Origin of the sequence: Streptomyces sp. NPDC048411, assembly GCF_040704695.1 — a bacterium.
In the GTDB taxonomy this organism is placed as follows: domain Bacteria; phylum Actinomycetota; class Actinomycetes; order Streptomycetales; family Streptomycetaceae; genus Streptomyces.
In genome coordinates this window covers 57,505-115,175 of record NZ_JBEZKL010000003.1, presented here as the reverse complement: position 1 = coordinate 115,175, position 57,671 = coordinate 57,505, and the positions used below count along the sequence as shown (strand labels likewise).

Annotated in this window: 48 protein-coding genes (2 of these 48 only partly in view); 23 read left to right on the top strand and 25 right to left on the bottom strand. The window is 70.0% G+C overall.

Annotation, left to right across the window (positions count from 1 at the left end; all coding sequences use genetic code 11):
• The 5 genes in view from mmsA to iolC are tightly spaced (at most 30 nt apart) and all read right to left on the bottom strand, a layout consistent with a single transcriptional unit that may run on beyond the window.
• Nucleotides 1–1,282 carry the 5' portion of a CoA-acylating methylmalonate-semialdehyde dehydrogenase gene (gene mmsA, locus AB0915_RS02165; protein WP_366689256.1) on the bottom strand. Its footprint begins 218 nt before the window's first position, so the window shows 1,282 of its 1,500 coding nt (coding positions 1–1,282); its start codon is at nt 1,280–1,282; its stop codon lies off the left edge, out of view.
• 20 nt (nt 1,283–1,302) lie between these two features.
• Nucleotides 1,303–3,183 (bottom strand): 3D-(3,5/4)-trihydroxycyclohexane-1,2-dione acylhydrolase (decyclizing), encoded by a 1,881-nt coding sequence (gene iolD, locus AB0915_RS02160; RefSeq protein WP_366689255.1) that lies wholly within the window; start codon nt 3,181–3,183, stop codon nt 1,303–1,305.
• Nucleotides 3,180–4,124 (bottom strand): 5-deoxy-glucuronate isomerase, encoded by a 945-nt coding sequence (gene iolB, locus AB0915_RS02155; RefSeq protein ID WP_366689254.1) that lies wholly within the window; start codon nt 4,122–4,124, stop codon nt 3,180–3,182. Before iolB ends, iolD begins: the two co-directional genes overlap by 4 nt.
• Before the next feature lie 30 nt (nt 4,125–4,154).
• Entirely contained in the window at nt 4,155–5,042 is an 888-nt protein-coding gene (locus tag AB0915_RS02150) for a deoxyribose-phosphate aldolase (RefSeq protein WP_366689253.1), read from the bottom strand.
• Complete coding sequence (iolC, locus tag AB0915_RS02145; protein WP_366689252.1) at nt 5,039–6,109, bottom strand: 5-dehydro-2-deoxygluconokinase; 1,071 nt, start codon at nt 6,107–6,109, stop codon at nt 5,039–5,041. The genes AB0915_RS02150 and iolC overlap by 4 nt, the downstream gene beginning before the upstream one ends.
• 133 nt (nt 6,110–6,242) lie before the next feature.
• On the opposite strand from iolC, the gene AB0915_RS02140 reads away from it, so the two are divergent.
• The 3 genes from AB0915_RS02140 to AB0915_RS02130 all read left to right on the top strand — a co-directional run bounded on the left by AB0915_RS02140 (nt 6,243) and on the right by AB0915_RS02130 (nt 8,138).
• On the top strand, nt 6,243–7,205 hold the full coding sequence (locus tag AB0915_RS02140; RefSeq protein WP_366689251.1) for a sugar phosphate isomerase/epimerase: 963 nt from the start codon (nt 6,243–6,245) through the stop codon (nt 7,203–7,205).
• A gap of 86 nt (nt 7,206–7,291) precedes the next feature.
• Entirely contained in the window at nt 7,292–7,669 is a 378-nt protein-coding gene (locus tag AB0915_RS02135; protein ID WP_366689250.1) for a peptidoglycan-binding protein, read from the top strand.
• Nucleotides 7,670–7,940: 271 nt separating this feature from the next.
• Entirely contained in the window at nt 7,941–8,138 is a 198-nt protein-coding gene (locus tag AB0915_RS02130; protein WP_037694159.1) for an AlpA family transcriptional regulator, read from the top strand.
• A 78-nt stretch (nt 8,139–8,216) separates the two neighbouring features.
• Here the strand turns inward: AB0915_RS02130 and AB0915_RS02125 are convergent, their stop codons facing one another.
• The gene (locus AB0915_RS02125) at nt 8,217–10,445 is read right to left on the bottom strand and encodes an MMPL family transporter (protein ID WP_366689249.1); all 2,229 of its coding nucleotides are present in this window, start codon (nt 10,443–10,445) and stop codon (nt 8,217–8,219) included.
• Nucleotides 10,446–10,596: 151 nt separating this feature from the next.
• Between AB0915_RS02125 and AB0915_RS02120 the strand changes: the two genes are divergently transcribed.
• The 3 genes from AB0915_RS02120 (at nt 10,597) to AB0915_RS02110 (ending at nt 14,360) form a co-directional block, all read left to right on the top strand.
• Nucleotides 10,597–11,343 carry a TetR/AcrR family transcriptional regulator gene (locus tag AB0915_RS02120; RefSeq protein WP_366689305.1) on the top strand — a complete coding sequence of 249 codons (747 nt, stop codon included), beginning with the start codon at nt 10,597–10,599 and terminating at the stop codon, nt 11,341–11,343.
• A 135-nt stretch (nt 11,344–11,478) separates the two neighbouring features.
• Nucleotides 11,479–11,787: a heavy-metal-associated domain-containing protein gene (locus AB0915_RS02115; RefSeq protein WP_366689248.1), complete on the top strand. Its 309-nt coding sequence runs from the start codon at nt 11,479–11,481 to the stop codon at nt 11,785–11,787.
• Between the two features lie 146 nt (nt 11,788–11,933).
• Nucleotides 11,934–14,360: a heavy metal translocating P-type ATPase gene (locus AB0915_RS02110; protein ID WP_366689247.1), complete on the top strand. Its 2,427-nt coding sequence runs from the start codon at nt 11,934–11,936 to the stop codon at nt 14,358–14,360.
• A 488-nt stretch (nt 14,361–14,848) separates the two neighbouring features.
• On the opposite strand, the gene AB0915_RS02105 is transcribed toward AB0915_RS02110, so the two are convergent.
• From AB0915_RS02105 to AB0915_RS02090, 4 genes are all read right to left on the bottom strand, one after another.
• Nucleotides 14,849–16,138, bottom strand: a complete 1,290-nt coding sequence (locus AB0915_RS02105) for a citrate synthase (protein ID WP_366689246.1) — start codon at nt 16,136–16,138, stop codon at nt 14,849–14,851.
• A gap of 197 nt (nt 16,139–16,335) precedes the next feature.
• Nucleotides 16,336–18,567, bottom strand: a complete 2,232-nt coding sequence (locus tag AB0915_RS02100; RefSeq protein ID WP_366689245.1) for an ATP-dependent RecD-like DNA helicase — start codon at nt 18,565–18,567, stop codon at nt 16,336–16,338.
• Nucleotides 18,568–18,609: 42 nt separating this feature from the next.
• Nucleotides 18,610–18,912 (bottom strand): hypothetical protein, encoded by a 303-nt coding sequence (locus AB0915_RS02095; protein ID WP_366689244.1) that lies wholly within the window; start codon nt 18,910–18,912, stop codon nt 18,610–18,612.
• A complete protein-coding gene (locus tag AB0915_RS02090) occupies nt 18,909–19,202 on the bottom strand; it encodes a hypothetical protein (RefSeq protein ID WP_366689243.1) in 294 nt (97 codons plus the stop codon). Before AB0915_RS02090 ends, AB0915_RS02095 begins: the two co-directional genes overlap by 4 nt.
• A 138-nt stretch (nt 19,203–19,340) precedes the next feature.
• On the opposite strand from AB0915_RS02090, the gene AB0915_RS02085 reads away from it, so the two are divergent.
• The 3 genes from AB0915_RS02085 to AB0915_RS02075 all read left to right on the top strand — a co-directional run bounded on the left by AB0915_RS02085 (nt 19,341) and on the right by AB0915_RS02075 (nt 21,813).
• A complete protein-coding gene (locus AB0915_RS02085) occupies nt 19,341–20,165 on the top strand; it encodes a helix-turn-helix transcriptional regulator (protein ID WP_366689242.1) in 825 nt (274 codons plus the stop codon).
• Entirely contained in the window at nt 20,152–20,376 is a 225-nt protein-coding gene (locus AB0915_RS02080; protein ID WP_366689241.1) for a DUF397 domain-containing protein, read from the top strand. The genes AB0915_RS02085 and AB0915_RS02080 overlap by 14 nt, the downstream gene beginning before the upstream one ends.
• 372 nt (nt 20,377–20,748) lie before the next feature.
• Complete coding sequence (locus tag AB0915_RS02075; protein ID WP_366689240.1) at nt 20,749–21,813, top strand: LuxR C-terminal-related transcriptional regulator; 1,065 nt, start codon at nt 20,749–20,751, stop codon at nt 21,811–21,813.
• A gap of 200 nt (nt 21,814–22,013) precedes the next feature.
• Here the strand turns inward: AB0915_RS02075 and AB0915_RS02070 are convergent, their stop codons facing one another.
• Complete coding sequence (locus AB0915_RS02070; protein ID WP_366689239.1) at nt 22,014–23,234, bottom strand: hypothetical protein; 1,221 nt, start codon at nt 23,232–23,234, stop codon at nt 22,014–22,016.
• A gap of 1,005 nt (nt 23,235–24,239) precedes the next feature.
• Between AB0915_RS02070 and AB0915_RS02065 the strand changes: the two genes are divergently transcribed.
• The gene (locus tag AB0915_RS02065) at nt 24,240–24,671 is read left to right on the top strand and encodes a transglycosylase SLT domain-containing protein (RefSeq protein ID WP_366689304.1); all 432 of its coding nucleotides are present in this window, start codon (nt 24,240–24,242) and stop codon (nt 24,669–24,671) included.
• Between the two features lie 502 nt (nt 24,672–25,173).
• Here the strand turns inward: AB0915_RS02065 and AB0915_RS02060 are convergent.
• Genes AB0915_RS02060 through AB0915_RS02050 form a run of 3 tightly spaced genes read right to left on the bottom strand, consistent with a single transcriptional unit; the run spans nt 25,174 to nt 28,294 of the window.
• Nucleotides 25,174–26,004, bottom strand: a complete 831-nt coding sequence (locus AB0915_RS02060) for a sugar phosphate isomerase/epimerase family protein (RefSeq protein ID WP_366689238.1) — start codon at nt 26,002–26,004, stop codon at nt 25,174–25,176.
• Complete coding sequence (locus tag AB0915_RS02055) at nt 26,001–27,146, bottom strand: dihydrodipicolinate synthase family protein (RefSeq protein WP_366689237.1); 1,146 nt, start codon at nt 27,144–27,146, stop codon at nt 26,001–26,003. The genes AB0915_RS02060 and AB0915_RS02055 overlap by 4 nt, the downstream gene beginning before the upstream one ends.
• Entirely contained in the window at nt 27,143–28,294 is a 1,152-nt protein-coding gene (locus AB0915_RS02050) for a Gfo/Idh/MocA family oxidoreductase (protein ID WP_366689236.1), read from the bottom strand. Before AB0915_RS02050 ends, AB0915_RS02055 begins: the two co-directional genes overlap by 4 nt.
• Nucleotides 28,295–28,402: 108 nt before the next feature.
• Between AB0915_RS02050 and AB0915_RS02045 the strand changes: the two genes are divergently transcribed.
• The 3 genes from AB0915_RS02045 to AB0915_RS02035 all read left to right on the top strand — a co-directional run bounded on the left by AB0915_RS02045 (nt 28,403) and on the right by AB0915_RS02035 (nt 31,018).
• Nucleotides 28,403–29,506, top strand: a complete 1,104-nt coding sequence (locus AB0915_RS02045; protein WP_366689235.1) for a LacI family DNA-binding transcriptional regulator — start codon at nt 28,403–28,405, stop codon at nt 29,504–29,506.
• A gap of 42 nt (nt 29,507–29,548) precedes the next feature.
• On the top strand, nt 29,549–30,118 hold the full coding sequence (locus AB0915_RS02040) for a Uma2 family endonuclease (protein WP_366689234.1): 570 nt from the start codon (nt 29,549–29,551) through the stop codon (nt 30,116–30,118).
• 111 nt (nt 30,119–30,229) lie between these two features.
• On the top strand, nt 30,230–31,018 hold the full coding sequence (locus AB0915_RS02035; RefSeq protein ID WP_366689233.1) for a sugar phosphate isomerase/epimerase family protein: 789 nt from the start codon (nt 30,230–30,232) through the stop codon (nt 31,016–31,018).
• A gap of 14 nt (nt 31,019–31,032) precedes the next feature.
• On the opposite strand, the gene AB0915_RS02030 is transcribed toward AB0915_RS02035, so the two are convergent.
• Nucleotides 31,033–31,941 carry an EamA family transporter gene (locus AB0915_RS02030; RefSeq protein WP_366689232.1) on the bottom strand — a complete coding sequence of 303 codons (909 nt, stop codon included), beginning with the start codon at nt 31,939–31,941 and terminating at the stop codon, nt 31,033–31,035.
• A gap of 100 nt (nt 31,942–32,041) precedes the next feature.
• On the opposite strand from AB0915_RS02030, the gene AB0915_RS02025 reads away from it, so the two are divergent.
• The gene (locus AB0915_RS02025) at nt 32,042–32,950 is read left to right on the top strand and encodes a LysR family transcriptional regulator (RefSeq protein ID WP_366689231.1); all 909 of its coding nucleotides are present in this window, start codon (nt 32,042–32,044) and stop codon (nt 32,948–32,950) included.
• Nucleotides 32,951–33,133: 183 nt separating this feature from the next.
• The gene (locus AB0915_RS02020) at nt 33,134–34,963 is read left to right on the top strand and encodes a glycoside hydrolase family 3 protein (protein WP_366689230.1); all 1,830 of its coding nucleotides are present in this window, start codon (nt 33,134–33,136) and stop codon (nt 34,961–34,963) included.
• 192 nt (nt 34,964–35,155) lie between these two features.
• On the opposite strand, the gene AB0915_RS02015 is transcribed toward AB0915_RS02020, so the two are convergent.
• A complete protein-coding gene (locus AB0915_RS02015) occupies nt 35,156–37,504 on the bottom strand; it encodes an FtsX-like permease family protein (RefSeq protein WP_366689229.1) in 2,349 nt (782 codons plus the stop codon).
• A complete protein-coding gene (locus AB0915_RS02010; protein ID WP_366689228.1) occupies nt 37,501–38,208 on the bottom strand; it encodes an ABC transporter ATP-binding protein in 708 nt (235 codons plus the stop codon). Before AB0915_RS02010 ends, AB0915_RS02015 begins: the two co-directional genes overlap by 4 nt.
• A gap of 160 nt (nt 38,209–38,368) precedes the next feature.
• On the opposite strand from AB0915_RS02010, the gene AB0915_RS02005 reads away from it, so the two are divergent.
• Together AB0915_RS02005 and AB0915_RS02000 are read left to right on the top strand one after the other, a co-directional pair.
• Nucleotides 38,369–39,733, top strand: a complete 1,365-nt coding sequence (locus tag AB0915_RS02005; protein ID WP_366689227.1) for a histidine kinase — start codon at nt 38,369–38,371, stop codon at nt 39,731–39,733.
• Entirely contained in the window at nt 39,730–40,428 is a 699-nt protein-coding gene (locus AB0915_RS02000; protein WP_366689226.1) for a response regulator transcription factor, read from the top strand. The genes AB0915_RS02005 and AB0915_RS02000 overlap by 4 nt, the downstream gene beginning before the upstream one ends.
• A gap of 51 nt (nt 40,429–40,479) precedes the next feature.
• On the opposite strand, the gene AB0915_RS01995 is transcribed toward AB0915_RS02000, so the two are convergent.
• Nucleotides 40,480–40,674 carry a helix-turn-helix transcriptional regulator gene (locus AB0915_RS01995; RefSeq protein WP_366689225.1) on the bottom strand — a complete coding sequence of 65 codons (195 nt, stop codon included), beginning with the start codon at nt 40,672–40,674 and terminating at the stop codon, nt 40,480–40,482.
• On the opposite strand from AB0915_RS01995, the gene AB0915_RS01990 reads away from it, so the two are divergent.
• On the top strand, nt 40,622–41,593 hold the full coding sequence (locus AB0915_RS01990) for an FAD-dependent oxidoreductase (protein ID WP_366689224.1): 972 nt from the start codon (nt 40,622–40,624) through the stop codon (nt 41,591–41,593). The genes AB0915_RS01995 and AB0915_RS01990 overlap by 53 nt on opposite strands.
• A 308-nt stretch (nt 41,594–41,901) precedes the next feature.
• Here the strand turns inward: AB0915_RS01990 and AB0915_RS01985 are convergent, their stop codons facing one another.
• On the bottom strand, nt 41,902–43,386 hold the full coding sequence (locus AB0915_RS01985; RefSeq protein WP_366689223.1) for a S28 family serine protease: 1,485 nt from the start codon (nt 43,384–43,386) through the stop codon (nt 41,902–41,904).
• Nucleotides 43,387–43,487: 101 nt separating this feature from the next.
• Complete coding sequence (locus tag AB0915_RS01980; protein ID WP_366689303.1) at nt 43,488–43,871, bottom strand: hypothetical protein; 384 nt, start codon at nt 43,869–43,871, stop codon at nt 43,488–43,490.
• A gap of 211 nt (nt 43,872–44,082) precedes the next feature.
• On the opposite strand from AB0915_RS01980, the gene AB0915_RS01975 reads away from it, so the two are divergent.
• Complete coding sequence (locus AB0915_RS01975; RefSeq protein WP_366689222.1) at nt 44,083–44,577, top strand: hypothetical protein; 495 nt, start codon at nt 44,083–44,085, stop codon at nt 44,575–44,577.
• A gap of 203 nt (nt 44,578–44,780) precedes the next feature.
• Here AB0915_RS01975 and AB0915_RS01970 read toward each other — a convergent pair whose 3' ends face one another.
• Both AB0915_RS01970 and AB0915_RS01965 read right to left on the bottom strand, forming a co-directional pair.
• Complete coding sequence (locus AB0915_RS01970; protein WP_366689221.1) at nt 44,781–48,521, bottom strand: ABC transporter ATP-binding protein; 3,741 nt, start codon at nt 48,519–48,521, stop codon at nt 44,781–44,783.
• Nucleotides 48,522–48,676: 155 nt separating this feature from the next.
• The gene (locus AB0915_RS01965; protein WP_366689220.1) at nt 48,677–49,642 is read right to left on the bottom strand and encodes a serine hydrolase; all 966 of its coding nucleotides are present in this window, start codon (nt 49,640–49,642) and stop codon (nt 48,677–48,679) included.
• Nucleotides 49,643–49,801: 159 nt separating this feature from the next.
• Between AB0915_RS01965 and AB0915_RS01960 the strand changes: the two genes are divergently transcribed.
• The gene (locus AB0915_RS01960) at nt 49,802–50,164 is read left to right on the top strand and encodes a hypothetical protein (protein WP_366689219.1); all 363 of its coding nucleotides are present in this window, start codon (nt 49,802–49,804) and stop codon (nt 50,162–50,164) included.
• Nucleotides 50,165–50,219: 55 nt separating this feature from the next.
• Here the strand turns inward: AB0915_RS01960 and AB0915_RS01955 are convergent, their stop codons facing one another.
• The 3 genes from AB0915_RS01955 to AB0915_RS01945 form a co-directional block, all read right to left on the bottom strand.
• The gene (locus AB0915_RS01955) at nt 50,220–51,905 is read right to left on the bottom strand and encodes a thiamine pyrophosphate-binding protein (RefSeq protein ID WP_366689218.1); all 1,686 of its coding nucleotides are present in this window, start codon (nt 51,903–51,905) and stop codon (nt 50,220–50,222) included.
• The gene (gene speB, locus AB0915_RS01950) at nt 51,902–52,879 is read right to left on the bottom strand and encodes an agmatinase (protein ID WP_366689217.1); all 978 of its coding nucleotides are present in this window, start codon (nt 52,877–52,879) and stop codon (nt 51,902–51,904) included. The genes AB0915_RS01955 and speB overlap by 4 nt, the downstream gene beginning before the upstream one ends.
• A gap of 230 nt (nt 52,880–53,109) precedes the next feature.
• Nucleotides 53,110–54,579, bottom strand: coding sequence for a sodium:solute symporter (locus AB0915_RS01945; protein ID WP_366689216.1), 1,470 nt, complete (start codon nt 54,577–54,579; stop codon nt 53,110–53,112).
• 124 nt (nt 54,580–54,703) lie between these two features.
• Here AB0915_RS01945 and AB0915_RS01940 point away from each other — a divergent pair, with 124 nt between their 5' ends.
• The 3 genes from AB0915_RS01940 to tesB all read left to right on the top strand — a co-directional run.
• A complete protein-coding gene (locus tag AB0915_RS01940) occupies nt 54,704–56,188 on the top strand; it encodes a PucR family transcriptional regulator (protein ID WP_366689215.1) in 1,485 nt (494 codons plus the stop codon).
• Nucleotides 56,189–56,472: 284 nt separating this feature from the next.
• Nucleotides 56,473–57,630 (top strand): acyl-CoA dehydrogenase family protein, encoded by a 1,158-nt coding sequence (locus AB0915_RS01935; RefSeq protein WP_266985418.1) that lies wholly within the window; start codon nt 56,473–56,475, stop codon nt 57,628–57,630.
• Between the two features lie 19 nt (nt 57,631–57,649).
• Nucleotides 57,650–57,671, top strand: the start of a protein-coding gene (gene tesB / locus AB0915_RS01930; RefSeq protein WP_366689214.1) for an acyl-CoA thioesterase II. Its footprint extends 854 nt past the window's final position; the window shows 22 of its 876 coding nt (coding positions 1–22); its start codon is at nt 57,650–57,652; its stop codon lies beyond the right edge, outside the window.

The following is a 57,671-nucleotide window of genomic DNA, read 5'->3' as shown; positions in this document are numbered from 1 at the left end:
CCAGCTGGAAGCGGCGGGCGGCGCCGCCGTCGCGGGTGAAGATCGCGGTGCCGTTACCGAACGGCGAGGCGTTCATGAGGGCGACGCCCTCCTCGTACGTCTCGGTGCGCAGGACACAGAGCACCGGGCCGAAGATCTCGTCCTTGTACGCGTCCGAGTCGGTGGACACGTGGTCGAGGAGGGAGAGGCCGATCCAGTGGCCGCCCTCGAAGCCGTCGACGGTGTGGCCGGTGCCGTCGAGGACGACCTCGGCGCCCTGGGCCGCCGCGCCGGTGACGTAGGAGGCGACCTTGTCGCGGTGGGCCGCGGTGATCAGCGGACCCATCTCGGACGTCGGGTCGTTGCCGGGGCCGATCTTGATCTTCTCGGCCCGCTCCTTGATCTTGGCGACGAGCTCGTCACCGATGGCACCCACCGCGACGACCGCGGAGATCGCCATGCAGCGCTCACCGGCGGAGCCGTACGCGGCCGAGACCGCGGCGTCGGCGGCGGCGTCGAGGTCCGCGTCCGGCAGGACCAGCATGTGGTTCTTCGCACCGCCGAGCGCCTGGACGCGCTTGCCGTTGGCGGAGGCGGTGGTGTGGATGTAGCGGGCGATCGGGGTCGAGCCGACGAAGGAGACCGCGGCGACGTCCGGGTGGTTCAGCAGCCCGTCGACCGCGACCTTGTCACCGTGCAGGACGTTCAGCACACCATCCGGCAGACCGGCCTCGGCGGCCAGCTCGGCCAGCAGCATGGCGGCCGACGGGTCCTTCTCGCTGGGCTTGAGGACGAACGTGTTGCCGCACGCGATGGCCAGCGGGAACATCCACATCGGCACCATGGCCGGGAAGTTGAACGGCGTGATGCCCGCGACGACACCGAGCGACTGACGGATCGAGGAGACGTCGACCCGGCTGGAGACCTGGGTGGACAGCTCGCCCTTGAGCTGGGTCGTGATGCCACAGGCCAGCTCGACGATCTCCAGACCGCGGGCGACCTCGCCGAGCGCGTCGGAGTGCACCTTGCCGTGCTCGGCGGTGATCAGCTTGGCGATGTCGTCGCGGTGGGCGTCGAGCAGCGCGCGGTAGCGGAAGAGGACGGCGGTGCGGGCGGCCAGTGAGGACGTGCCCCACGTGGCGTACGCGTCCTTCGCTGCGGCGACCGCGGCGTCGACCTCTTCGAGGGAGGCGAGCGCGACCTGGGTGGTGACGGCGCCGGTGGCCGGGTCGGTGACCGGGCCGTAGTTGCCCGACGTGCCCTCGACGGTCTTGCCACCGATCCAGTGGTTGACGGTCTTCATTACGAAACTCCTTCAGGCCTTCAGAGGTGGCGGCGTCGGGCTGCGACTTGCCGGTCGTAGTCTTCCCGGGCTTTTACCGCCGACGGGCGGGTGGCCGTTTCGGCTACAGGAACATCCCACCACGCCTGCGCCGGAGGGGGGCCCGACACTGTGTCTGCCGTTTCGGTCTCGACGTAGACACAAGTGGGGCGGTCCGCACTCCGTGCCTCGGTGAGGGCTTCGCGCAGGTCATGGACGGTCTTCGCGCGCAGCACTCGCATTCCGAGGGAGGCCGCGTTGGCGGCGAGATCGACGGGCAGCGGGGGGCCGGTGAAACTCCCGTCGGCGCTTCGGTGCCGGTAGGCCGTGCCGAAGCGTTCGCCGCCGACCGTCTCGGAGAGCCCGCCGATGGAGGCGTAGCCGTGGTTCTGCAGGACGACGACCTTGATCGGGAGGTTCTCCTGCACGGCGGTGACGATCTCGGTGGGGTTCATCAAGTAGGTGCCGTCGCCGACGAGCGCCCAGACGGGACGGCCGGGGGCGGCCAGCTGTACGCCGATCGCGGCCGGGATCTCGTATCCCATGCAGGAGTAGCCGTACTCCACGTGGTACTGGCGCCGGGAGCGGGTCCGCCACAGCTTGTGCAGGTCGCCGGGGAGCGAACCCGCGGCGTTGATCAGGATGTCGTCGTCGGTGACCAGGGTGTCGAGGACGCCGAGGACCTGGGCCTGGGTGGGCCGGGCGTGGGGGTCGTCTGCGGCGAACGCGGCGTCGACGCGCTGCTCCCAGCGCTCCTTCGCCTCGGTGTACTCGGTCTCGTACGCCGGGTCGACGCGGTAGTTCCGCCCGTTCAGTGCCCCGGTCAGTGCTTCGAGGGCGGTGCGGGCGTCTGCGACGAGCGGGAGCGCGGCGAGCTTGTGGGCGTCGAAGCCGGTGATGTTGAGGTTCAGGAAGCGGACCGCCGGGTTGGAGAAGAGCGTGGCGGAGGCGGTGGTGAAGTCGGAGTAGCGGGTGCCGATGCCGATGACCAGGTCGGCGCTGCGGGCCAGGTCGTCGGCGGCCGCGGTGCCGGTCGAGCCGACGCCGCCGACATCGGCGGGATGGTCGTGGCGCAGCGAGCCCTTGCCCGCCTGGGTGGAGGCGACCGGGATCCGGGTGGCGGCGGCGAACGCGGCGAGGGTCTCCTCGGCGCCGCTGTGGTGGACGCCTCCGCCTGCGACGATCAGCGGTCGGCGGGCAGTGCGCACGGCCCGTACCGCCTGGTCCAGCTCATGGGCGTCGGGCGCGGGCCGGCGTACGTACCAGATGCGCTCGGTGAAGAACTCCTCCGGCCAGTCGTACGCCTCCGCCTGGACGTCCTGCGGCAGCGCGAGCGTGACCGCGCCGGTTTCCGCCGGGTCGGCGAGGATCCGCATCGCCTGGAGGGCGGCCGGGACGAGCGCCTCGGGGCGGGTGATCCGGTCGAAGTAGCGGGACACGGGGCGCAGACAGTCGTTGACGGAGACATCGCCGGCGGACGGGATTTCGAGCTGTTGCAGGACGGGGTCGGCGGGGCGGGTCGCGAAGGTGTCGCCGGGCAGGAGCAGGACGGGGAGGTGATTGATCGTGGCGAGGGCGGCACCGGTGACGAGGTTGGTGGCGCCGGGGCCGATGGACGTGGTGACGGCGTGTGCGGAGAGCCGGCCGGACTGGCGGGCGTACCCGACGGCGGCGTGCACCATGGACTGCTCGTTGCGGCCCTGGAGGTAGGGCATGGAGGGCCCGGTCTCCAGCAGTGCCTGGCCGACTCCGGCGACGTTGCCGTGGCCGAAGATGCCCCAGGTGGCGCTGATCAGACGGTGCCGCCGGCCGTCGCGCTCGGTGTACTGGCGGGCGAGGAAGGAGACCAGGGCCTGGGCGGTGGTGAGCCTGCGGGTGCTCATCGGGATGCCTCCTGACCGGAGATACCGGAGGGGCCGGGGAGTCCGTGGAGCGGGAGCCGGGGGTCGACCGGCTGCGCCGGCCAGGTGTCGCGGATCCAGCCGTGATCGGGGTGGTCGCTGATCAGCCACTCCCGCTGCTCCCCCGGGCCGGCCATCACATTGAGGTAGTACATGGTGTGGCCGGGGGCGGCGATGGACGGGCCGTGCCAGCCGTCGGGGATCAGGACCGCGTCGCCGCTGCGGACCTCGGCGAGGACATCCGTGCCGCCGTGCCGGGACGGGGAGACACGGTGATAGCCGAACCCGGCCGTGCCGCCCCGCTCCTGGATCTCGAAGTAGTAGATCTCTTCGAGGACCGACTCGGCTCCGGGGCGGTGCTCGTCATGTTTGTGCGGCGGATAGGAGGACCAGTTGCCGCCCGGGGTGAGGACCTCGACGGCGATCAGCCGGTCGCACTCGAATGTGTCGGCGGCGGCGAAGTTGTTGACCTGGCGCGAGCAGGTCCCGGCGCCGCGCAGCTCCACGGGTACCTCCGGCGCGGGGCCGTAGCGAGCGGGGAGTCGTCGCTCGCACTTCGCTCCTGCCAGGGCGAAGCGGCCTCCTGCGCCGGAGGCGATCTGCGCATGGGCGTCGCGTGGTACGTAGGCGAAGTCGGATACCCCGCTGAACACGCTTTCCCGGCCCAGCAGTTCAAAGATCTCACCTGAGGTGTGCACCGTACAGCCACCGGTCAATGGAAGGACGATCCACTCACTCTCCCCGGTGACAAGTGTGTGAACACCGCCGGGCCGCAGCTCCACCACACGCAGGCTCGACCGGTCCCAGCCGGCCCGCTTCGGATCGATGTCCAGGGCGTACGGTGCCTCCGCCGCGCTGCCCGCGGGCAGATGCCACCGGTGCCCAGGCCGTTCCCGTACGCGTTCCTCATGGTCCGTCGTCATGCCTTCTCCCTACCCGTCCCTGTCCACTCGCTACAGCAGTGCCACGGCCGTGTCGACGGCACCGGCCACATCCCCGTCGACCGGATAGAGCAGCGACCTCCCCACCACCAGCCCCTGAACGGTGGGAAGTCGCAGCGCGCCACGCCATTTCTCGTACGCGCCCTCCTGGTCGCCGCCCACCTCGCCGCCCAGCAGCACGGCAGGCAGCGTCGATGTCTCCATCACGCGCGCCATGTGGTCGGGGTTCTCGGTGACGGGGACCTTGAGCCAGGTGTACGCGGAGGTGCCCGCGAGCCCCGAGGCGATGGCGATCGACGTGGTCACCGCGGCCGCGCCGAGGTCGTTGCGGACCTTGCCGTCGACCCGGCGGCAGAGGAACGGCTCGACGAAGACCGGCAGCCGGTGCGCGGCCATGGCGTCGACGGCGCGGGCGGTGGCGTGCATGGTGTCGAGGGAGCCGGGGTCGTCGTAGTCGATGCGGAGCAGCAGCTTGCCCGCGTCGAAGCGGAGCCGGGCGAGGTCGTCGGGGCGGTGGCCGGTGAAGCGGTCGTCGAGTTCGAAGGAGGCGCCCGCGAGTCCGCCGCGGTTCATCGAGCCGATGACGACCTTGTCCTCCAACGCGCCGAGGAGCAGCAGGTCGTCGAGGATGTCGGCGGTACCGAGGACACCGTCGACGCCGGGGCGGGAGAGGGCGAGGCAGAGCCGCTCCAGGAGCTCGAACCGGTTGGCCATGGCCAGTTCGTGCCCGCCGGCGGCGAAGGAGCCGCGGGCCGGATGGTCCGCCGCGATGATCATCAGGCGCCCGCTGTCACCGACGAGGGGTCGTCTGCGGCGGCGGGCGGCGGCCTCGGCGACGGCTTCGGGGTGGCGCACGCGCAGCCGTACGAGGTCGGCCACGGAGGAGGCCGCGGGTGTCATGAGACCACCCCGGGCCCGGTTCCGGGTTCGCGTTCGCCGGCGGTGACGGCGCCGCGGACGAGTGCCTCTTCCACCTCGTGGGGGAAGGGCATGGCGGGCGAACAGGCGAGCCGGGAGGCGACGATGGCGCCGGCCGCGTTGGCGTACCGCATGATGCGCTCGGTCTCCCAGCCGGCGAGCAGCCCGTGGCAGAGCGCCCCGCCGAAGGCGTCTCCGGCGCCGAGGCCGTTGACGACGTCCACGGGCAGGGGCGGGACGTCGGCGACGGTGCCGTCCCGGTGGACGGCGAGGACACCCTTGGGGCCCTGCTTGACGACGGCGAGCTCGACCCCGGCGGCAAGCAGGGCGCGGGCGGCCGCATACGGCTCGCGTTCCCCGGTGGCGATCCGGCACTCGTCGAGATTGCCGACGGCGACGGTGGCGTGGGCGAGGGCCTCGCGGTAGCGCGCGGTGGCCGTGGGGGCCACGAGGTGGTCCGCGCCGGGGTGATCGGGCTCGTGGGTCCAGAACATCGGGCGCCAGTCCAGGTCGAAGACCGTGCAGCAACCCGGCGCAAGGCCTCGCTCGTTGCCGGACTCCGACCGCGCCTCGCTCCTGGCGCGCAACGCCGCCAGCGTCGCCGTGCGGCTGGGTTCCGCGCACAGTCCGGTGCCGGTCATCCAGAAGACCCGGGCCGCCCGGATCGCGTCCAGGTCGAGTTCCGCTTCGTGGATCTCCAGGTCGGGCGCCTTGGGCAGGCGGTAGAAGTAGAGGGGGAAGTCGTCCGGCGGAAAGATCTCGCAGAAGGTCACCGGCGTCGGATACGCGTCGACAGACGTCACCCATCGGTCGTCCACCCCGAACTCGAGCAACTGCTGGTGGAGATAGTCCCCGAACGCGTCCCGGCCGGTGCGTGTCACCACCGCCGTCCGCCGGCCGAGCCGGGCGGCCGCAACAGCCACATTGGCCGGTGAGCCGCCGAGGAACTTCCCGAACGTGTCGACCTGAGCCAGCGGCCGTCCGGTCTGCAGGGGGTAGAGGTCCACCCCGATCCGCCCCATGGTGATCACGTCGTACATCTCGGGCATACACGTCCCTTCGACCGGCGACCGGAGCGGCTGCCCCCAGGTCTAGCCCTCTCTTCGGAACCCTGTCAACATTTTGTCCGGACATAAGGACGTTCTCTTGACACTCGTCTTCCGGCGCCGAATTCTTGGCCGCATGACCTCCTCCGCTTCCGCTCCGGCCCGCATCCGCATCGGCTCGGCACCCGACTCCTGGGGGGTCTGGTTCCCCGACGATCCCCGCCAAGTGCCGTGGCAGCGCTTCCTCGACGAGGTGTCCGAGGCGGGTTACGAGTGGATCGAGCTGGGCCCGTACGGCTACCTCCCGACCGAACCGGCCCGCCTCGCCGAGGAGACCGGCCGCCGCGGACTCACCGTCTCCGCGGGCACCGTTTTCACCGGATTGCACCACGGCCCGGACGTCTGGGAACGGACCTGGGCGCATGTCGCCGACATCGCGGCACTCACCCGGGCGATGGGTGCCGGGCATCTGGTGGTCATCCCGTCGTTCTGGCGCGACGACAAGACCGGCGAGATCCTTGAGGACCGCACTCTCACCGCGCAGCAGTGGCGCCACCTCACCACGCAGACGGAGCGGCTGGGCCGCGAGGTACGGGACCGTTTCGGACTGCGGATCGTCGTCCATCCGCATGCCGACACCCATATCGACAGCGAGGAGAACGTCAACCGGTTCCTCGACGCCACCGATCCCGACCTGGTCTCGCTCTGTCTCGACACCGGCCACTACGCCTACTGCGGCGGGGACAGCGTCAAGCTGATCGAGACCTACGGCGAGCGGATCGGCTATCTGCACCTCAAGCAGGTCGACCCGGACGTCCTGGCCGAAGTCGTTGCGGACGAGGTGCCGTTCGGGCCGGCCGTGGCACGGGGCGTCATGTGCGAACCGCCGAACGGCGTACCCGCCCTGGGTCCCGTGCTGGACGCGGCCCGACGGCTGGACATCGATCTGTTCGCGATCGTCGAGCAGGACATGTATCCGTGCCCGCCCGACAAGCCCCTGCCGATCGCCCGTCGCACCCGCGCCTTCCTCCGCTCCTGCGGCACACCGGCGCAGACACCCGCACCCGAACAGGACACACCGAACCGGGCACGGATGTGACGTCCCGGCGGCGTGCGGTGTTGTGCTCGCAGAGAAGCGGGTGCGATCCCTTCCGCACCCCGTGACCGCACGAGGAGCAACTCACCGTGATCCGAAAGACGCCTCTCTCCGCGAGGACGGCAGGGGCCTCGGCCCTGGCCGCACTCGCCCTGGCCGCCGCCCTCACCACCGCCCCCGGCGCCTGGGCCGCCGGGCACGCCCCGGAGCAGCCGCTCTTCTCGCCCGGCGCGGCCTGCGTGTTCTACGACGGTAATCAGCTGACCTTCTTCGGCGAGCAGGGCGAACGGGTCTCCGAGGTGCAGTGCCTTCTGGCCAACCGCCGCTATCTGCCGTGGAGTGCCGTCGACGGCACCTTCGGGACGACGACCCTCGCCGCTGTTCGGCGCTTCCAGGCGGACCACCCGCCACTCGTCCCGGACGGCCTGGTCGGTCCGCGGACCTGGTTCGCGCTCTGGCACGCGTAGGGCGTGTTTCGAATGTCCCGCCTGCCGGGCGGGACATTCGAAACGCGCCCTGGCCGACTCCGGCCCGAATGCACGCCTTCTGTCACAGATATCACTCCCTCGTCACACATGTCCGCGTTACGCGGGTCTTCCGTCACAGGCATTCAACAGCCCCTCCCCGCTCGTCACTCCGTGTCGTTCACCGGACACAGGCTGAGTGATCGTCAGCGTCCGTGCCGCGGCTCTCCCGACAGCCCCCCGGCTGCCGCCGCGGCGCAGAGAGGTGTCACTTATGACGGACAGAAGGCTCTGGTCCTACAAGGACATTGCCGCGCACATCCGGGTGCAGCCGGAGACCGTTCGCTCGTACCGCAAGCACGGTCTCCTTCCCGCACCCGACCACGTGGAGAGCGGTAAGCCCTACTGGTACGCGGACACCGTCCGCGCCTGGGTCGCTGCCCGCCCGAGCAACCGAGGCCGCAAGGGCTGACGCCCTCCCCCTCCCTCCGTCCGTTCCAGGCCCCGTACAGCGACCGCGACCCGGCGCCGCACGGGGCCTCCGTCCGTTCTACGCCCCGGCGCTGATCCTGTACCGATCGGGAGCGGCAGCGGACATGTCCTCGGCGGGGGCAGGTACGGACCCCCCTTCGCTCAGCCCGAACCGCTGGTGGAAGGCCCGCAGCGGTGCGGGTGCCCACCAGGTCACCCGGCCCATCAGCTTCATCACCGACGGCACCAGCAGGCTCCGCACCACCATGGCGTCCATCAGCACGGCCAGCGCGATGCCGAGGCCGAGCATCTTCGTGTTGGTCACCCGCGACGTACCGATGGCGACCATCACCACCGCGAGGATCACGGCAGCCGCAGTGATCAGTCCGCCGGTGTGCCTCAACCCGAAGGTCACCGAATGCTCGTGGTCACCGGTGCGGTCGTACTCCTCCTTGATCCGGGAGAGCAGGAACACCCCGTAGTCCATGGAGAGTCCGAAGGCGACGCAGAACATCAGTACGGGCAAGGTCGTCTCTATGTCCCCTGTGCTGGTGAAGGAGAGCAGTCCGGACAGATGCCCTTCCTGGAAGACCCAGACGACCGCTCCGAACATCGCTGTCAGGCTCAGAGCGTTGAGCACCACTGCCTGGAGCGGGATGAGCACGCTGCCGGTGAGCAGGAAGACCAGCAGCAGCGTCACAAGGACGATGATGCCCACCGCCCACGGCAGCCGGTCCGCGATGGCGTCCTTGGAGTCGACGAGGACCGCCGCCGCGCCCGTCACCGAGGTGTCGAACGGGGCGGGCTGGGCCCGGAGCTCGCGTACGAGTTGCTGGGACTCCTCCCCCACGGCCTCCCCCTCGGGCAGCACACCGAAGTATGCGGACCGCCCCTCCGTCACCGGCCCGTCGACTCGGAGAACGCCGGGGAGTGCAGCGATCCTGTTCCGGTAGTCGGCGTACTGAGCGGGCGTCGCGCTGCCCTCCGCGAGGACTTCGAGGCCGCCGCCGGGGCTGCCGGGGAAGCCGTCCCGTATGTGCTGCTGGACGACATGCGACTCGGCACCTGCGGGCAGCTGCCGGTCGTCCGCCGTACCGAACTTCACTCCGAGGAACGGCAGTCCGAGCAGGACCAGGCCCACGGCGGTGAGGGCGGCGAAGACCGGCGCCCGGCGCATCACCAGGGTCGCGAACCTCCCCCACCCCTTGCCCGCGGTGTCCGGCTCGTGGTGCGCCTCGCTCCCCCGGCGGCGCAGCAGTCGGCGCAGGTCCAGGGAGTTGACCCGAGTGCCGAGAAGCATCAGCGCGGCCGGCAGCAGGATCAGCGCGGCAGCGGCGGCCAGCAGAACCACGGCGATCCCCGCATAGGCGAACGAGCGGAGGAAGTACTGCGGGAAGACCAGCATCGCGGCCAGCGAGACCGCCACGGTCAGCGCGGAGAACAGCACCGTGCGCCCCGCGGTGCGCAGCGTCGCGCCCACCGCCGCCCGGGTGTCCGCTCCCGCCGCGAGCTCCTCGCGGAACCGGCGCACGATGAACAGGGCGTAGTCGATGGCGAGTCCGAGACCGAGGGCCGTGGTGAGGTTCTGGGCGAAGACCGAGACGTCGGTGAATTCGGTGATGCCCCGCAGCACGGCGTTGGTCCCCAGGATCGCGACGACGCCGACCCCGAGCGGCAGCAGGGCCGCGATCGCGCTGCCGAAGACCATGACCAGCAGCACCAGAGTGACCGGGAGGGCGATCATCTCGGCCCGCAGCAAGTCTTCCTGAATGATCGTCTGCATCTCGTGCCGTACGGCGACGGGGCCGCCGACCGAGACCTTCACCGGGCCGTGCACCCCTCGGTAGGTGGGTGCTATCCGGTCCAGGACCTCGCCCACCGCCTTGTCGTGGCCCTCGATCCTGGCCGCGATCAACGCCTCCCGCCCGTCCTTGGCGCGGAGCGCGGGCGACTTGCTCTGCCAGTACGAACCGACGCCCGTGATGTCCTTCTCCGCAGCCAGCTCCTCGGTGAGCCGTGCGGCCTCGGCGGCCACCGCGGGGTCGTCCACGGAAGTGCTGCCGCTGTCGACCAGCAGCAGCAGGTTGGGCTGGGACGCGGGAAACTCGCGCTCCAGCGCCTTGGTCGTATAGGTGGACTCGGCGTCGGGGGCCTCCCAGCCACCGCTGCCCATCCGGTCGGCGACGCCGCTGCCCGCGAACACCGCGAGCGCCGTGATCACCAGGGCGGCCAGCAGCGCGAGCCGCGGCCGCGCGGTGACGAACCGGGTCCAGCCCCCCAGGCGCTCCGGGCGGTTGACTTGAGGCATGGTGCGATGTCCCCTTCCCCCAGACCCGGGCGGCACAGGGCAGCATGGGTCACTCGTTGCCACATACACTGGCAAACACGAGTCATCGCTCGCGTTTCACAAGAATGCGAGCGCCCACTCGCGTTTGTCAAACGCGTGAGGAAAGCTGGGGATTATCGTGTCGGAGGCCAGATCCGGAGCCGCCGGGAGCAAGGACGCCACCGGGGACGCGCGCGCCGACGGGCGCGCGGACACCACCGCCGGCCGGCCTCGCCGCCGTCAGGCCCGCGGCGAAGCCCGCATCGCCCAGCTCCTCAAAGCGGCCGCCAGCGTCTTCTGCTCGACCGGCTACACCGCGGCGAGCACCAACGCCATCGCCCGCGAGGCCGGCGTCTCGCCCGGCACGCTCTACCAGTTCTTCCCGAACAAGGAGGCCATCGCCGTCGAGCTCGGCGACCAGCTCCTCGAACGCTGGCGCGAGACGTACGGAGCGGCCTTCCTGCCGGACAATCTGGCACTTCCCCTCGACCAGATGCTGGACGCCACCCTCGACCCGCTGATCACGTTCAACTGCGAGAATCCGGCCTTCACCGTCCTGATGCACGGCTCCGAGATCCCCGGCGTGATCATCCACGAGCACGACACCCTGCACACGACGATGCTCTCCCGGGTCGAGGCCATCCTCGGCGGCTACCTCCCGGACACGCCGCCCGCCGAGATCACCCGCATCGCCACCATGATCTTCATCCTCTTCAAGGCGGGACTCGACGTGATCATGGCCCACGAGGGCGAGGAGCGGGAGGCATACATCAGGGAGCTGAAGACCGTACTCCTCCGCTACCTCGAGCCACTGGTCGGCGACCGGACCCTCCGGACCCCCTCGTCCGCCCCGGCCGCCGCTCCACCGAATGGCCGATAGCACGCGAAGCGACATCACCCCCCCCTCGCATTCATACCCCCTAGGGGTATAGAGTTCTACGTGTTGGGGCGCACCGGTCTTCCCTGGGCTCCCTGGCGCCACGTTGAAGCTGTACGCGTCGAAGAGGAGAACACCATGACCGCCGAGACCCAGCTCCCCCAGGCCACCGGCTCCTGCTGCTCGCCCGGCGGCTCCTGCCAGGACGGGGCGGGCACCGAAGCAACGGCAGGTGCAGTCACCACCGTCTACCGGGTGACGGGCATGACCTGCGGGCACTGCGAAGGCGCCGTCTCCGAGGAGATCTCCGGCATCGAGGGCGTCACCTCCGTGAAGGCCGTGGCCTCCACCGGAGAGGTGACCGTCGTCTCCAAGGCGCCGCTGTCCGAGGACGCCGTCCGCGCCGCGGTCGACGAGGCGGGTTACGAGCTCGCCGGCCAGGTCTGAGCGCCGTCCGGGCCCACCCGGACACCCCACGGACCCGCACCACCAGCATCACCCGCATCACCTGCACCACCCCTTGCGCCACCGGGCCGGACCGACCAGCAGATACTGGTGAGTCACGGCCCGGTCGGCATTTCAGGAGTTCGGACATGCACAGCGCAACAGAGGCCGAAGCCCCGGCAGTCGCAAGTTCGGAAGCGGAACTCACGATCGGCGGGATGACCTGCGCCTCGTGCGCGGCCCGCGTCGAGAAGAAGCTCAACCGGATGGACGGCGTCACCGCGTCCGTGAACTACGCGACAGAGAAAGCGCGCGTCGCGTTCGGTGCCGGGACCCGGCTGGCCGACCTGATCGCCACGGTCGAGAAGACCGGATACACCGCACAGCCGGTACAACGGCCCGCGCCGACGCCGCCCCCGCTGCCCGCTGAAACGCTCTCGCCGCCCGCGGCCACCGGCCCCACCGAGGTCGAGCGGACCGAAGATACCCGACAGATCCGGGACACCGAAGAGGCGGCGGACACCGACACCGCGCCGGAGGAAAGCGAAGCCGAGCGCAGCGCGGCCGACGCCCTCGCCGCCCTGCGGCAGCGGCTGGTCGTCTCGGCCGTCCTCGCCGCCCCCGTCGTGCTCCTGGCCATGGTCCCGTCCCTCCAGTTCGACAACTGGCAGTGGCTCTCCCTCACGCTCGCCGCCCCCGTGGCCGTCTGGGGCGGACTGCCCTTCCACCGCGCCACCTGGACCAACCTCCGGCACGGCGCGGCCACCATGGACACCCTCGTCTCCGTCGGCACGCTCGCCGCGTTCGGCTGGTCGCTCTGGGCGCTGTTCTTCGGGGACGCGGGCATGACCGGGATGCGGCACGGCTTCGACTTCTCGGCCTCACGCGCAGTGGGGTCTCCCCTGCTCGAGCGGAGCCGAGAGCTCGGGGAAAGCTCCTCCACCATCTATCTGGAAGTGGCCGCCGGGGTCATCACCTTCATCCTGCTGGGCCGCTATCTGGAGACGAAGTCCAAGCGCAAGGCCGGTTCCGCGCTGCGTGCGCTGATGCACCTGGGCGCGAAGGACGTCTCCGTCCTCAGGGATGGCACCGAAGTGCGCGTCCCCGTCGCCCGGCTCACCGTCGGCGACCACTTCGTGGTCCGTCCCGGCGAGAAGATCGCCACCGACGGCACCGTCACCGAGGGCACCTCCGCCGTGGACGCGTCGATGCTCACCGGCGAGTCCGTTCCGGTCGATGTGAACGTCGGGGACTCCGTCACCGGCGCCACCGTCAATGTCTCGGGCCGCCTCGTCGTGCGCGCCACCCGGATCGGCGCCGACACCCAGCTGTCCCGGATGGCCAGGCTCGTCGAGGACGCCCAGAACGGAAAGGCCGAGGTGCAGCGTCTCGCCGACCGGATCTCCGCGGTCTTCGTCCCGGTCGTCCTGCTGCTCGCGCTGGTCACCCTGGTCGTCTGGCTGCTGTTCACGGACGACGTGACAGCCTCGTTCACCGCCGCCGTCGCCGTACTGATCATCGCCTGCCCCTGCGCGCTCGGCCTCGCCACTCCCACCGCGCTCATGGTGGGGACCGGGCGCGGCGCGCAGCTCGGCATCCTGATCAAGGGCCCGGAGGTCCTGGAGACCACGCGGCGTATCGACACGATCGTCCTGGACAAGACCGGCACGGTCACCACCGGCCGGATGATGCTGCTGGACGTCCACGTGGCGCCCGGCACCGACGCGACGCAGCTGCTGCGGCTGGCCGGCGCCCTGGAGCACGCCTCCGAGCACCCGATCGCCCAGGCCGTCGCCACCGGCGCCGCCGAACGCACCGGGGCCGCGCTCCCCGCCGTCCAGTCCTTCGCCAACGTCCCGGGGCTCGGGGTACGCGGCACCGTTGACGGGCACCAGGTGCTCGTCGGACGCCCCCAGCTGCTCACCGACGCCGGGATCGCCGTCCCCGAGGCACTGTCCGGCTCCCTCGCGGACGCGGCGGCCCAGGGACGTACGTCCATCGTGGTCGCCTGGGACGGCGAGGCGCGTGGCGTTCTCGGGGTCGCCGACGCGATCAAGGACTCCAGTGCGACAGCCGTCGCCGAGCTGCGCGCCCTCGGCCTCAGGCCGGTGCTGCTGACCGGCGACAACCGGGCCGTGGCGGACGCCGTCGCCCGTGCCGTCGGCATCGACGAGGTCTACGCCGAGGTGCTCCCCGAGGAGAAGGTGCACGTCATCGAGCGGCTCCGGGCAGAGGGCTGTTCGGTCGCGATGGTCGGGGACGGTGTCAACGACGCGGCGGCCCTCGCCACCGCCGACCTCGGGCTGGCCATGGGCACCGGCACGGACGCCGCGATCGAGGCGAGCGATCTCACCCTCGTTCGTGGAGATCTCAAGGTGGCCGCCGATGCCATCCGGCTCTCACGGCGCACCCTGACCACGATCGAGGGCAACCTTTTCTGGGCATTTGGCTACAACGTTGCCGCCCTACCCCTTGCGGCGTTTGGCCTGCTCAACCCTATGATTGCCGGAGCGGCGATGGCCTTCTCATCGGTCTTCGTCGTGACGAACAGCCTGCGGTTGCGCGCCTTCACGTGATTTCCACAAAGAGATCTAGATCACATCGGTTTGAGGGTAACCATCCGGTGGGTTCGCGAGTCTAAGAGTGCGATGCCAAGGATGTCTTGGGGGACGTCCGACGAAGCGTCTTGGGGGATGCTTCAGGCAAGCGTTGGCCGGGGCACGTGCACCGGGGAGCTTTGAGCGGCCCTCCCGAAAGTACGTACCCCGGCAGACCGCGAGACGTGCAACCGCAGTGACGTGATGCAGCAGTACCGAGGAATACCCAGGAGCTTCGGCTCCCGCAGACGCCCGGCCGGATCCCGTGGGGGGAATCCGCTCCGGGATATGGGAAGCGCCTCGCTGTCGGCCCGTGGGGGGATCGATGGCGGGGCGCTTCTCGCTCCATGCGGGGCGGGCCGAGTACGCGAATCGCCCCGGACACCGCGCTCTGTGCGAAAGCGCGGTACACGGGGCGAAGGCAGCCCGGCCGCTGCGGCCGGGGTGGTGCAGGGGTGCTACGAGATTCAGCGGCTCTCGACCGGGACGAAGTCGCGCAGGACCTCGCCGGTGTAGATCTGGCGCGGGCGGCCGATGCGGGATCCCGGCTCCTTGATCATCTCGTGCCACTGGGCGATCCAGCCGGGGAGCCGGCCGAGCGCGAAGAGCACGGTGAACATCTCGGTCGGGAAGCCCATGGCCCGGTAGATCAGACCCGTGTAGAAGTCCACGTTGGGGTAGAGGTTGCGCGAGACGAAGTACTCGTCGGAGAGCGCGTGCTCCTCCAGCTTCAGCGCGATGTCGAGCAGCTCGTCGGACTTGCCGAGCGCCGACAGCACGTCGTGGGCCGCAGCCTTGATGATCTTGGCGCGCGGGTCGAAGGACTTGTAGACGCGGTGACCGAAGCCCATCAGCCGTACGCCGTCCTCCTTGTTCTTCACCTTGCGGATGAAGGAGTCGACGTCGCCACCGTTGGCCTGGATGCCCTCGAGCATCTCCAGCACCGACTGGTTGGCGCCACCGTGCAGCGGGCCCCACAGCGCCGAGATACCGGCGGAGATCGAGGCGAACATGTTCGCCTGCGAGGAGCCGACCAGACGCACGGTGGAGGTCGAACAGTTCTGCTCGTGGTCCGCGTGCAGGATGAGCAGCTTGTCGAGCGCGGAGACGACGACCGGGTCCAGCTCGTACTCCTGGGCGGGGACCGAGAAGGTCATCCGCAGGAAGTTCTCGACGTACCCGAGGTCGTTGCGCGGGTAGACGAAGGGGTGACCGATCGACTTCTTGTACGCGTACGCGGCGATCGTCGGCAGCTTGGCCAGCAGGCGGATCGTCGAGAGGTGGCGCTGCTCCTCGTCGAACGGGTTGTGGCTGTCCTGGTAGAACGTGGACAGCGCGCTGACGACCGAGGACAGCATGGCCATCGGGTGGGCGTCGCGCGGGAAGCCGTCGAAGAACCGCTTGACGTCCTCGTGCAGCAGCGTGTGCTGGGTGATCTCGTTCTTGAAGGTCGACAACTGGTCGACCTTGGGAAGCTCACCGTTGATGAGCGTGTACGCGACTTCCAGGAACGTCGAGCGCTCGGCGAGCTGCTCGATGGGATAGCCGCGGTACCGCAGGATGCCCTGCTCGCCGTCAAGGTAGGTGATGGCGGATTTATATGCGGCGGTGTTGCCGTATCCGCTGTCCAGCGTCACCAGGCCGGTATTGGCCCGGAGCTTCCCGATGTCGAAGCCCTTGTCGCCGACGGTGCTGTCGATCACCGGGTAGGTGTACTCGCCATCGCCGTACCGCAGTACTACAGAGTTGTCGCTCACGTCATCCCTCACCGACGTAGTGGCTCTACTTCGAGATTCCCTGACTGTCTCCACCCTCCTCCATTTGGCTCAGGAGAGTGCACTCGGGGTCGTCCATTGGACCTACTGACGGCACTGAGTGCCGCCAGATTACTCATCCTGCCCCCTTGACTCCGGTTCCGGAAGGGCTCCGTGATGTTTGCCACCGATTTGATCGATCATTTTTCCGCTGATCCTCCGCTCGCCCCTCCACGCAGCCGGTAATCCAGCGCCGTACAGCGTCTACCGGCGGAAACCGTGCGGACCGCCTGGCCGATCGCCTGCCGGGAGCCGACCAGCACGACGAGCTTCTTCGCCCTTGTCACAGCCGTGTACAGCAGGTTCCGCTGGAGCATCATCCAGGCGCTCTTGGTCACGGGGATGACGACGGCCGGGTACTCGCTGCCCTGGGAGCGGTGGATCGTCATGGCGTACGCGTGGGCCAGCTCGTCCAGCTCGTCGAAGTCGTAGGGGATCTCCTCGTCCTCGTCGGTGAGGACCGTCAGCTGCTGTTCATCGAGGTCGAGCGAGGTGACGACGCCGACCGTGCCGTTGAAGACGCCGTTCTCCCCCTTGTCGTAGTTGTTTCGGATCTGGGTGACCTTGTCGCCGACGCGGAAGACCCGGCCCCCCATCCGTTTCTCGGGCAGGTCGGGGCGGGCCGGGGTGATGGCCTGCTGCAGGAGTCCGTTGAGCGTGCCCGCGCCGGCCGGACCGCGGTGCATGGGGGCGAGGACCTGGACGTCACGCCTCGGGTCGAGGCCGAATTTGGCCGGAATACGACGGGCGGCGACGTCCACCGCGAGGACGCCCGCCTCCTCCGTCTCGTCCTCGACGAAAAGGAAGAAGTCGCTCAGGCCCTGAGTGAGCGGCGGCGTCCCGGAGTTGATCCGGTGGGCGTTGGTGACGACACCGGACTGCTGGGCCTGCCGGAAGATCGTCGTCAGCCGGACCGCGGGAACGGGTCCGCCCTCGGCGAGCAGATCGCGCAGCACCTCCCCCGCGCCGACCGACGGCAGCTGGTCGACATCCCCGACCAGCAGCAGATGGGCACCGGGTGCCACGGCTTTGAACAGCTTGTTGGCGAGCAGCAGATCGAGCATCGACGCCTCGTCGACGACGACGAGATCGGCGTCCAGCGGACGGTCCCGGTCGTAGGCCGCGTCCCCGCCCGGCTTCAGCTCCAGCAGCCGGTGCACGGTGGACGCCTCGGCGCCGGTCAGCTCGGACAGCCGTTTGGCGGCCCGCCCGGTGGGTGCGGCCAGAACGACCTTTGCGCGCTTGGCGCGGGCCAGCTCGACGATGGAGCGGACGGTGAACGACTTGCCGCAGCCGGGTCCGCCGGTCAGCACGGCGACCTTCCGGCTGAGCGCGAGCCGTACGGCCGCTTCCTGCTCGGGGGCGAGCGTCGCCCCCGTACGACCGGCGAGCCACGTCAAGGCCTTGTCCCAGTCCACGTCCTGGAAGGCCGGCAGCCGGTCCTCGGGGGTCCGCAGCAGCCGCTGCACCTGCGCGGCGAGAGCGACCTCGGCGCGGTGGAACGGTACGAGGTAAATGGCGGTGATCGGCTCGCCGCCCTCGGGCGACGGCACCTTCTCCCGTACGACGCCCTCCGGATCCTCGGCAAGTTCGGCGAGGCACTCGATGACCAGCCCCGTATCGACCTGGAGCAGCTTGACCGCATCGGCGATCAGCCGCTCCTCCGGGAGGAAGCAGTGCCCCTGGTCGGTGGATTGCGACAGCGCGTACTGCAGCCCCGCCTTGACCCGCTCCGGACTGTCGTGCGGGATGCCGACCGCCTGCGCGATCTTGTCGGCGGTCAGAAAACCGATGCCCCAGACGTCTGCGGCCAGCCGGTAGGGCTGATTCTTGACGACGGAGATCGACGCGTCCTCGTACTTCTTGTAGATACGGACGGCGATGGAGGTGGAGACGCCCACACCCTGAAGAAAGACCATCACCTCCTTGATCGCCTTCTGCTCCTCCCAGGCGGCGGCGATCATCTTCGTCCGCTTCGGCCCGAGCCCCGGCACCTCGACCAGCCGCTTCGGCTGCTGCTCGATGATGTCGAGCGTGTCGACGCCGAAATGCGTCGTGATCCGGTCGGCCATCACCGGGCCGATGCCCTTGATCAGCCCGGAGCCGAGATAGCGGCGGATGCCCTGGATGGTGGCGGGCAGCACGGTCGTGTAGTTCTCCACCGTGAACTGCTTGCCGTACTGGGAGTGCGAGCTCCAGCGCCCCTCCATCCGCAGCGACTCGCCGACCTGCGCACCCAGCAGCGAACCGACGACGGTCAGCAGATCACCCGCGCCCCGCCCCGTGTCGACGCGAGCGACCGTGTACCCGTTCTCCTCGTTCGCGTACGTGATGCGCTCAAGCACACCTTCAAGGACGGCCATGTTGGACATGGTTCGACGGTATCGGGCGCCACCGACACCCCACACACGCAGTCACGGCCCCAGCTCCTCCAGCCGCGCGCCCCGGCTCTCCGCGATCCGCATGACATCCCGCAACGACTCGCTCAGCCGCCCGGAGAGGAAGCGGAGCTCGACGGCACCGGCGCGGTTGTCCGCCAGCAGTTCGGCAGCATGCCCGAGCAGATCGCCCGCCATGCCGAGCTGAATGCTCTCGACACTGTCCGCGACCCGGGACACGCGCCCGGTCGCGTCGCTCAGTACGTAACAGGGCCTGCCCTGCTCACCCGCCCACGGCAGAAGCCGGAAGTATCCCGGCTCGCTCTCCCCCGCGCTCATGCCGCCGCCCCCGTCCCGCGCATGAGCCGGGGATCGACGTTCACCCCGTACACGGCGATCCGCACCCCACTCCGCCGCACACGCAGCCGCCGCTCCTCGGCCACCCGGCGCTCGTGTGCTTCGACGTACGGACGGACCAGCGGGCTGTCCTCCCCGCGCGGCGGACGCTCTCCGGTACGGCGGGCGGTGGGACCCGCCACGTATACGCAGGAGTACGGATGGACGTGTACGGAAACCGGGCGTACCAGCCGCACCAGCGACTCGGTGAACCGGCGGACGAGATCCTTCATCTCGGCGTGCTCTCCCTCTGAATTACCCACGAACGAATGCGTTCTGTAGCGAACTCATCACAGACTGAGGTCGCACCTGGTTACGCTGCCAGGGGTTCGGGCTTGACAGCACGCCGGTCAGGTAAGGGAGTTGGTCGCATGGCGATGAACCGCAAGCCGCGCACGCCCAGGGAGAAGTACGGGGATGAGTTGCGGCTACGGAGAGCGGCGGCCGGTCTGACCCAGGAGGCACTGGGCGATCAGGTCGTCTGCTCGCCGACACTCATCAGCCACTTCGAGGCGGGGAGACGGCTGCCCAACCCGGATGACGCGCAGCGCATCGACCGCGCGCTGGAGACGGACGGGTTCTTTGCCCGCTGGCTGGAGGACCTGGAGACGAAGTACGCCGATCACTTCGCGGTGATGGCGGAGTTGGAGCGGCAGGCAACCCTGATCCAGCAGTTCGCGCTCTCCCTGGTCCCCGGCCTGCTCCAGACGGAGGGCTACGCGCGTGCGCTCTTTCGCGCGTACCGGCCGAACCATCGGCAGGAGGACCTTGACAGAGATGTCGTCATCCGGACCGAGCGTGCCCACATCCTCGACGGCCCGTTGAACCCTGTTCTGTGGACCATGCTGGACGAGGCCGTGCTCAGGCGTCAGGTCGGCGGACCGCAGGCCATGGCGGAGCAGCTGCGCAAGATCGCGGACATGGCCGACGCGGGACGGCTGCGGCTCCATGTACTGCCGTTCGGAGTGGGCGCCCACTCGCTGCAACAGAGCCTGCTTTCCCTGCTGGGCTTCGCGGACTCCGCACCGGTGGCTTATGTCGAAGGCTTCCTGACGGGGCATGTGATGGACGATCCGGCTCTGGTGAGGTCCAGCCAGACGGCCTACGATCTCGCCTTGAGCGATGCGATGTCGCACCAGGAATCAGTGGCCCTTGTGCGGGCAGCAGCAGAGGAACATGAACATGGTCAGCAGTAGGCGCACCGTCTCCGACTCGTCCAAGCTCACCGGGTGGTTCAAGTCCAGCTACAGCGGAGGCGACCAGGGCGAGTGCCTTGAGGTCGCGCGCGGCTACACCCACGTGCCCGTTCGCGACAGCAAGGCCGTCAACGGCCCCGCACTCGTCTTCTCCACGGGTGATTGGTCGGCTTTCGTCGCCGCGGTCAAGCAAGGCGAGCTCTCCGCCTGAGGCGTTCACGGCAGCACAGCGGCCCCGTTACGGTCACGGACCTGACGGGGTTGCCGTCAGGTCCTCCAGGTAAGGACCCCTGGCCGGAGAGCTGGATTCCCTAATTTCGACGCTACCAGCGCTCGGACGCGGCACTGTTCAACGAGGTGTTGGTCGGCGCCCTCACGGCGCACTCGGTACTGGACCGGAGGCGAGGCGCGCTCCTCAGCGGCATCGGTCTGGTCGCCGTCGCCTGCCGCCGACAAAGCAGCCCATGTCGGCGGCACCGCAGGCGACAACGTCATCCGCATCGGCAACAGCTTCGGCCACGGCCGCGGCCGTTTTCGCGTTCCGGCTTCCAGCTCGGCCGCCACATGATCATGTGATGTTAGGGTGACGGCCATCCGGCAGATGGACAGTCCCCCGTGGGAATGGGGCAGTGACGGGCGCCGTGCGGCGCCGCTGGTTGGGAGTGACCTACCCAAAATGCGCCCACTGCAGGATCTCGGCCTCTCCATGACAGCTGAGGCTGCCTACCTCGCGCTCGTGGAGCACGGTCCGCTGACCCCGGTGAGGCTCGCCGGTCGGCTGGCGCGGGCCGGATCGCCTGACGAAGGGTTGCACCACGCGGTCGACGAGCTCGCCGCTATCGGCTTGGTGTCCCGCACGAATGACAGGCTGACCGCCCAGCCCCCTCGCGCAGCGCTGGAGGCCATAGCCGAGCGGCGCGCACGAGAGTCCCGGATCGCCCACGAGAGTGCGACGCTCCTATCGCGTTTCTGGCTCGATCACACCTCGGGATCGAGCTACATCGAGGTCGTCGACACCTCCCACAGCCCTGACGTGATCCAGCAACGGGTCCACAACGAGGCAGTGGCAGAGGTGCGCGCGCTGTCGATCGGGCCGGTGGGCGGGGGTGAGCGTGTGCCGGAGGTCGACACCGGAGCCTTGGATGCCCTGGCCCGCGGGGTCGCCTACCGAGTGGTGTACAGCGTCGACATCCTGCAGGAGCCCAAGGCCTTGGAGGCGGCGCACGCGTGCGTCGACCGCGGGGAGCAGGCGCGGGTCTTTCCTGACCTCGCGATGAATCTGCTGCTCTGTGACGATCGTCTGGCCGTGTTGTCCGTCGTCGCGCCGGACCGCGCGGGACACCACAGCGTCATCGTCCAGCCATCGGGCCTGCTGGATGGGCTGATCGGAGTCTTCACGTCGTACTGGCGGATAGCCGTCCCGCTTCCTCGGGCCGGCGAGCCCACCGAGGGCTGGGCCCGTCCGACGAACGAGACGCGACAGCTCCTGGGCTACCTCAGCGCCGGGCTCACCGATGAGTCGATCGCCCGTGAGCTTGGGGTGAGCGAACGGACCGTCACCCGACGCGTTGCCCGCCTGCAGGAGGCACTCGGTAGCCAGACCCGGTTCCAGCTCGGTGTCCAGGCCAGCCGCCAGGGCTGGCTTTGAACCGTCCATTGGACCCTCGTCCAGGCCGGAGACCGCGGTCTCGCCCGCATACCCGGTGGTCCGCTCCTTCCTGTGCCCTTGTGTCGGCGACATCGCCCACACGTGAGGGGCGCGTGGGGCGGGCCGGTAGGGGGATCCGGCCCGCCTCATGCGGATCTTCGGTCGCTCGAGGGAGCGCGTCCTGCGGTCGAACTGCAGCGTCAGCCGGCGTCCGGCTTGACCAGGTCGGAAAGCTTGGCCTCGAACTGCCCGGCGAACTTGAGTGACGGCAGGATGTGGCCCTGGTTCGACGCGTCGTTGGCCACGCTCGCCGCCCAACTGGACGCGGCGAGCCGCTGGTTCGGGGTGCCGTGATGGCCCGGGTTGTCGAAGCCGCAGTCGCCCACCTCGTAGAACGACTGCTCAGAGCCCAGAAGGCGCTTGGTGTTCAGCGCTTCGCCGCGGGCGTGGGTCAGGTAGTACGTCCCGAACGCGTCGGCCATGAGCTCGGTACGGCGGGTGGCCTCAGGAGCGGGCAGGTCGCTCACGAACAGGTCGTTCGCGTACTGCACGTGGTGGCCGAACTCGTGAGCCTCGATCGCCTGCGGCGCGACATCGCCCAGACCCACGGCTGACATGCCCTGGAGGATGCCGTCACCCATGATGATCCTGTCGGAGACGCCTGTCGGTTCCGGGTCACGCTTCTCGCTGTAGGCGAAGGCGTTGAAGGAGAAGATCGGGTTGGCGCCGCCCTTCAGGATCGGTTCCATGTTGACGAGCTCGATGAACATCTCGGCCAGGTCGAGCTGGGACTCCGGCGTCCCGCCGTACAGCACGGAGAGCGTGCGAGCAACCCGCTCGGGGCTGGAGAAGACATCGGCCCCGTGCAGGGGTATCAGCTGGATGTCCGCCGAGTTGATGTCCCAGAACCGCTTGAGGTTCTTCATCTCCGAGGTGAGCTTCTGGGTGTACTCACCGTTGGCACCGAACTTGTTGGACTTCGACTCCGTGCCGAAGATCAGCGCGTCGTAGGTCGGGAGGTTGAAACCATCGAAGATCGAGAGCATGAAGATGGCGAAGGGGTCCTCGGCGCCCATGAGGAGAGAGCGGGCCCAGGTCTTGAGCCCGGTCGACGGGCACTGGTGGTCGTCGGGATTGATCACGCTGTCGCGCATCTCGCTCCACTGTGAATCGTCAATGCCGTACTTCGCGGCAGCAGCCTCGGCGCGGGACTGCCAGTCGGCGGGCAGCTTCGCCAGGATCTCGTCGGCAAGGGCTTTGAGCCGCGGAGGCAACGTGGAGGTGTCAATGGCCGACTGGAGCGACTGGCTGTTGGCGGTCGCGGTCCCAGTCGCGTCAGCGGCGTGCGCGGGGAGCGCCACACCGACGGCACAGGTCGCGGCGATCGCCAGGCTGACCGCCATGGAGAGGGTCTTCTTCACAGGGACTCCTTTTCGAAGGTGCCTGCAAGGACGAGCAGGCGGGCCCAGTGTGTAAGCCCAGTGACCCTGTGGTGAATGCCTGGTGACTGTCCGAAACTGGCATTGTCGGGAACTAGACAACCCGCACTCGGCCAGTGCGCCGGACGGAGTGAGGCCGTGTCATCTTGATTTCTGCAGGTCGCGGGCCCTGGTGGGAGCGGTGGGTGAGATCCTCGGGCCGGTCGGCGGCGCCATCGGGTCGGGGTGATCGTTTGTCACCGGGCCGCCTCGGTGTTCGTCAGCACCAGCAACGCCCGTAGCAGCAGGGTCGCGTGGCGGGCGTTCACCCGGCCGTTGGTGAGAATCCGTCAGATTCAGGACCGCGAAGCCGTGCTCCACTGGCGCCCGTTCGCTACTGATCAGCCGGTTCGCTTCCTTCTGAGCGCCGGTCAGGCTTGCCGCGCGCCGCCCCTGCCTCAGCAACGCTCGCCGCCCTGGACGCCGCGGGTGGGATCACGCACTACGCGAAGATCAGCGACGGACACCGTTGCCCACGAGGGTCCGCGCAACATCGTCCGGCGCCGGGTCGACGACGACCGGACTCACGAGAGCCCTTCACCCGCATCTCCGTCGAGGCCGCATCCGCGGGCTCCCCCAGGCCGCTTTTCGAATGGGTCGACCGCGCTCTCATTACACCGTGCTTTTCATTCATCACACGGCTCGAATAGAGGGCTTTTCGTTTGATGCGGGCATATACCCATGTCCGTTTTGGGATGCTTTAAAGCTTTTGTCGTGTGACGTGAGCGATATGGTGTGCGTCACCATGATACGACTTAGTAGGGCAAACTCTCCGCTTCATGGCCCGTTTGCGGCCATTTCGGACACTGTTGCCGGTTCCCTCTACGTATCCCGATAGTAATGAGCGTCATTGACCGGAACTTAAACCCCGTTTAAAACTTCTTGGCATCCCGACGGAAGAGGTAATTTCCGATGCAGATCTCCGCGATGTCCAAGAAGTTCGCTCACATGACCCAGACCAAGAAGGTCTCGCTGGGCATGGTCGCCGCCGGCGCCGCAGTCGTCGCCGGTTCTCTCGTCGGCGCTCCGGGCGCCTCGGCCGCCACCCCTGCCCAGTCCGGCGGCAGTGTCCACACCTGGATCAACCAGTCACTGGAGATCATGCGGGCACAGGGCATCCCGGGCTCCTACCAGGGGATCCACCGCAACCTGATGCGCGAGTCGAGCGGCAACCCGAACGCCATCAACAACTGGGACTCGAATGCCGCCAAGGGCATCCCGTCCAAGGGCCTGCTCCAGGTCATAGACCCGACCTTCAAGGCGTACCACGTCCCCGGCACCTCGTGGAACATCTACGACCCGGTCGCCAACATCACCGCCGCCTGCAACTACGCGGCCGCCCGCTACGGCTCGATCGACAACGTCAACTCGGCCTACTGATCAGCCGGCGGCAACGCCGATCTCGACGGCCACCGGCCTCGAACAACCCTTCCCCGCAGTGAACCGCACGCCGTTCCCCCGGCACCACAGATCTCGGGCGTCAACACCTCAAGATCTGCACGGGGGAACGGCGTGTGCTGCGTCAAGTGCTCCGTACCGCCCCACGGATGGAGAAGGCGAGCGCCGAAGACCCTGCGCGTCGGGGGCACGGATGGCGGCGATACCGAGGGGCTCTTCGCACCGTCGCCCACGCGGGCGGAAGGATCAAGGCCACAGGGGCGAGGACCGGGCCGGTCCGTGGGGGCCGCAGCCCCGCAGCTGTGTCCCGGGAGACGAAACGGGGTCCGGTCAGAAGACCGGACCCCCCTCGCTTTCCCCCATCAGGGCTTCCCGATCCCCCCGGATCCCTCCCGGAAGCGCCCGACGCAAGATACGACCCGGCAAGGCGGCAAAGGGTTGTACGCCTTTGCGTTCTCTTTGCCCGGGCATCCGGTGCCCGCTCTCAGCAGGCGTGCTCGACGTACCGCGCCGCGACCTCCGCGAGGACTTCGGCGCCGTCGCGCGCCCACAGGTCCTCGTTGAAGATCTCCACCTCGATCGGTCCGTCGAAGCCGGTGGCCTCGACCATCTCGCGGAATGCGCGGAAGTCGACGCTCCCGTCGCCGAGTTGGCCCCGTCCGACGAGTACGCCCGCCGGGAGCGGGGTGATCCAGTCCGCCAGCTGGAACGAGTGGATACGGCCGCCCTCCCCCGCCCTCACGATCTGTGCGGCCGCCTGGTCGTCCCACCAGATGTGGTACGTGTCGACGACCACGCCGACCTGCTCCGCCGGGAATCGCTCCGCAATGTCCAGGGCCTGGGACAGGGTGGAGACGACGCAGCGGTCCGAGGCGAACATCGGGTGCAGCGGTTCGATCGCCAGGCGCACGCCGCGTTCCCGCGCGTACGGGCCCAGCTCGGCAAGCGCTTCCGCGACGCGTTCGCGGGCGCCGTGGAGATCGCGGCTGCCGGGCGGGAGGCCGCCGGAGACCAGGACCAGGGTGTCGGTGGACAGGGCCGCCGCCTCGTCGATCGCGGCGCGGTTGTCGTCCAGGGCACGGGCCCGTTCGGCCGGGTCGAGCGCGGTGAAGAAGCCGCCCCGGCAGAGGCTGGTGACGGTCAGGCCCGCGTCCTTCAGGAGCTGCGCGGTGCGCTCGATTCCGTACTCCTGGGCAGGTGCCCGCCACAGGCCGACCTTGTCGATGCCCGCCTTGACGCAGCCCTCGGTGAGCTCGGGCAGCGACCACTGCTTGATGGTCTCCTGGTTGATGCTCAGACGGGACAGGTCCGTCACCGGACACCTCCGCCCACCGTGAGCAGGGCGCGCATCCGGGATTCGGCCAGCTCCGGGTCGGGGAACAGGCCCAGCCGGTCGGCGAGTTCGTACGCCTTCGCCAGGTGGGGCAGTGAGCGGGCGGACTGGAGGCCGCCGACCATCGTGAAGTGGTCCTGGTGGCCGGCCAGCCAGGCGAGGAAGACCACGCCCGTCTTGTAGAAGCGGGTGGGAGCCTGGAAGAGGTGCCGGGACAGCTCGACCGTGGGGTCGAGGAGTTCGCGGAAGCCCTTCACGTCCCCGGTGTCCAGGACGCGTACCGCGTGGGCGGCCAGGGGGCCGAGCGGGTCGAAGATGCCGAGCAGGGCGTGGCTGAAGCCCCGGTCGTCGCCCGCGATCAGCTCCGGGTAGTTGAAGTCGTCGCCGGTGTAGCAGCGGACGGAGCCGGGAAGGCGGCGGCGTACGTCGATCTCGCGCTCGGCGTCGAGGAGCGAGATCTTGATGCCGTCGACCTTGTCGGGGTGTTCGGCGATGACTTTCAAGAAGGTGTCGGTGGCGGCGTCGAGGTCCGACGAGCCCCAGTAGCCCTCCAGCGCCGGGTCGAACATCGGGCCGAGCCAGTGCAGGACGACCGGCTCCGAGGCGTGGCGCAGCAGGTGTGCGTACGTCTCCAGGTAGTCCTCGGGGCCGTTCGCCGCGGCGGCGAGGGCGCGGGATGCCATCAGGATGGCCTGGGCACCGCTCTCCTCGACGAGGGTGAGCTGCTCCTCGTACGCGGCCTTCACCTCGGCGAGCGTGGCGGGCCCTGCGGGGAGCTGGTCGGTGCCGAGCCCGCACGCGATCCGGCCGCCGACCGCCTTCGCCTCGGCGGCGGAGCGGCGGATGAGCTCGGCGGCGCCGGCCCAGTCCAGGCCCATGCCGCGCTGGGCGGTGTCCATGGCTTCGGCGACGCCGAGGCCGTGCGACCACAGGTGGCGGCGGAAGGCGAGGGTGGCGTCCCAGTCGACGGCTGCGGGGTCGTCGGGGCTGATGTCGGCGTACGGGTCGGCGACGACATGGGCGGCGGAGAAGACCGTACGGGAGGCGAGCGGAGCCCCGGCCGGTGCGAGGTCGAGCGGGGTGGTGCGGGGTTCGTACGGGCCCTGCGGGAGATGGATCGTCACCGGATCAGCTCCGGTACGTCCAGGCGTCGGCCCTCGGCGGAGGACTTGAGCCCGAGCTCGGCGAGCTGGACACCGCGGGCGCCGGCCATCAGGTCCCAGGTGTACGGCTCGTCGAGCACGATGTGGCGGAGGAAGAGCTCCCACTGTGCCTTGAAGCCGTTGTCGAAGACGGCGTTGTCGGGGACTTCCTGCCACTGGTCGCGGAACGACTCGGTGACCGGGAGGTCGGGGTTCCAGACCGGCTTGGGGGTGGCCGAGCGGTGCTGGACGCGGCAGTTGCGCAGCCCGGCGACGGCGGAGCCGTGCGTTCCGTCGACCTGGAACTCGACGAGTTCGTCGCGGTTGACGCGGACGGCCCAGGAGGAGTTGATCTGGGCGACGGCGCCACCGGCCAGCTCGAAGATGCCGTAGGCGGCGTCGTCGGCGGTGGCGGCGTACGGCTTGCCCTGCTCGTCCCAGCGCTGCGGGATGTGCGTCCGGACGTGCGCCTGAACGGTCTTGACCTGGCCGAACAGCTCGTGGAGCACGTACTCCCAGTGCGGGAACATGTCGACGACGATGCCGCCGCCGTCCTCGGCACGGTAGTTCCAGGAGGGGCGCTGGGCCTCCTGCCAGTCGCCCTCGAAGACCCAGTAGCCGAACTCGCCGCGCACGGAGAGGATCTCGCCGAAGAAGCCGCCGTCGATGAGGCGCTTCAGCTTCAGCAGGCCCGGCAGGAAGATCTTGTCCTGGACGACGCCGTGCTTGATCCCGGCGTCCTTGGCGAGGCGGGCCAGCTCCAGGGCGCCCTCGACGTCCGTGGCGGAGGGCTTCTCGGTGTAGACGTGCTTGCCCGCGGCGATCGCCTTCTTGATCGCTTCGACGCGGGCCGAGGTGACCTGGGCGTCGAAGTAGATGTCGATGCGCTCGTCCGCGAGAACCGCGTCGAGGTCGGTCGACCACTCGGTCAGACCGTGCCGGTCGGCGAGTTCCTCCAGCGCGTGGGCGCGGCGGCCGACGAGGACGGGTTCGGGCCACAGCACCTCGCCGTCGCCGAGGTCGAGGCCGCCCTGCTCGCGGATCGCGAGGATCGAGCGCACCAGGTGCTGCCGGTATCCCATGCGACCCGTGACGCCGTTCATGGCGATGCGCACTGTCCTGCGTGTCACGAAGTTTCCTCCATACAGCCGTAGCAAGCGCTTTCTATGCGGTATGACGCTAGCCTGCCGACAGCGGCCCGGACAAGAGGGCTCCGTCCAAAACCCTCGGAGGAAGCGATGACAGTCACCCTCGCGGACGTGGCGGCTCGCGCCCGGGTGTCGCCCGCCACCGTGTCCCGTGTGCTCAACGGCAACTACCCGGTGGCGGCGGCCACCCGGGAGAGGGTGCTGCGCGCGGTCGACGACCTGGACTACGTGCTCAACGGACCGGCCAGCTCGCTCGCCGCCGCCACGTCCGACCTGGTCGGCATCCTGGTCAACGACATCGCCGACCCGTTCTTCGGGATCATGGCCGGGGCGGCGCAGACCGAGATCGGCGGGCCGGGCGACGGCTCCGGGCGGGCCGGGGGCGAGAAACTCGCCGTCGTCTGCAACACCGGCGGCTCCCCCGCACGCGAACTCACCTACCTCACCCTGCTCCAGCGTCAGCGCGCTGCGGCCGTCATTCTCACCGGCGGCGCGGTGGAGGACCCGGCACACCAGGCGGCGATGGCGGCGAAGCTGGCGAAACTCGCGGACGCCGGGACGAGGGTGGTGCTGTGCGGGCGGCCCCCGCTGCCCGAGGGCGAAGCGGTCGTGGCGACGCTCGCCTTCGACAACCGGGGCGGCGGCCGGCGCCTCACCGAGCATCTGCTGACGCTCGGCCACCGGCGGATCGGCTATGTCGCGGGCCCGGTGGAGGGGACAACGACGCGCCACCGGCTGGAAGGGCACCGCGACGCGATGGCGGCGGCGGGACTGTACGGGGGTGACACGACCACGGAAGGGCGCCTCGCAGATGCCCGGGACGAGGATCGTCTCACCGTGCACGGCCCGTACGACCGCCGGTCAGGTTACGACGCGACGCTCGAACTCCTGCGCCGCGAACCGGAGATGACGGCGATCGTCGCCGCCAACGACACCGTGGCCCTGGGCGCGAGCGCGGCGATCCGGGACCGCGGTCTGCGTATCCCCGAGGACATCTCCGTGGCCGGTTTCGACGACCTGCCGTTCTCGGTGGACGCGGTCCCGGCCCTGACGACCGTACGGCTGCCGCTGTTCGAGGCGGGGGCGCGGGCCGGCCGACTGGCGATGGGCCGGGAGACGCCGCCGCCCGGAGGCATCGCAACGATCGCGGCGGAGCTGATGGTGCGGGGGTCGACGGCGCCGCCGCGGAAGTGACCTCCGCGATATCGTGAAGTAACCGGCATTCGGGAGGCCCGCATGACGACCACGCCCATGGACACCGCCAGCGCCTGGGACGCGCTGGACGGCGTCGACCTGCCCCGCGGCTACCGCGTCGAGATCACGGACGGGAAGATCACCATGACGCCGCAGGGCGAGAGTCAGTGGAAGATCATTCTCAAGGCGGCGCCGCAGATCGAGCGGCAGCTTGCCGATCACGGCGACATCCTCTCGGACGTGATGATCGACTTCCCGTCGAGTCTGTACGGCTACGCACCCGACCTCGCGATCATCGCCCCGGGCTCCGAGCGCAACAGTCGCGGCCGGTACGAATGGCACAGTCTGGAAGCGGTGCTGGAGGTCGTGTCCAAGAGCAACCAGGACAACGACTTCAGCAAGAAGTTCCGGATGTATGCCGAGTGCAGCATCCCTGTCTACGTGATCATCGACCCCTCGGCAGGTTCCTGCACCGTCTACCAGCACCCGACGCGCACCGGCACGTACCGCGACGACGATGTGGTGCCCTTCGGTCAAGATCTCGTCCTGCCGCTCGAAGGCCGGGAGATCGTGGTCGAGACCGACGGCTTCCCCGTCGACGACGCCCGCTGATTCCGCCACCGGGTCGGGGGTACCCCTACCGCGTGCCATGGGCCGATGATGTGCGGGCCGCTATCCGGTCCGTGCCGCGCAGGGGCAGGTACCGACGGAAGGAACACGCACGTGAAGCTCGCTTTCTCGACCCTCGGAGTACCGGGGATGCCGATCGCCGACGTCATCCGGCTCGCCGTCGACCACGGCTACCAGGGGGTGGAGCTGCGCGCCCACCCCGAGGAGCCGGTGCACCCGGGGCTCTCCTCGGCCGAACGTGCCGACGTGGCCGAGGAGTTCAAGAAGGGCGGCGTCGAGATCCTGACCGTCGCCGGGTACGTCCGGGTCGCCGCCGAGGGGGACGACCAGCCGGTGCTGGACGAGCTCGCCGGGCTGGTGGAGCTGGCGCGGGATCTGGGCGCCCTCCACGTCCGGGTCTTCCCCGGTGGCGGTGGGCTGGACCCGGAGGTGGCCGACGCGAACGCCGCCCGCCGGCTGGGCGCCGCCGCCCCCTACGCCGCCGACCTGGGCGTACGGATCCTGCTGGAGACCCATGACTCGCACCGGGCCGGTGCCGATGTGGCCCGGATCGCCGGGACGGTCGGGCACCGGCAGGTCGGTGCGCTGTGGGACATCATGCACACCTGGCTGGCGGGCGAGGAGCCGGTCGCGAGCCATGCGGTGCTCGCCCCGCACCTGGGATACGTACAGGTCAAGGACATCGCATCGGCGGAGGACACCGAACCGTTGGCGCTCGGGGCCGGAGTGCTGCCGCTGGGCGCCTGCCTGGACACGCTGGACGCGGACAGCTGGGTCTGCTGGGAGTACGAGAAGCGCTGGCACCCGGACGCGGCCGAGCTGCCGGGACTGCTGAGCGCGGGGCGCGAGCACCTGCTCCGCCTGGGCGCGCCCAGGCCGTAAGGGCCGGCCCGGGTTCAGGCGCGCGCGGGGTGAGGTTCCGGCGTCTCCGTCGCCGCGGGCCGCGTCCGCCGCGCCCCCGCCAGTGACGTCAGCGCCACCCCGCCCACCAGCAGCGCCGCGGCGCACCACCGCAGCGGGCTCACCGACTCGCCGAGGAACAGCGCGGCCGAGGACATTCCGAAGACCGGGACGAGCAGGGTGAACGGGGCCACGGACGACGCCGGGTGGTGACGCAGCAGGAAACCCCACGCCCCGAAGCCGAAGACCGTGGTGATCCAGGCGACGTAGACGATGATGCCGACGCCGCTCCAGTCCAGTGCGGCCAGCGCGTCGGCGTCGCGGTCCCAGCCCTCGAAGAGGAGGGAGAGACCGAGCAGCGGCAGGACGGGCACGGTCGAGACCCACACCATGAAGTTGAGGGAGTCGGGCGGGGCGGCCTTGCGGGTCAGGACGTTCGACACGCCCCAGCAGGCCGCCGCCACGATCACCAGCACGAAGGCGAGCACGGGGCCGCTCGCGCCCTCGTCCACCGCCGCGACCCCGATACCGGCCAGCGCGATCCCCATCCCCAACACTCTTACTCCACCCGGCCGTTCGCCCAGCGCCACGGCCGCGAAGAGGGCCGTGAAGACCGCCTGGACCTGGAGCACCAAGGAGGAGAGACCGGCGGGCATTCCGCGGTCCATGCCGATGAACAGCAGACCGAACTTCGCCACGCCCAGGACCAGCCCGACGCCCACGATCCACTTCCACGCGACCTTGGGCCGCCCGACGAAGAAGACCGCGGGCAGCGCCGCGACCAGGAAGCGCAGGGCGGAGAAGAGCAGCGGCGGGAAGTGCCCGAGGCCGACCTCGATGACGACGAAATTGACACCCCAGACGGCAGCCACGAGGGCGGCCAGGGCGATGTGAAGGGGACGCATGGAGCGAGGATCGCCCGCCGGGACCATGTAGCACCAGCGCGGATTTCTTCATGGTGGAATTGAGCGTTGCTAATGAATCAGGAAGATCCGGGAGGTTCCGGTGCTCGATCTGTCCCGACTGCGCGCACTGCACGCCATCTCCGTCCACGGGTCCGTGGCGGGCGCCGCCGCCGCGCTCGGCTACACCCCGTCGGCAGTCTCCCAGCAGATCACGAAGCTGGAGCGGGAGACCCGTACGACGCTGCTGGAGCGGCGCGGGCGTGGTGTCGCGCTCACCGAGGAGGCGCTCCATCTCGCCGCCACCGCCCAGCAGTTGCTGGCGATCGTGGAGCGCGCCGAGACGACGCTGGAGGAGCGCCGGGGGCTGCCGACGGGCCGGCTGTCGATCGGCGCCTTCGCGTCCGCGGCGCGCGGTCTGCTGCCCGGCGTGCTGGCCGAGCTGGACCGGGACCACCCCGCCCTGGACGTGCGGCTGACCGAGGTCGACCCTCATCTGTCGGTCGATCTGGTGGCGAAGGGCGTGATCGACCTCGCTGTCGCGCACGACTGGGACATCGCACCGTTGCCCGCCCCCGAGGGCATCGCGCAGGCGGTGATCGGTGACGACCGGTGCGATCTGCTGGTGCCGCAGGGGCATCGCCTCGCCGGGCGGGAGGCGGTGCGGCGCGAGGAGCTGGCGAAGGAACGGTGGATCTGCCAGCCACCGGGGACGGTCTGTCACGACTGGCTCGTACGGACGCTGCGGGCGGCGGGCTACGAGCCGGACATCCGGCACCAGGCGGAGGAGAACCACACCCAACTGGCGTTGCTCGCCGCCGGTCTCGGGGTCGCGATGATCCCGCGGCTGGGGCGGGGACCGCTGCCGGCGGGAGTGGTGGCGGTGCCGCTGGACCCCGTACCGGTGCGGCGGCTGTACGCGTTGTGGCGCACGGAGGCGGCCCGGCGACCCGCGATCACGGTGGCGGTGGAATCGCTTCAGGCGCGGGGCGCGGGGGCGGGCTTGGCGTAACGGCCTCCCCCACGAGAGGGAGTGGTTCAGCGAGCGGCATTGAACGAGCCGAGCCGGATCGCACGTCGCCGAGCCGATTATCGGACCGCCCCCTTGACTGGAAGTTACTTTCTAGATATTCGTGCCCCTTGGAAGTTACTTTCACCGCCCCCCTCTCCCCTGAGCACGGCCGAAGGAGCTCACGTGCACCACCGCACCTCCAGACGCACCCTCCTCACCGCCACCGCCGTGACCACCGCAGCGGTTGCGACCGGCGCGGTCTCCGCCCCCGGGGCATTCGCCGCCTCCGCAGCCTCCTCCGCCTCCACCACCAAGCGCCTCAAGCAGCTCATCTCCCGGATGAGTCTGGAGGAGAAGGTCGGCCAGCTCTTCGTGATGCGGGTGTACGGGCACTCCGCCACCGAGCCTGACCAGGCCGACATCAACGCGAACATGGCCGAGATCGGGGTCCGTACCGCCGCCGAGATGATCGCCAAGTACCACGTCGGCGGCATCATTTACTTCGCCTGGGCGCACAACACCCGCGACCCGCACCAGATCGCCGACCTCTCCAACGGCATCCAGCGCGCCGGTCTCGCCGGTCCCACGCCTCTGCCGCTCCTGATCTCCACCGACCAGGAGCACGGCATCGTCTGCCGCGTCGGCGAGCCCGCCACGCTGATGCCGGGTGCGATGGCGCTCGGTGCGGGCGGTTCACGTTCCGACGCGCGCCGGGCCGGGCAGATCGCGGGCGCCGAGCTGGCCGCGATCGGCATCAACCAGAACTACGCCCCGGACTCCGACGTCAACGTCAACCCGGCCAACCCGGTGATCGGCGTACGGTCCTTCGGCGCCGATCCGCAGGCCGTGGCCGGTATGGTCGCCGCACAGGTGAAGGGGTATCAGAGCGCCGGGATCGCCTCGACGGCCAAGCACTTCCCGGGCCACGGCGACACGAACACCGACAGCCACTCCGGTCTGCCCTACATCCACCACTCCCGCGACCAGTGGGAGGAGCTGGACGCGCCGCCGTTCCGCGCCGCGATCGCCGCGGGCATCGACGCGATCATGACCGCGCACATCGTCGTCCCCGCGCTCGACCCCGCCGAGGACCCGGCGACCCTGTCCCGGCCGATCCTCACCGGCATCCTGCGCGAGGAGCTCGGTTTCGACGGTGTCGTGGTCACCGACTCGCTCGGCATGGAGGGGGTGCGCACGAAGTACGGCGACGACCGCGTGCCCGTCCTCGCCCTGCAGGCGGGTGTGGACCAGCTGCTGAACCCGCCGAGCCTCGACGTCTCCTGGAACGCCGTTCTGGCGGCCGTGAAGAGCGGCGAGATCAGCGAGGCCAGGATCGAGGAATCGATCCTGCGCATCCTGCGGCTGAAGGCGAAGCTGGGGCTGTTCGACGACCCGTTCGTCAGCCACCAGGGCGTGGACCGTGTCGTCGGCACCCGGTCGCACCTCGCCGCCGCCGACCGGATCGCCGAGCACACCACCACGCTGCTGGCCAACACCGGTGCGGTGCTGCCGCTGTCCCGCCGCTCCCACAAGAACCTCCTCGTGGTCGGCGCCGATCCCGCCTCCCCGTCCGGCACCACCGGACCGCCGACCACCACCCTCGCCGGCGCCTTCACCGAACTGGGGTACGCGGCGACCGCACTGTCCACGGGCACCGCGCCCACCCAGGCGAAGATCGCCGAGGCGGTGGCGGCCGCGCAGGGCAAGGACGCGGTGATCGTGGGGACGTACAACGTCTCGGCGACCAGCTCCCAGCGCACCCTGGTCAGCGCCCTCGTGGCGACCGGCGTCCCGGTGATCACGATCGCGATCCGGAACCCGTACGACATCGCCCGGCTGCCCGCCCACGCGGCGAGCCTGGCCGCGTACTCCTGGACGGATGTCGAACTGCGGGCCGCGGCCCGGGTGATCGCGGGCCACGCCGACCCGGAGGGCCGACTGCCGGTGCCGGTGCAACGGGCGGACGATCCGACGCAGGTGCTGTACCCGGTCGGCTACGGCCTGACCTACTAGACGTACGGGGTGGAGGCCGCACCACCCGGCGCACCACCCCGAGCGACGCAAGGCCTCCCGCGCGTCCGGCGCCCGCCCGCCCCGGCGGGCCACGCCGGGCGGGCGCCCAGGCGTCTCCGTCGGCACGCTCTACACCGACTCCCACCGCTCCTTGCGGTGGGAGTCGGAGGCACGAGCTCTGATCCTGACCTCCTATTCGGTGCGCAGGGCCGTGGCGGTTCGGGCCCTGGCGGCCCAGCCGGCGGGCAGGAGCGCACCCAGGGTGGCGATGAGCAGGCCGCCGAGTGCGAGCGGGAGCAGTTCGGCCCCGTGGTAGACGGCGATGACGGAACCGGGGAGGCGGAGCCCCACGCTGTCGCCCATCGCGGGGATGGCCCAGCCGTGCAGGGCTACGCCGAGCGGCACGCCCAGAGTGCCCGCGACCAGTCCGGTCGCGACGACCGAGGTGATGACCATCGCGATGGTCTGCCGGGGGGTCATGCCGAGCGCCTTGTGGACACCGAGCTCCCGGACGCGCTCGCGGGTATCGAGCAGCACGCCGTTGAGCACGCCGAGCGCGGCGACGGCGACGAGCATCAGCGTGAGGATCACGGACAGCGCGTTGAGCGTGACGACCATGTCGCTGCCGGCGCCGAGCCCGCCGGCCCGAGCGGTGGCCCCCAGCGGTGCCAGGTCCTTGTTCAGCGCGTCGACGTAGCCGGTCACGTCGGTGCCTGACGTGACCGCGATGTGATGGCTCGCCTCCGTCAGGTCGGGATGTGCGGCCGTGAGGGTCGAGGCGTCGGTGAAGACCTGCATGCCGTCGTTGCGGGGGTCGAGGACCTCGCCGACGATCCGGACCGAGACCGGCTCGGCCAGGCCGTTCAGGGTGACGGTGTCGCCGATGCGGGTGCCGGTGGCGGCCAGGAAGGGGGTCGGGACCACGGCCTCACCGGGCTTGCCAATCCAGCGGCCCGAGACCATCGTGTAGCCGCCCCAGGAGGCGTCGCCGGTGAAGGCGATCACGTCGATGGTGCCGGTCAGGCCGGACACGGTCGCGCGTACCGTCGCGGCGCTGTAGTACTTCCCGGTTCCGGCGGCGGCCTCGATGGCCGCGGCGACTGCAGCGGGATCGGCCTTGGGCTGCTTCTCGGGGCCGGTGCCTTGGGGTCCGAAGTGTGGGAAGGGTGCGGGCACGGTGACATCGGCGGCATCGTGGGCCTTGGCCTTCATCACCTGGCCGAGCGAGGCGCCCATCCCCACGGTGAACGTGACGGCGATGGCGCCGAACAGGATCGCCGTGCCCATGGCCAGCGCGCGGGCGGGCCGCGCGAAGGGCCGGGCCAGGCCCAGGGAAACCGGCAGCGGCAACGGCAGCCGACCGGCCAGGCGGACCGCCCACCAGCCGCGCCCCGCCGAAGCGGTACGCCCGACGGCGAGCGCATCGACCGTACGCAGCCGCCCGGCCCGCCAGGCACTCGCCCACGCGGTCGCCGCCACCAGGCCGTGCACCCCGGCGATCACCGCCAGGTCGACCCAGGGGGCGACGGTCAGGGACGAGGTGCCGTAGACCTCCTCGGTCTCGGCCAGTACGGGGACGGCGAGCAGGTGGCCGGCGAGGACACCGAGGGCGGTGCCGACCGCGGCCGGGATCAGTGCCTGGCCCACGTAGGCCCGCACGACCTGGGCCGGGGTGAAGCCGACGGCCTTGAGGATGCCGATGCGGCGCGTTCCCGTGCCCACGGCCGACGCGACGACGTTGCCCACGATGAGCACCGACATGACCAGCCCCAGGGCGCCGAACGCGATGAGGAACGGGACGTAGACGGCGGTGTCGCGCTCGGCGGTCTTCTTGACGGTGAGCCATGACTGTTCGCCGACGGCCGTTCCCGGCGGCAGGGATTCCGTCACGGCCTTGCCGCCCGCGGTGATCTGCGCGGCGGTGCCCGCGTCGGTGAAGCGGTAGAGCATCTGGTAGCCGCCGCTGCCGGGCGCGGTGAGCGCCGGCATCTGGGACGGAACCACCCAGGCGTCAGCAGTCTGCGTGACCGAGCGGGCCACACCAACCACCGTCAGTGTCGGACCGCCCGGCAGATCGGGGAAGGCGAGCTTCATGCCCATGGTCGGGAAGAGCGAGGAGCTGGCGGACAGCACGATCTCGCCGGAGTGTGTGGGCCACCGCCCGTTGAGCAGTGCCACCTCGTCCACGTCCCGGCCCAGATCGCCCCGGCCCACCACGGTCATCGGCCACGCGGGGCCCGCCCCGTCCGACCGCGGGGTGACCGTCGCCGTACGGAACGGCCCGGCCGCACTGCTCACCCCTTCGGCGTCCTTGGACTTCGACAGCTGCCCGGCACTCACCTTGCCCGCGTCGAACTGCACGGACAGATGCGCGCCGTGCTGCTTGGCGAAGGCGTCGTCGAAGGGCGCGCCGGAAACCACGAGCAGCGATCCGCCGAGGACGGAGGCGGCCACCGCCATCATCGTGGCGAGCCCGATCACCAGCGTCTGCACCCGGCGTCGTCTCACCCCCGAGCGCACCACCTTGCCGAGCCCGCTCATCGGACGGCCTCCGAGGCGACAGCCTGCGACCGGACGTCTGCGGTGATCCGGCCGTCGGCGATCCGGATCGTACGGTTCGTGCAGGACCGGGCCAAAGCCAGGTCGTGGGTGACCACGACAATGGTCTGGCCCTCGGCGTTGAGGCCGGTGAGCAGCCTGCTGACGTCCTGTCCGGCGGCCGTGTCCAGAGCCCCGGTCGGCTCGTCGGCCAAAAGCAGCGCCGGCCGGTTCATCAACGCCCGGGCCACCGCGACGCGCTGCCGCTCGCCGCCGGACAGTCGCCCCGGGTAGGCGCGGGCGTGCCGGTCGATGCCCAGCAGTTCCAGGAGTTCCGCCGTCCGGCGGTCTGCCTCGCCACGTGCCATACCCGCGAGGCGCGCGGGCAGGACGACATTGTCGGTGACGGTCAGATCGTCGAGCAGATTGAAGAACTGGAAGACCATGCCGATCTTCGACCGCCGGTAGCGCGCCAATCCGGCTTCACCCAGCTGGTCCACCCGCACCCCGTCCACGGTGACGGTCCCCTTGTCGGGCCGGTCCAGGCCCGCGATCAGATTGAGCAGCGTGGACTTGCCGCTGCCGGAAGGGCCGAGGATCGCGACGGCCTCGCCGGGCTGCACGGTCAGCGACGCCTCGTGCAGAGCGGGCGGGCCGTCGTCGTATCGGCGGCTCACCTCGCGCAGTTCGATCACCGGCATGGTCATGAGAGGCTCCTTGGGTACGGGCAGTTGGCTGCGTGAACGCTAGGAGCGGGCCCGGCCTGCACGCGTCGCCCGCCCGAACCCATTGCGGTACCGCGCTGGGACGAGCCCCAAAAACGTCATCCCTGCGATGTAGGCGGGTGATGTATCCGGTGCGGTGGGAATGACCACCAAGACGGACTCCGCGGGTCCGAGCGGCGGCGACAATGAACCGGTGATGGACGTACGTACGACGCTGGAGCGGCTACGGGAAGCCGCCCGCCGGACGGTACGCGACGCCAGGCTTCCGAGCGGTCCACCGCTGCGGCCCACCCGGCGCGCCTGGCAGTTCGACGCGCTGGTGGCACTGGCACTCGGAATCGCCACCGTCTACTACGGCATCGACAACGCCGATAACGTCGTGGTGCGTGAGATCGCACCCGGCGTGGAGCGCGTCGTGCCGCGCCCGTCCGGCCCCGGTGGCTTGGCCTTCATGGTGACCCTCGCGGTCATCGCCTCGGGTGCCCTGGCGCTGCGCCGCCGCTACCCGCTCGCCGTGCTGTGCATCGTGACGGCCGCGACGCTGGCGACACCGCAGAGCGTCCTGCGGCTGACCTTCTACGCGTTCGTCATCGCCGTCTACAGCGCCGCCGTGTACAGCCCGCACCGGGTGGCGACCCTGGCGGCGGTGCCGGTGTCGGTCGTCCTGGTCGGCACCTCGGGGAACTCGGCGACACCGATCGTCCCCAACGAATACATCGCCCTGCTGATCCTGGTCCCGATGGCCGTGGCCGCCGTCGGCCTGCGTACCTGGAAACTCCGAACCGACGAGGGCCGCACCCGGCTCTCCGCCCTGGAACGCGAACAGGCCGAGGCGCTGCGCCGGGCCGTCGAGCATGAGCGGGCCAGGATCGCCCGCGAACTGCACGACGTCGTCACGCACAACGTCAGCGTGATGATCATCCAGGCGGGCGCGGCCCGCAAGATCATGAAAACCTCCCCCGAGCAGGCCGGTGAGGCGCTACTCGCCGTCGAGTCGGGCGGGCGGGCGGCCATGACCGAGCTGCGCCACGTCATGGGACTGCTCACCATGGCCGACGAGGGCGAGGGGACGGACAGAGGCGCGGACCTGGCCGATACGGCGGCGGAGCTGGCCCCGCAACCCGGCCTGGACCGGCTGGAAACGCTGGTCTCACGGGTCCGGGACACCGGACTGCCCGTCGACCTGACCGTGACCGGCCCGCCCCGTCCCCTCCCGCCCGGCCTCGAACTCGCCGCCTACCGCGTGGTCCAGGAAGCCCTGACCAACACCGTGAAGCACGCGTCCGGCGCCACCGCCGTCGTGACCGTCGAATACGGCCCGGAACGGCTCCGGGTGGAAGTCACCGACACCGGTGGACACCCGGGCGCGGGCGCGCCCACCGGAAACGGCCGGGGCCTGATCGGCCTGCGCGAGCGCCTCGCCGTCTACGACGGAACCCTGAACACCGGCCGACGCCTGACCGGCGGCTACCGTGTGGAAGCACTGATCCCCTTGGAGACACCGTGACCGAGCCGCTGCGTGTGCTCCTCGCCGACGACCAGACCCTGGTCCGCACCGGATTCCGGTTGATCCTCGGCGCCGACGGCATCGACGTCGTTGCCGAGGCGACCAACGGAACCGAAGCGGTCGAAGCGGTCCGCCGCACACGTCCCGACGTGGTCCTGATGGACGTCCGGATGCCCGAGATGGACGGCCTGGAGGCCACCCGCCGCATCCTCACCGGCGCCCCAGGCGAACCCCGCGTCATCATCCTGACCACCTTCGACCTCGACCGGTACGTCTACGCGGCACTGTCCGCCGGCGCCAGCGGCTTCCTCCTCAAGGACGTCACCCCCGAACACCTGGCCGCGGCCGTCCGCACGGTCCGTACCGGCGACGCTCTCCTCGCGCCCGCCATCACCCGCCGCCTCGTGCAGCGGTTCACCCAGCGCGGCAGCGACACCGCCGCCCTCCACCGCGACCTCGCCTCGCTCACCCCGCGCGAACTGGAGGTCCTCGGCCTGCTGGCCCGAGGACTGAGCAACGCCGAACTCGCCACCCGCCTCCACCTGGCCGAGGCAACCGTCAAGACGCACGTCGCCCGCATCCTCGCCAAGCTCGGACTCCGTGACCGTGTCCAGGCCGTCATCGTCGCCTACGAGACAGGGCTGGTCAGCGCCGGCGAACGCGAGGCCGCCCAGCAGTCCACCGAGCAGACGTAGACCGAAGCCGAGACTTGGGATCGCGTCGCAGGTCTCGGTGGCCCGTGGCCATCACGCGCCCGCGGAGTCCGCGGTCTCCCAGCGCAGCAGGCCGCCGGGCCGGCAGTCGAGGGCTTCGCAGAGTGCGGCGAGGGTGGTGAAGCGGACGGCCTTGGCGGGGCCGTTCTTCAGCACCGCCGGGTTGGCGGGTGCGATGCCGACGCGTTCGGCGAGTTCGCCCACGGACGTCTTCCGCTTGGCGAGCATGGCGTCGATGTCGACGGTGATCGTCTTCAGGTCACCTCGTTCAGCCCGGCCCGCAACTGCGCCGCCTCGGCGTCGCGGGCATCGTCGGGCGACGCTCCTGCCCCTCTATGACCCATGTCACATGCGGTTCCTGTCAGCAATCGGGGCGCTGTCCCGCTCAAGTCACCGGGAGCAAGCGAACCGGCAGGAGCATCACATGAAGCACCGCATCATCGTCCTCGGCGCCGGCTACGCCGGGGCCTACGTGGCCGGGAACCTGACCCGCCGGCTGTCCCCGGCGGACACCGAGATCACCGTGGTCAACGCCGTGCCGCACTTCGTCCAGCGGCTGCGGGGGCACCAGCTCGCGGCCGGCCAGGAGATCGAGGCTCCACAGCTCGCCGACGTGTTCGCGGACACGGGGATCCGGCTGCGCCTGGCCCGTGTCACCGCCATCGACCCCGAGCGCCAGGTCGTCGCCGTGGCCGACGCCGACGGCACCGAGAACGGCCAGATCGTCGTCGACCGCACCATGCGGTCGGTCTCGCACCCGAACGTCTACGCCGTCGGCGACAGCGTCCACGCCATCGGCGACAACGGCCGGCCGCTGCCGATGTCCTGCGCCTCGGCCGGCTACACCGGCCGACAGGTGATCGACGCGATCGTCGGGCGCCTGACCGGCCGCAAGATCCCGAACACCAAGCTGGTCTACACGTTCAACCACATCAGCCTCGGGCGGCGGGACGGGATCCTGCAGCCGGTCGACGACGAAGCGCAGGCAAAGCCGAAGTACATGGGCGGCCGGAAGGCCGCGCGGATCAAGTCGGGCATCCTCAAGGGGTCGCTGTGGGCCACCTCGCACCCCACCCTCGGCATGCCCAAGCGCCAGCGCCGCCTGGCCGCCGCGCCGGATGGGTCCGCCGAGAAGGCGGTCGCGTAGCCGTCTAGGGTGGTCCGCGTGGACAGCACCGCCACCGATCGCTTCGACACCAGCCGGTTCGAGGCCAGTCGGAACCGGCTGGCCTCACCGAAGCCTGGCGGCAGCACGAACCGGACACACCGCTCATCACCCAGTGGTGAGACCCGACGCCGACCGCGGCCAGGCGCAGGCCCGCGCGCTCGGTCCTCGCGGACGGCTGATCTGTCTGTGCGGCGGGGCGGGAAAAGGCCGGTGGGCTGCGCGCGCCAGGTCTGAAGGCATGTTCCAGACCCGGCCCGCACAGCCCACCTCACTGCTCCTGGAGCTGCTTACGGGCGCAGCGCGGGGCCCTGCCTGCGCTCGCTCGTCACGTCCCGCTTGTCGAGCCGCGCGTCGTACGGCGCGAGCGGCTTCGCCTTGGCCGGGTCCGACTGCACGGCGGCCGGGGCGACGCCCGCCCAGCGCAGGATGTCGGCGGTCGCCTTCGCCTTCTCGTCGTCGGCGAGACCGGCCACCTTGGAACCGTGGTTGCCGCCGGCCACCGTGTAGATGTAGCTGTCCTGGGCGCCGTTGCCGAGGTGGAAGCGCTCCGCACCCCACGGGTCGTTCTCCCCGTACACCCACATCATCCGGGTGGCGTTGTGCTTCACCCAGGTGTCGACGTCCCGCATCGCCGACGGCTGGAACGTCATCGGGATGGAGCTCGGCACGAAGTTACGCGGGGGCTGGTACCCGTAGCGGCTGAGATTGCCGAGCCACGGCTGCTTGATGTCCGGCGAACCGAGCTGGGTGCCCGCCTGGTAGTAGTACGGCGTGTACGTGTTCAGGCCCTGGTCCGCGTAGGCGGAGAAGCCCGAGATGTTGTCGATCGAGTCCCAGATCGCCTGGTCGGGGGCGGTCTTGGCATCGGCGGGGATGGTGTCGCAGTCGGCGAGCAGGCTGTACTGCCAGTACGCCCAGACGTAGTCCATGACGACGGCTTCGTACGCCTTGTCGAGGGATCCGACGGTGTTGAAGGTGTAGCCGTTCGTCTCGGCATACTCCTTGTACTTCTTCTCCAGCGGCTCGCGGCGGATCAGCGCCTCGCGCTGCACACCCTCGAGCCGGTCGCGGCACTCCTTCGTGCCGACGTTCTCGAAGAACCGGTCGTACGCCGAGTCCTCCTTGTTGACCACGTCGTTCGGCGCGACGTACGCGACGACGCCGTCCATGTCCTTCGGGTAGAAGCGCTCGAAGTACGTGGCGGTCATGCCGCCCTTGGAACCGCCGGTGCTCAGCCAGTTCTCGGAGTAGATCTGCTTCAGCGCGGTGAAGACGCGGTGCTGGTCGCTGGCCGCCTGCCAGATGTCGAGCTTCGACCAGTCGGCGGGGGCGGGGCGGGACGGGGTGAAGAAACGGTACTCCAGCGAGACCTGGTTGCCGTCGACGATCCGGGTCGGCTCGGAGCGGCTGGGGTTCGTGGAGACGTTGTACCCGCTGGTGTAGAAGACCGTCGGGCGCGACGTGTCCTTGTGCAGCAGGGTGATGCGCTGCTGGAACGTGCCCTTGGACGGGTTCCGGTGGTCGATCGGCTGGGTGTAGTTGAGAACGAAGTAGCGATAGCCCGCGTACGGCTTCTCCTCGATCAGACTCATCCCGGGTATCGCCAGGATGCGGTCCTTGATGTCCGCGGTCGCATCGGCGGAGCGGTCGGATCCGACGGACCGGATCGCGGTCGCGTCCGCGGCACTGGCCGCACCGACCGAGGCACCCGTCGCGCTCACCGTGCCTATGAGCACCGCGAGCGAAAGGAAACCTCTGAGCGCCTTGCGCATGCACCCTCCCGGGGGAATTCACCTGGATTCACAAGATTCATCGCGAATCTAGCGGTGCAACACCCGGCTGAACAGACCCTCTTGTCATGTCGTCAGAAGTATCAGCAGAGTATCCAGCCCGTGGCGCCGGATTTTCCGGCGACCGAACCCGCGGCCCGGACACATCGGTGCAGTGCGTGGACGGTCACCCGGCCGGTCTGCTGGGTGAACCTGCCGCGGTCGGTGACGGGCCGGCCGCCGCGCGCCTGGATCATGACGGACATCTCGCGGCGCGGGCCCGACTTCTTCGCGACCGTGATCGCGCAGGCGTAGGAGCGGCTCTTGTAGACGCGCACCTCGCCCGTGGAGAACGTCACTGTCTTCGCGAGCCGTCCGCCGCAGGACGATGCGGCGTCGGCACTGCCGGCCCCGGGACCGCCGAGCACCAGCCCGACGGCGGCCACCAGCGCCAGGACGAACACCCGGACCAGCGCCCGCCGTCCGATGCCCCCGAGTCCGGCGGTTTCCCCATTCCTGTTTCCCAACAGTTCCCTCACTCCATCGAACGCTCTCGCCCCTACCCGGCTCATACGCGTACATGCGTACGACGCAAAGGGCCATCCGAAGGTTGCATACGGCGCGCTCCGCATCCCGCGCAGCCGAACCTCCACACCATGGGTCAAATAAGGCGGAGTCATACGAAAGGCAGGAACTGTCGTGATCCAACTCCGCAATGCGCCCAGCCCGCGCGGCCGTCGCACCGCCGGCCGCACCCTTCTCGTGACCGCTCTCCTCGCTGCCGCCTCCGTGGTCCCGGCCGCCGCTGCCGCGCCGCAGGCCCCGGCGCCCACGACGCAGCTGCGCAGCACCCACGTCACCCCCGCCCATCAGCAGGTCGCCCACTTCTACGGCGCCTATATCGACGCGGTCACGGCCAGGGGCGGCGGCAGGCTCGCCACCGCCCTCCGATCCTTCTACCTGACGCCCAGGCTCCGCTCACAGCTGCGCACCTGGGAGGCGCGCAACCACGCGGACGGAGTGCTCCGCGCCCAGAACACACCGCTCGCCCTCAAGGTCACCGCGGGCGACAGCGGCGCCGGTCACACCTGGTCGAAGGTGCGGCTGACCTGGCGCGGTGGCAAGCACCCCAGGTACACCTATCTGACCGTTCAGTCGGACCTGCAGACCGGCAAGATCTCCGGCATCCGCTGAGACCCGCGGTTCAGACCGACCGGCACATGGGGGGTGGGAGAAGGAGCGGGGTTGGGTGCGTGCAGCTGCAAGGCGGAGGAGGGAGGCAACGCGAAGGGGGTCCCCCCATGCCTTCAGGGCTATGGGGGAGTTGTTGACTGACGACAACGCCGCAGATGCGCGTGCCCAGCCCCGCGACGCCGCCTCCCATGTGCCGGTCGGTCTCAGACTCCCGCCGGCTCGTCCTCCCCGATGAAGGTGCGCCACAGCACGGCGTAATGCCCTTCCCCGGCGAGGAGTTCGTCATGCGTGCCGTCCTCGACGACCCGGCCGTGGTCCATCACCACGACCCGGTCGGCGCGGGCGGCCGTGGTCAGCCGGTGGGCGACGACGAGGGTGGTGCGCCGGCCGGTCAGCCGGTCGGTCGCCTGGTTGACCAGGGCCTCGCTGGCGAGGTCCAGGGAGGCGGTCGCCTCGTCGAGCAGCAGGATGTCGGGGTCGACGAGCTCGGCGCGGGCGAGTGCGATCAGCTGGCGCTGGCCGGCCGAGAGGTTGCGGCCCCGCTCGGCGACCTCGTGCAGATAGCCGCCGTCCAGCGTGGCGATCATGTCGTGGGCGCCGACCGCCCGGGCCGCCGCCTCCACCTGTGCGTCGGTGGCGTCCGGCTGCCCGTACGCGATGGCGTCCCGGACCGTACCCGCGAAGAGGTACGCCTCCTGCGGTACGACTCCCAGCCGGTGCCGGTACGCGGTGAGGTCGAGGCGGCGCAGATCGGTGCCGTCCGCCGTGACCCGCCCGCCCGTCGGGTCGTAGAACCGGGCGACGAGCTTGACCAGGGTGGACTTTCCGGCGCCGGTCTCCCCGACGAAGGCGACGGTCTGCCCGGCCGGGATCCGCAGGGTGATGCCGGTGAGTGCCTCTTCCTCGTCGTCGCCGGAGCCGTACGCGAAGGTCACGTCCTCGAACGCGATCTCGCCGCGCAGCGACAGCACGTCCAGCGGCTCCTCGGAGTCGGCGGTGGAGGTCGGCTCCCGGAGGAGTTCCTGGATGCGGCCGAGGGAGACCGTGGCCTGCTGGTAGCCGTCGAAGACCTGCGAGAGCTGCTGCACGGGCGCGAAGAACAGGTCGATGTAGAGGAGATACGCCACGAGGGCGCCGGTGGTGAGCGTGCCGTTGTCGACGCGGCCCGCGCCGACGATCAGTACGGCGGCCGCGGCCACCGACGACAGCAGCTGCACGAACGGGAAGTAGACCGAGATCAGCCACTGGCCGCGCACCCGGGCCTCGCGGTAGTGGTCGCTGCGGTCGGCGAACCGCTGCGCGCCGTCCTTCTCGCGGCGGAACGCCTGCACGATCCGGAGCCCGGAGACGGACTCCTGGAGGTCGGCGTTGACGACGCTGATCCGCTCCCGGGCCAGCTCGTACGCCTTGACGCTCTTGCGGCGGAAGAAGAACGTACCGATGACCAGCACCGGCAGGGTCGCGAAGACGACGAGCGCCAGCTGGACGTCGAGGACGAGCAGCACGACCATGATGCCGAAGAACGTGACGGCGGAGACGAAGGCCGTGACCAGACCGGTCTGCAGGAACGTGGACAGCGCGTCCACGTCCGTCGTCATCCGGGTCATGATGCGGCCGGTGAGCTCGCGCTCGTAGTAGTCGAGACCGAGCCGCTGGAGCTGCGCGAAGATCTTCAGCCGGAGCGAGTAGAGCACCCGCTCTCCGGTGCGGCCCGTCATCCGGGTCTCGCCGATCTGTGCCGCCCACTGCACCAGCACGACGAGCAGGGCGAGCGCGGACGCCGCCCAGACCGCACCGGTCGCCATCCGCGTGACGCCCTGGTCGATGCCGTGCCGGATCAGTACGGGCAGGAGCAGGCTCATGCCCGCGTCGACGGCGACGAGCGCCAGGCTGACCGTCAGCGGAAGCCCGAAGCCGTGCAGCAGCCGGCGCAGCCCGTACGACTCCTCACGCCGGACGGCGCGGGCCTCGTCGATCCCGGGGGTGTCGGTGGCCGGGGGAAGCGCCTCCACCTGGGCGAGCAGCTCGGGCGTGGCGGGCATGCCGACCGCGCCGGTGTCGCGGGGCTCCTCCTTGCGGACCCAGAGTCCCGGGCTGATGCCGCGCTCGGCGTCGAAATCGGCTTCCAGCTCCTCCTGGAGCGCCCGGTCGTCCTCGACGGCCGGGTCGGCCGGCACCGGCTGGTGGCCCGGGGAGGTGCCGCCCAGCTCGTCCGGGTCGGTGAGCAGACGCCGGTAGAGGGCGGAGCGGCGCTCCAGCTCCTCGTGCGTGCCGATGTCGGCGAGCCGGCCCTTTTCGAGTACGGCGATGCGGTCGGCGAGGCCGAGGGTGGAGCGGCGGTGGGCGATGAGGAGGGTCGTCCGCCCCTCCATGACCCGGGCGAGGGCCTCGTGGATCTCGTGCTCGACGCGGGCGTCGACGGCGGATGTGGCGTCGTCGAGGAGGAGCAGCCGGGGGTCGGTGAGGATGGCGCGGGCGAGCGCGACGCGCTGGCGCTGGCCGCCGGAGAGGGTGAGCCCGTGCTCGCCGACCTTGGTGTCGTAGCCGTTCGGCAGGTCGGCGATGAACCGGTCCGCCTGGGCGGCGCGGGCGGCCTGCTCGATCTGTTCCTGGGTGGCGTCCGGGTGCCCGTAGGCGATGTTGGCGCGGACCGTGTCGGAGAAGAGGAAGCTGTCCTCCGGTACGAGGCCGATGGCGGCCCGCAGCGAGTCCTGGGTGAGCTCCCGGACGTCGTGGCCGCCGACCAGGACGGCGCCGTGCGCCACGTCGTAGAAGCGGGGCAGGAGGAGGGAGACGGTGGACTTCCCGCTGCCGGAGGCGCCGACGACGGCCACGGTCTCGCCGGGCTCGATGGTCAGCGAGAACCCGTCGAGCACCGGCCGCTCGGGGTCGTAGCCGAACCGCACGTCGTCGAACTCGACGCTCGCCGGGGCGTCGGCGGGGAGCTCCACCGTGCCGTCCTTCATGGTCGGCTCGGTGTCGATCAGCTCGATGACACGCTCCACACCGGCGCGGGCCTGCTGACCGACGGTGAGGACCATGGCGAGCATCCGGACCGGCCCGACGAGCTGGGCGAGGTAGGTCGAGAACGCGACGAACGTACCGAGGGTGATCTCGCCGCGGGTGGCGAGCCAGCCGCCGAGCGCCAGCATCGCGACTTGGCCGAGCGCGGGGACGGCCTGGAGGGCGGGGGTGTATCTGGCGTTCATCCGGATCGTGCGCAGCCGCCCGGCGAACAGCTTCCGCCCGACCTCGCGCAGCTTCCCGGTCTCCTGCTCCTCCTGCCCGAACCCCTTGACGACCCGGACCCCGGAGACGGCCCCGTCGACGACTCCGGCGACGGCCGCCGCCTGCCCCTGGGCGTACCAGGTGGCGGGGAAGAGCCGGGAGCGGGAGCGGCGGGCGATGTACCAGAGCGCGGGGGCGACGGCGATCGCGACCAGGGTCAGCACCGGCGAGAGCCACGCCATGATCACCAGGGAGATGAGGAACAGCAGCACGTTCCCGATCGTCATCGGGAGCATGAACAGCAGCCCCTGGATCAGCTGCAGGTCACTGGTGGCGCGCCCGACGACCTGCCCGGTGGACAGCTCGTCCTGCCGCCTCCCGTCGAGCCGGGTGAGCGTCCGGTACATGTCGGTGCGCAGATCGTGCTGTACGTCGAGGGCGAGCCGGCCGCCGTAGTAGCGGCGGATGTACGTCGATATGTACACCAGCACGGCGGTGGCGATCAGGAGGCCCGTCCAGACGCCGAGGGAACGCGTGTGGTTGCCGACGACATCGTCGATGATCACCTTGGTGATCAGCGGGACGACTGCCAGCACGGCCATCCCGGCGAGCGACGAACCGAGCGCCAGCAGGACATTGCGCCGGTAGCGCCACGCGTAACCGCCCAGTCGCCGCGCCCAGCCCTGCTGTGCTGCGTCCGTGTCCTCGTCCGTCACCGGTGCCTCCCGTTCGACCTGGTCTACCGGAAGGCACCAACGCGATCAGCTGCGGATTTCATCCCGCCGTGACAAAGACGGTCCCATCGGAGTAGGGCCGGCGTACGTCGTCGGACGGAGCGCATCTGGGGGCGGGGGCGCGGCTCGGGGGCGCTCTACGACCTGGGTGTCGCCGTCAGCATCGGCACGGCGGGGGCCTCCGGCACCGCCGGGACCGCTTCCTGCGGCGCGGCCGGCGGAGCGACGGTCGTCCCGGCCACGGCCGCCGGGTTCAGGTCCTTGTGGATGGCGCGGGCGACGGCCTGGATGGTGTTGATGCCCTCGGTCATCGTCTTGTTGTCCTGCGTGAGCACGGTGATGCCGTAGTCGTGCCCCTTCCCGGTGAACGCACCGATGCTGTGCACCCGCCAGCCGTGCGTGGCACGCGGCAGCCAGCCGTTCTTGACCTGGACGGTCACCCCGGACGGGGCTCCGGCGGGCGTCCCCCAGCGCTGCGAGGAGATGACCTTGCGCATCAGGCCGAGTTCGTACGCGCGCGCGTTGTCGCTGAGTACGGAGTTCTTGGCGGTCAGCAACGTCAGCAGCCGCAGCTCGTCCTGCGCGGTGATCTGGGTCAGGCCCCAGTACCCACCGGAGCCGGGCACGGTGTGCGTCATGCCCGCGGCGTTCAGGAACGCCTTCACCTTGGTCACGCCGAGCTGCTTCCACAGGCTGGTGGTCGCGTTGTTGTCGGACTTGGTGATCATGGCGGTGGAGAGGTCGATCTCGCGCTGGGTGAGATAGCGATTGTGCCTCTTGTTGTCCCAGAGCAGCGTCGCGAGGACGGTCGCCTTCACGACGCTCGCGGAGTCGTACGTGCTCGTGGACCGCATCGTGCAGGACGTCTTGGTGGTCCGGTCGTAGAGCGCGATCGCCGTGGTCGAGTTGCGCCCCTTGAGCGCGGCGGTGATGTCGGTCGACAGCTTGGCGGCGAGTCCCGCCTTGCCGGAAGTGCATGTCACGACCGGCGTCGCGGCTGCGGCGGGCGTGGCCGCGAGGGTCACGGGCGCGAGCACGCCCGCGGCAAGAGTGACGGCGAGCGCGGTGCGCGCGCGGCGGGATGTACGAGGCTGGTCCGTCATGAGACGTGTCCCCCTGAGTGATCTGTACGGTGTGCCCCCTGCACACCTGTCAGGGATGACTCACGAGTGGTCGAAAAGTTGTACGGCGGGTCCGGACCGGTGTTCCCGGCCCCGAAGAGCGGGGTAGAGATGGCTTCCGTGAGCGGATCGGGAGGGGTCATGGCGAACGATCAACCGAGCGACGCATATCGCTGTGGGCAGTTGTACGCGGCGCTCGCGGCGCTGGAGAAACTCAGCAAGGGCGACCGTCACTCATTGGGAAGGCTGGGAGCCCGGGTGGAAGCGGCCCAGCAACCCCGCGACCGTCTGACTGGTCATCTGAAGGCGGTCGGCGAGTATGTGGTTGACGCGCGCAAGCAGGGTCGGGGCCCGGCGGCGACGGCCATACTCCGGTCGCTCCCCGATCTGTTGCCTGACGGCAGGGAGCTGCCGCACAAGCTCAACACAGCGCAGCAGGAAGAATTCTGTGACGGCCGCCACGCACAGGAGAAGGTCTTCGAGCACGCGGAAGCCTTTCGCTGAACCCTGCGCGCACCCGTCGCCGCCGTGAGCGGCCACGGGTGCGCGCACCCGTGGCCTACAGATGCGTCGGCTCGAACATCCTCAGCAGTGCCGGAAGCACGACCACCGAAGGACCGGGCTGCGCAAAGGACTTCGCCAGGTCGTCGGCGAGCGTCTCCGGGGTCGTACGGACCGCGGGTACGCCGAACGACTCGGCGAGGGCGACGAAGTCCGGGCGGGACAGTTCCGTCGCCGTGGCCTCGCCGAACGCACCCGACATGTACTCGCGCAGGATGCCGTAGCCGCCGTCGTCGACGATCAGCCAGGTGACCGGCAGGTCGTACTGACGGGCCGTGGCCAGTTCCGCGATGGAGTACATCGCGCCGCCGTCGCCGGAGACCGCCAGGACCGGCTTCGTGCGGTCGGCCGCCGCCGCGCCGAGCGCTGCCGGGAAGCCGTAGCCGAGGCCGCCCGCGCCCTGCGCCGAGTGCATCGTGTTCGGGTGGCGGGCGTCGAAGGCGGACCAGGCCCAGTAGGCGAGGATCGTCATGTCCCAGAAGCTGGGGGACGTGTCGGGCAGCGCCTCGCGGACCGAGGCGATGAGCTGCTGCTCCAGCGTGAGGTCCTGGCCTGCGATGCGGGTCCGTACCGCGTCGAGGACCGTTCGCACGCGGTCCGCCGCCGACTCGTCCTCGCGGCGGTCGACCGCTTCGAGGAGGTCGGCGAGGGCCTCGCGGGCGTCGGCGTGGATGCCGAGTGCGGGGTGGTTGGACTCCAGCTTCCCGGCGTCCGCCTCGATCTGGATGACCCGGCCGCGCGGGCTGAACGTGTGGTAGTTCGAGGAGAGTTCACCCAGTCCGGAGCCGACGACCAGCAGGACGTCCGCCGCTTCGAGGAAGTCCGTCGTGTGGCGGTCCTCCAGCCAGGACTGGAGCGAGAGGGGGTGCTCCCAGGGGAACGCGCCCTTGCCGCCGAACGTGGTGACGACCGGGGCGTCGATCTTCTCCGCGAGGGCGAGCAGCTTGCCGCACGCGTCGGAGCGTACGACTCCGCCCCCCGCGATGATCGCCGGACGCTCGGCGTTCGACAGCAGGTGCGCTGCCACGGCGGTCAGTTCGGGACGCGGGTGCAGGGGGCGCGGGGTGGCGTCCATCGCCGTGACGGCGGGCAGGGCGGTCTCGGCCAGGAGTACGTCCTGCGGGATCTCGATCCAGACCGGGCCGTGCGGGGCCGTCAGCGCGGACTCCCACGCGGCGGCGATCGCGGACGGGATCTGCGACGCCGTACGGACCGTGTGGACCGACTTCACGATGTCGCGGAACGACGCCTTCTGGTCCCGGAGTTCGTGCAGGTAGCCGTGGCGGCCGCCGCCCAGACCCGCGGTCGGGATCTGGCTGGAGATGGCCAGCACGGGGGCGGACGCGGCCGCCGCCTCCTGGAGCGCGGCGAGCGAGGTGAGCGCGCCCGGCCCGGTGGAGAGCAGCAGCGGCGCCACTTCGCCGGTGATCCGGCCGTACGCGTCGGCGGCGAAGCCCGCGTTGTTCTCGACGCGCAGCCCGACGTACGAGAGGGAGGAGCGGCGCAGCGCGTCGAACATGCCCAGCGCGTGCTGGCCGGGCAGCCCGAAGACGGTGGTCGCGCCGAGGCCCTGGAGGGTCTCGACGACGAGGTCACCGCCGTTGCGTCCGGCGGGAGGGTTCAGTGCGGCCGCGATCTGCTCGGGGGTGAGCTGCGGGCGCTCGTCGTGGTGGTCGTGGGTCACTTGCCCTGAGTCCCCTTGGCCGCCGCGATCTGACGGGACATGATCGTCGTCAGCTCGTACGCGGTGTGGGAGGCGGCAACGGAGGTGATCTCCGCGTGGTCGTACGCGGGGGCGACCTCGACCAGGTCGGCGGAGACCAGGTTGCAGGAGGACAGGCCGCGGACGATCTCGAGGAGCTCGCGGGAGGTGAGGCCGCCCGCCTCGGGGGTGCCGGTGCCGGGCGCGTGCGCCGGGTCCAGGACGTCGATGTCGATGGAGATGTACAGCGGGCGGTCGCCGATGCGCTGGCGCAGCTGGTCGGCGACCTCGTCGACGCCGCGGCGCATGACGTCGGCGGAGGTGACGATGCCGAAGCCCATCTTGGCGTCGTCGTCGAGGTCCTGCTTGCCGTACAGCGGGCCGCGGGTACCGACGTGGGAGAGCGCGGACGTGTCGAGGATGCCCTCCTCGACGGCCCGGCGGAACGGGGTGCCGTGGGTGTACTCGGCGCCGAAGTAGGTGTCCCACGTGTCGAGGTGGGCGTCGAAGTGGAGCAGGGCGACCGGGCCGTGCTTCTTCGCGACGGACCGCAGCAGCGGGAGCGCGATGGTGTGGTCGCCGCCGAGCGTCATCATGCGGGCGCCGGTGGAGAGGAGGTCGTCGGCCGCGGCCTCGATCGTCTCGACGGCCTCGTTGATGTTGAACGGGTTGGCGGCGATGTCACCGGCGTCGGCGACCTGCGCGAGGGCGAACGGCGAGGCGTCCTGCGCCGGGTTGTACGGGCGCAGCAGGCGCGACGCCTCACGGATCGCGTTGCCGCCGAAGCGGGCGCCGGGGCGGTAGGAGACACCCGTGTCGAAAGGCACGCCGACGACGGCGACATCGGCGGTGCCGACCTCGTCGAGCCGGGGGAGCCGCGCGAACGTCGCGGGACCGGCGTACCGCGGGACGCGGGAGGAGTCGACGGGGCCGCGCGGCGTTTCGTTGCTGCTCATGTGAAGTGCCTTCCTGAGGAGTGATGCACGCTTTGTGGGCGTTCGTACGATATTCGAGTGCGCGGGGTGTGGTGGCACGCGGGGTGCCTCCCGCAACGGTTCCGTCCTCAATCTCCCCCATAGCCTTAAGGGCATGGGGGGGGACCCCCTCGACGGGCTTGGATATCCTGCCCGGCGATTGAGGACGGCGGGGGCATAATCAAGCCCGTCCGGCGATTGAGGACACGTGGTCAGACGGTCACCGGGTCCGCAGCCGGCGTCTCGTCGGAGTCGGCACCCCTGCCCGCCAGGCGCTCGCGCCAAGCGGTGAGCACGGCCGCGTCCGTCGGCTTCGTGGCCAGGGACACGATCACATACGCCGCGAGCGAGGACAGCAGCCCGTAGTAGACCGGCTCGTTGGCGAGGATTCCGTACGACGCCATCAGACCGATCACCGCGAGGCCACCGACGGACACCGCGGCCAGCGCGCCGGCGGCCGTGCCGCGACGCCACAGCAGACCACCGAGGATCGGCACGAGCAGCCCGCCGACGAGCAGGTTGTACGCGACGGTCAGGGCCTCGACGACGTTGTTGAGGGCGATGGCGATGGCGATGACGGCCACACCCATGATGAGGATGAAGACTCGGTTGCCCTTCACCTCGTCGTGCTCCTCGCCGCCGCTCCGGGTCACCGCGCCCCGCAGCCTCGACCAGATGTCGTTGTTGGCGACGGTGGCGCAGGCGATCAGCGCACCGGACGACGTCGACATCACCGCGGCGAGTGCGGCGGCCAGCACCAGTCCGCGTACACCCACCGGCAGTTCGTCCTTGACGATGGTCGCGAAGGCCGCGTCCGCGCTGGGCAGCTTCGGGTACATGACCTTGGCGGCGGTGCCGATGACGGCTCCGGCGATCGCGTACACCAGGCAGTACGTACCGGCGACGGTGCCACCCCAGCGTGCGGTGCGGTCGGTGCGCGCGGTGAACACGCGCTGCCAGATGTCCTGGCCGATCAGCATGCCGAAGGTGTAGATCAGCACGTAGGTGAAGATCGTCTCGCCACCGATGCCGAGCGGGTCGAAGTACTCGGTGGGCAGCTTCGCCTTCATCTCACTGAAGCCGCCGGCCTTGATGACGGCGATCGGCAGGAGCAGCAGCAGGACGCCGATCGTCTTGACGACGAACTGCACCATGTCCGTGAGCGTGATCGACCACATGCCGCCGAGCGTCGAGTACGCGACGACGATGGCGCCGCCGAGGATGATCGCGACGGTGCGGTTCAGGTCGAAGAGGACGTCGAAGATGGTGGCGTACGCGATGGTCGAGGTGACCGCGAGCATCAGCGTGTACGCCCACATGACGACACCGGAGATGAGTCCGGCCCGGCCGCCGTAGCGCAGGTCGAGCATCTCGGAGACGGTGTAGACCTTCAGCCGGGCGATGCGCGCCGAGAAAAAGATGGACAGGGCGAGCAGCCCGAGGCCGATGGTGAAGACCATCCAGGCGCCGGAGAGTCCGTACTGGTAGCCGAGGCCGACGCCGCCGATGGTGGAGGCACCACCGAGGACGATCGCGGCCATGGTCCCGGAGTACATCCAGGGGCCGAGGCGGCGGCCCGCCACCAGGAATTCGCTCTTGGACTTGGCGCGGCGCATGCCCCACCAGCCCATCGCGAGCATGCCGGCCAGATAGACGATGATCACTGCGTAGTCGACAGCCATGGGCTTACCTCCGTCTCCGTGAAATGTTGCGGGTATGTGTTGTGTGAAGACGGTAGGTGGCCCGCAAGCAGCGCTGAAGTGTACGTTTCATCCATTCTCGTCGTAGCCAATGGATGGACCATCCATGCCGGACACTCCCACCGGACCCACAGCCCCCACCGGGTCCGCTCCCCCCACCCCGCCCGTCCCGCTCGCCGAGCTGCTCGCCCGCGAGGAGCTCCGGCTGCGCCGGATCGCGGGACCCGACCACGCGGATCTGTGGTGGGTGCACACCTCGGAGATGGCCGACCCGTACCCGTATCTGCTCGGCGGTGAGCTGCTGCTGAGCGCCGGGGTCCTGCTCAAGGACCCGGACACCTATGTCGCCCGGCTGGTGGAGGCGGGGGCGGCGGCGCTCGGTTTCGGGGTCACACCGGTGCACGACTCCGTGCCACAGGCGCTGATCGAGGCGTGCGACCGACACGGGCTGCCTCTGGTGGAGGTGCCGCCCGAGACCCCGTTCACCGCGATCGCCCGAGCGGTGTGGCGCCTGATGGCCGAGGCCCGGCACCGGGAGCTGCGCCGGGTGACGCGCGCCCAGCAGGCCCTGGCCACGGCGGCGGCCCGGCCGGATCCGGTCCCCGCGGTGCTGCAACAGCTCGCCGCCCAGTTGTCAGGGTGGGCGGTCCTGCTCTCCGCGGCCGGCGAGGAGCTGCACGCGGCGGGCCGCCGCCCGCCCCCCGAGGTGCGGGCGGCGCTGACCCGGCTGACCCGCGTGGTCTCCCCCGCCGCACTTCCCGCCTCCCCCGCCCCCACATCCGCGACCGACGCCGTCGGCGACACGCATCTCTTCGCGTACGCGCTCGGCGGCGGGCAGGGGCTCGTCCTGGCACTGTCGACGGGGCGGCGCGAGGCGGGCGACCACACGGTCACCGGGATCGCGGTCGTCCTTCTCTCCCTGCTGGCCGCCCCGCACCAGGGCGCCGACGCCGCGGGCCGGTCCGCGGCGCTGGTGCGGCTGCTGCTGGGCGCGGACCCGGTGGCCGTAGCCCCGCTGCTCGGCGGCGCCGCACTCTGGACGGTGGTGCATGCCCGGCGCAGCGGCGGCGGCCCCGTCGACCCGCTCACCGCCGGGGCACTGGGTGCCGCGCTGGGGTCCGCGCTGGTCGATGCGGGCCGGGGCGGCGCCGCGGTCAAGGTCCTGGTCCCGGGTGGCGAGCGGGTCACCCCGCAGCCCGGCTGGACACTCGGCACCTCCGCCCCCGTCTCCATCACCACGCTGGACCTCGCCGACGGCCAGGCGGCCCGCGCCCTGGGCCGGGCCGTGGCCACCCGCACCCCGCTGGCCCACCACGACAACGGCACCGGAGGCGGTCTGGCCGCGCTGATCCCTCCGGACCAGGCCGAGGCCCACGCCCGCGCCCTCCTCGCCCCGCTCACCGAGCCACTGGCCGAGACGCTGCGCTGCTGGCTGAGCCTGCACGGCAGCTGGGACCGCACGGCGACAGCCCTCCAGGTCCACCGCAACACGGTCCGCCAGCGCATCGCCCGCTGCGCGACGCTGCTGGACGCGGACCTGGACGACATGGACGTACGGACGGAGCTGTGGTTCGCGCTGCGGCAGCGGTGAGCGGCATTCATCAGTGACTGCAAACGTCTGCTACGGCATCAGGCGGCGGGCCAACCGGCCTGGCCAAGCCGTTGCAGCGAAAAGTCATCCGCCCGACACCAGGGCCGCTGCGAGCACTCTGACCCGGGGCGCGCCGCCCCCGACCGCCCCGAGCGTGCTGAGCATCACCCTGGACAGCCCTGGTGACTGCCGGGTAACTTTTGACCAGAACTGAGCAAGCGCTTAGCCATGCCGCTGGCCAATGCTCGCCCGAAGCTGATCGAAGCCGACAGAGGAGGCACCCCGTGCGCCGTACGGTATTCAACGAGGACCACGAGGCGTTCCGGGAGACCATCCGCGCCTTCATCGCGGCCGAGGTCGTCCCCGTCTACGACGAGTGGTTCGCCGCCGGCCAGGCGCCGCGCGAGTTCTACCACAAGCTCGGCGAGCTGGGCGTCTTCGGCATCGAGGTGGACGAGGAGTACGGCGGCGCCGGCATCGACTCGCACAAGTACGAGGCCGTCATCTACGAGGAGACCGCCCGCGCCGGTGTCTCCTTCGGCGGCTCGGGTGTGCACACCCTGCTCGGCCTGCCGTACATCAAGATGCTCGCCACCGACGAGCAGAAGAAGCGCTGGCTGCCGAAGTTCACCACCGGCGAGGAGATGTGGGCCCTCGCGATGACCGAGCCGGGCACCGGCTCCGACGTCGCGGGCATGAAGACCACCGCCAAGCTCTCCGAGGACGGCACGCACTACGTCCTCAATGGCGCCAAGACCTTCATCACCGGTGGCGTGCATGCCGACCGCGTGATCGTGTGCGCCCGTACGTCCGCTCCCCGCGAGGACGACCGCCGCTTCGGCATCTCCCTGTTCGCCGTGGACACCAAGTCGGCGGGCTACTCCGTCGGCCGCAAGCTCGACAAGCTCGGCCTGAAGGTCTCCGACACCGCCGAGCTGGCCTTCGTCGACGTCAAGGTCCCCGTCGAGGACCTGCTCGGCGAGGAGAACAAGGGCTTCGGCTACCTCGGCACCAACCTGGCGTCCGAGCGCTGGGGCATAGCCTTCGGCGCGTATGCGCAGGCGGCTGCCGCCGTCCGGTTCGCCAAGAGCTACGTGCAGGACCGCACGGTCTTCGGCAAGACCGTCGCCTCGTTCCAGAACACCAAGTTCGAGCTGGCCGCCTGCCAGGCCGAGGTGGACGCGGCCCAGGCCGTCGCCGACCGCGCGCTGGAGGCCCTCGACGCCGGAGAGCTGACCGCCGCCGAGGCCGCGTCCGCGAAGCTGTTCTGCACCGAGGTCGCGCACCGCGTGATCGACCGCTGCCTCCAGCTGCACGGTGGCTACGGGTTCATGAACGAGTACCCGATCGCCCGCCTGTACGCGGACAACCGTGTCAACCGCATCTACGGCGGCACCAGCGAGGTCATGAAGTCGATCATCGCCAAGTCCATGGGCCTGTAGGGCGGTTACGTTCTCCTCCATGAGCACCGCACTTGAATCCC

Excerpts from the sequence above, each read along its gene's own strand:
- iolD (WP_366689255.1), bottom strand. The coding sequence starts at position 3,183 with ATGAGCACCCGCAGGCTCACCACCGCCCAGGCCCTGGTCTCCTTCCTC.
- iolB (WP_366689254.1), bottom strand. The coding sequence starts at position 4,124 with ATGACGACGGACCATGAGGAACGCGTACGGGAACGGCCTGGGCACCGG.
- AB0915_RS02150 (WP_366689253.1), bottom strand. The coding sequence starts at position 5,042 with ATGACACCCGCGGCCTCCTCCGTGGCCGACCTCGTACGGCTGCGCGTG.
- iolC (WP_366689252.1), bottom strand. The coding sequence starts at position 6,109 with ATGCCCGAGATGTACGACGTGATCACCATGGGGCGGATCGGGGTGGAC.
- AB0915_RS02140 (WP_366689251.1), top strand. The coding sequence starts at position 6,243 with ATGACCTCCTCCGCTTCCGCTCCGGCCCGCATCCGCATCGGCTCGGCA.
- AB0915_RS02130 (WP_037694159.1), top strand. The coding sequence starts at position 7,941 with ATGACGGACAGAAGGCTCTGGTCCTACAAGGACATTGCCGCGCACATC.
- AB0915_RS02125 (WP_366689249.1), bottom strand. The coding sequence starts at position 10,445 with ATGCCTCAAGTCAACCGCCCGGAGCGCCTGGGGGGCTGGACCCGGTTC.
- AB0915_RS02115 (WP_366689248.1), top strand. The coding sequence starts at position 11,479 with ATGACCGCCGAGACCCAGCTCCCCCAGGCCACCGGCTCCTGCTGCTCG.
- AB0915_RS02110 (WP_366689247.1), top strand. The coding sequence starts at position 11,934 with ATGCACAGCGCAACAGAGGCCGAAGCCCCGGCAGTCGCAAGTTCGGAA.
- AB0915_RS02100 (WP_366689245.1), bottom strand. The coding sequence starts at position 18,567 with ATGTCCAACATGGCCGTCCTTGAAGGTGTGCTTGAGCGCATCACGTAC.
- AB0915_RS02095 (WP_366689244.1), bottom strand. The coding sequence starts at position 18,912 with ATGAGCGCGGGGGAGAGCGAGCCGGGATACTTCCGGCTTCTGCCGTGG.
- AB0915_RS02090 (WP_366689243.1), bottom strand. The coding sequence starts at position 19,202 with ATGAAGGATCTCGTCCGCCGGTTCACCGAGTCGCTGGTGCGGCTGGTA.
- AB0915_RS02085 (WP_366689242.1), top strand. The coding sequence starts at position 19,341 with ATGGCGATGAACCGCAAGCCGCGCACGCCCAGGGAGAAGTACGGGGAT.
- AB0915_RS02080 (WP_366689241.1), top strand. The coding sequence starts at position 20,152 with ATGGTCAGCAGTAGGCGCACCGTCTCCGACTCGTCCAAGCTCACCGGG.
- AB0915_RS02065 (WP_366689304.1), top strand. The coding sequence starts at position 24,240 with ATGACCCAGACCAAGAAGGTCTCGCTGGGCATGGTCGCCGCCGGCGCC.
- AB0915_RS02045 (WP_366689235.1), top strand. The coding sequence starts at position 28,403 with ATGACAGTCACCCTCGCGGACGTGGCGGCTCGCGCCCGGGTGTCGCCC.
- AB0915_RS02040 (WP_366689234.1), top strand. The coding sequence starts at position 29,549 with ATGACGACCACGCCCATGGACACCGCCAGCGCCTGGGACGCGCTGGAC.
- AB0915_RS02030 (WP_366689232.1), bottom strand. The coding sequence starts at position 31,941 with ATGCGTCCCCTTCACATCGCCCTGGCCGCCCTCGTGGCTGCCGTCTGG.
- AB0915_RS02015 (WP_366689229.1), bottom strand. The coding sequence starts at position 37,504 with ATGAGCGGGCTCGGCAAGGTGGTGCGCTCGGGGGTGAGACGACGCCGG.
- AB0915_RS02010 (WP_366689228.1), bottom strand. The coding sequence starts at position 38,208 with ATGACCATGCCGGTGATCGAACTGCGCGAGGTGAGCCGCCGATACGAC.
- AB0915_RS02005 (WP_366689227.1), top strand. The coding sequence starts at position 38,369 with ATGACCACCAAGACGGACTCCGCGGGTCCGAGCGGCGGCGACAATGAA.
- AB0915_RS01990 (WP_366689224.1), top strand. The coding sequence starts at position 40,622 with ATGCCGACGCGTTCGGCGAGTTCGCCCACGGACGTCTTCCGCTTGGCG.
- AB0915_RS01995 (WP_366689225.1), bottom strand. The coding sequence starts at position 40,674 with ATGCTCGCCAAGCGGAAGACGTCCGTGGGCGAACTCGCCGAACGCGTC.
- AB0915_RS01985 (WP_366689223.1), bottom strand. The coding sequence starts at position 43,386 with ATGCGCAAGGCGCTCAGAGGTTTCCTTTCGCTCGCGGTGCTCATAGGC.
- AB0915_RS01965 (WP_366689220.1), bottom strand. The coding sequence starts at position 49,642 with ATGACGGACCAGCCTCGTACATCCCGCCGCGCGCGCACCGCGCTCGCC.
- AB0915_RS01960 (WP_366689219.1), top strand. The coding sequence starts at position 49,802 with ATGGCGAACGATCAACCGAGCGACGCATATCGCTGTGGGCAGTTGTAC.
- speB (WP_366689217.1), bottom strand. The coding sequence starts at position 52,879 with ATGAGCAGCAACGAAACGCCGCGCGGCCCCGTCGACTCCTCCCGCGTC.
- AB0915_RS01945 (WP_366689216.1), bottom strand. The coding sequence starts at position 54,579 with ATGGCTGTCGACTACGCAGTGATCATCGTCTATCTGGCCGGCATGCTC.
- AB0915_RS01940 (WP_366689215.1), top strand. The coding sequence starts at position 54,704 with ATGCCGGACACTCCCACCGGACCCACAGCCCCCACCGGGTCCGCTCCC.